The 57,671-nt window shown below is 38.9% G+C and carries 47 protein-coding genes and 1 pseudogene (1 of these 48 cut by a window edge); 37 read left to right on the top strand and 11 right to left on the bottom strand.

What is annotated here, in order from left to right:
* The 8 genes from EV200_RS17260 to EV200_RS17225 all read left to right on the top strand — a co-directional run.
* Positions 1 to 167: the 3' portion of a PepSY-associated TM helix domain-containing protein gene (locus tag EV200_RS17260; RefSeq protein ID WP_132534871.1), read on the top strand. The gene continues 1,039 nt to the left of window position 1, outside the view; only the last 167 of its 1,206 coding nucleotides appear in the window; the start codon falls outside the window, past its left edge; the stop codon is at positions 165 to 167.
* 638 nt (positions 168 to 805) lie between these two features.
* Positions 806 to 1,408: an RNA polymerase sigma factor gene (locus EV200_RS17255; protein WP_132534869.1), complete on the top strand. Its 603-nt coding sequence runs from the start codon at positions 806 to 808 to the stop codon at positions 1,406 to 1,408.
* A gap of 67 nt (positions 1,409 to 1,475) precedes the next feature.
* Complete coding sequence (locus EV200_RS17250) at positions 1,476 to 2,621, top strand: FecR family protein (protein WP_165877960.1); 1,146 nt, start codon at positions 1,476 to 1,478, stop codon at positions 2,619 to 2,621.
* Between the two features lie 45 nt (positions 2,622 to 2,666).
* A complete protein-coding gene (locus tag EV200_RS17245; protein ID WP_132534865.1) occupies positions 2,667 to 6,281 on the top strand; it encodes a SusC/RagA family TonB-linked outer membrane protein in 3,615 nt (1,204 codons plus the stop codon).
* Positions 6,282 to 6,286: 5 nt separating this feature from the next.
* Entirely contained in the window at positions 6,287 to 7,714 is a 1,428-nt protein-coding gene (locus EV200_RS17240; RefSeq protein WP_132534863.1) for a RagB/SusD family nutrient uptake outer membrane protein, read from the top strand.
* A gap of 1 nt (position 7,715) precedes the next feature.
* Entirely contained in the window at positions 7,716 to 10,163 is a 2,448-nt protein-coding gene (locus EV200_RS17235; protein WP_132534861.1) for a zinc-dependent metalloprotease, read from the top strand.
* Between the two features lies 1 nt (position 10,164).
* A complete protein-coding gene (locus EV200_RS17230) occupies positions 10,165 to 10,701 on the top strand; it encodes a DUF3347 domain-containing protein (RefSeq protein ID WP_132534860.1) in 537 nt (178 codons plus the stop codon).
* Between the two features lie 385 nt (positions 10,702 to 11,086).
* Complete coding sequence (locus tag EV200_RS17225; RefSeq protein WP_165877959.1) at positions 11,087 to 12,346, top strand: alginate lyase family protein; 1,260 nt, start codon at positions 11,087 to 11,089, stop codon at positions 12,344 to 12,346.
* A gap of 227 nt (positions 12,347 to 12,573) precedes the next feature.
* On the opposite strand, the gene EV200_RS17220 is transcribed toward EV200_RS17225, so the two are convergent.
* Positions 12,574 to 13,290, bottom strand: a complete 717-nt coding sequence (locus tag EV200_RS17220; RefSeq protein WP_132534856.1) for a hypothetical protein — start codon at positions 13,288 to 13,290, stop codon at positions 12,574 to 12,576.
* Between the two features lie 546 nt (positions 13,291 to 13,836).
* On the opposite strand from EV200_RS17220, the gene EV200_RS17215 reads away from it, so the two are divergent.
* From EV200_RS17215 to EV200_RS17200, 4 genes are all read left to right on the top strand, one after another.
* A complete protein-coding gene (locus EV200_RS17215; RefSeq protein WP_132534854.1) occupies positions 13,837 to 14,067 on the top strand; it encodes a hypothetical protein in 231 nt (76 codons plus the stop codon).
* Between the two features lie 149 nt (positions 14,068 to 14,216).
* On the top strand, positions 14,217 to 15,572 hold the full coding sequence (locus EV200_RS17210) for a hypothetical protein (protein WP_132534852.1): 1,356 nt from the start codon (positions 14,217 to 14,219) through the stop codon (positions 15,570 to 15,572).
* Between the two features lie 132 nt (positions 15,573 to 15,704).
* Positions 15,705 to 15,995 carry a hypothetical protein gene (locus EV200_RS17205; RefSeq protein WP_132534850.1) on the top strand — a complete coding sequence of 97 codons (291 nt, stop codon included), beginning with the start codon at positions 15,705 to 15,707 and terminating at the stop codon, positions 15,993 to 15,995.
* 184 nt (positions 15,996 to 16,179) lie between these two features.
* Positions 16,180 to 16,761: a pyridoxine/pyridoxamine 5'-phosphate oxidase gene (locus tag EV200_RS17200; protein WP_132534848.1), complete on the top strand. Its 582-nt coding sequence runs from the start codon at positions 16,180 to 16,182 to the stop codon at positions 16,759 to 16,761.
* Positions 16,762 to 16,855: 94 nt separating this feature from the next.
* Here EV200_RS17200 and EV200_RS17195 read toward each other — a convergent pair whose 3' ends face one another.
* Both EV200_RS17195 and EV200_RS17190 read right to left on the bottom strand, forming a co-directional pair.
* On the bottom strand, positions 16,856 to 17,539 hold the full coding sequence (locus tag EV200_RS17195) for a hypothetical protein (RefSeq protein WP_132534846.1): 684 nt from the start codon (positions 17,537 to 17,539) through the stop codon (positions 16,856 to 16,858).
* Positions 17,540 to 17,608: 69 nt separating this feature from the next.
* Positions 17,609 to 18,184 carry a Crp/Fnr family transcriptional regulator gene (locus tag EV200_RS17190; RefSeq protein ID WP_165877958.1) on the bottom strand — a complete coding sequence of 192 codons (576 nt, stop codon included), beginning with the start codon at positions 18,182 to 18,184 and terminating at the stop codon, positions 17,609 to 17,611.
* A 187-nt stretch (positions 18,185 to 18,371) separates the two neighbouring features.
* Between EV200_RS17190 and EV200_RS17185 the strand changes: the two genes are divergently transcribed.
* The 8 genes and pseudogenes from EV200_RS17185 (at position 18,372) to EV200_RS17155 (ending at position 31,882) form a co-directional block, all read left to right on the top strand.
* Entirely contained in the window at positions 18,372 to 19,133 is a 762-nt protein-coding gene (locus tag EV200_RS17185) for a DUF72 domain-containing protein (RefSeq protein WP_132534842.1), read from the top strand.
* A 293-nt stretch (positions 19,134 to 19,426) separates the two neighbouring features.
* Positions 19,427 to 22,594: a SusC/RagA family TonB-linked outer membrane protein gene (locus EV200_RS17180; protein ID WP_132534840.1), complete on the top strand. Its 3,168-nt coding sequence runs from the start codon at positions 19,427 to 19,429 to the stop codon at positions 22,592 to 22,594.
* 14 nt (positions 22,595 to 22,608) lie between these two features.
* A complete protein-coding gene (locus EV200_RS17175) occupies positions 22,609 to 24,144 on the top strand; it encodes a RagB/SusD family nutrient uptake outer membrane protein (RefSeq protein ID WP_188754075.1) in 1,536 nt (511 codons plus the stop codon).
* Between the two features lie 403 nt (positions 24,145 to 24,547).
* A complete protein-coding gene (locus EV200_RS17170) occupies positions 24,548 to 25,636 on the top strand; it encodes a glycoside hydrolase family 43 protein (protein ID WP_132534836.1) in 1,089 nt (362 codons plus the stop codon).
* Between the two features lies 1 nt (position 25,637).
* Complete coding sequence (locus EV200_RS17165; RefSeq protein WP_132534835.1) at positions 25,638 to 26,684, top strand: glycoside hydrolase family 43 protein; 1,047 nt, start codon at positions 25,638 to 25,640, stop codon at positions 26,682 to 26,684.
* Between the two features lie 38 nt (positions 26,685 to 26,722).
* The gene (locus EV200_RS17160) at positions 26,723 to 27,802 is read left to right on the top strand and encodes a glycoside hydrolase family 2 TIM barrel-domain containing protein (RefSeq protein WP_229676688.1); all 1,080 of its coding nucleotides are present in this window, start codon (positions 26,723 to 26,725) and stop codon (positions 27,800 to 27,802) included.
* A 48-nt stretch (positions 27,803 to 27,850) separates the two neighbouring features.
* A pseudogene (locus EV200_RS22240) lies at positions 27,851 to 28,003 on the top strand (hypothetical protein); the annotation flags it as partial.
* A gap of 324 nt (positions 28,004 to 28,327) precedes the next feature.
* Complete coding sequence (locus tag EV200_RS17155) at positions 28,328 to 31,882, top strand: two-component regulator propeller domain-containing protein (RefSeq protein WP_229676686.1); 3,555 nt, start codon at positions 28,328 to 28,330, stop codon at positions 31,880 to 31,882.
* 60 nt (positions 31,883 to 31,942) lie between these two features.
* Here EV200_RS17155 and EV200_RS22125 read toward each other — a convergent pair whose 3' ends face one another.
* Entirely contained in the window at positions 31,943 to 32,065 is a 123-nt protein-coding gene (locus tag EV200_RS22125; RefSeq protein ID WP_262707946.1) for a hypothetical protein, read from the bottom strand.
* A gap of 97 nt (positions 32,066 to 32,162) precedes the next feature.
* Between EV200_RS22125 and EV200_RS17150 the strand changes: the two genes are divergently transcribed.
* The 9 genes from EV200_RS17150 to EV200_RS17110 all read left to right on the top strand — a co-directional run bounded on the left by EV200_RS17150 (position 32,163) and on the right by EV200_RS17110 (position 44,491).
* Complete coding sequence (locus EV200_RS17150) at positions 32,163 to 32,378, top strand: hypothetical protein (protein WP_132534831.1); 216 nt, start codon at positions 32,163 to 32,165, stop codon at positions 32,376 to 32,378.
* Between the two features lie 367 nt (positions 32,379 to 32,745).
* Positions 32,746 to 33,249 carry a hypothetical protein gene (locus EV200_RS17145; RefSeq protein ID WP_229676685.1) on the top strand — a complete coding sequence of 168 codons (504 nt, stop codon included), beginning with the start codon at positions 32,746 to 32,748 and terminating at the stop codon, positions 33,247 to 33,249.
* Between the two features lie 316 nt (positions 33,250 to 33,565).
* On the top strand, positions 33,566 to 35,752 hold the full coding sequence (locus EV200_RS17140) for a TonB-dependent siderophore receptor (RefSeq protein ID WP_132534830.1): 2,187 nt from the start codon (positions 33,566 to 33,568) through the stop codon (positions 35,750 to 35,752).
* A 13-nt stretch (positions 35,753 to 35,765) separates the two neighbouring features.
* A complete protein-coding gene (locus tag EV200_RS17135) occupies positions 35,766 to 36,878 on the top strand; it encodes a PepSY-associated TM helix domain-containing protein (RefSeq protein WP_165877957.1) in 1,113 nt (370 codons plus the stop codon).
* A gap of 206 nt (positions 36,879 to 37,084) precedes the next feature.
* Positions 37,085 to 39,502: an outer membrane beta-barrel family protein gene (locus EV200_RS17130; protein ID WP_132534827.1), complete on the top strand. Its 2,418-nt coding sequence runs from the start codon at positions 37,085 to 37,087 to the stop codon at positions 39,500 to 39,502.
* Between the two features lie 112 nt (positions 39,503 to 39,614).
* Positions 39,615 to 40,130: a DUF2975 domain-containing protein gene (locus EV200_RS17125; protein ID WP_132534825.1), complete on the top strand. Its 516-nt coding sequence runs from the start codon at positions 39,615 to 39,617 to the stop codon at positions 40,128 to 40,130.
* A 2-nt stretch (positions 40,131 to 40,132) separates the two neighbouring features.
* On the top strand, positions 40,133 to 40,339 hold the full coding sequence (locus EV200_RS17120) for a helix-turn-helix domain-containing protein (RefSeq protein WP_132534823.1): 207 nt from the start codon (positions 40,133 to 40,135) through the stop codon (positions 40,337 to 40,339).
* Positions 40,340 to 40,418: 79 nt separating this feature from the next.
* Complete coding sequence (locus EV200_RS17115; RefSeq protein ID WP_132534821.1) at positions 40,419 to 41,297, top strand: ABC transporter ATP-binding protein; 879 nt, start codon at positions 40,419 to 40,421, stop codon at positions 41,295 to 41,297.
* Positions 41,294 to 44,491: an ABC transporter permease/M1 family aminopeptidase gene (locus EV200_RS17110; RefSeq protein WP_132534820.1), complete on the top strand. Its 3,198-nt coding sequence runs from the start codon at positions 41,294 to 41,296 to the stop codon at positions 44,489 to 44,491. Before EV200_RS17115 ends, EV200_RS17110 begins: the two co-directional genes overlap by 4 nt.
* A gap of 84 nt (positions 44,492 to 44,575) precedes the next feature.
* Here the strand turns inward: EV200_RS17110 and EV200_RS17105 are convergent, their stop codons facing one another.
* From EV200_RS17105 to EV200_RS17085, 5 genes are all read right to left on the bottom strand, one after another.
* Positions 44,576 to 44,932 (bottom strand): hypothetical protein, encoded by a 357-nt coding sequence (locus EV200_RS17105; RefSeq protein WP_132534818.1) that lies wholly within the window; start codon positions 44,930 to 44,932, stop codon positions 44,576 to 44,578.
* 606 nt (positions 44,933 to 45,538) lie between these two features.
* Positions 45,539 to 46,465, bottom strand: coding sequence for a DUF5777 family beta-barrel protein (locus EV200_RS17100; RefSeq protein WP_229676684.1), 927 nt, complete (start codon positions 46,463 to 46,465; stop codon positions 45,539 to 45,541).
* A gap of 50 nt (positions 46,466 to 46,515) precedes the next feature.
* The gene (locus EV200_RS17095) at positions 46,516 to 47,058 is read right to left on the bottom strand and encodes a YceI family protein (protein ID WP_132534815.1); all 543 of its coding nucleotides are present in this window, start codon (positions 47,056 to 47,058) and stop codon (positions 46,516 to 46,518) included.
* A gap of 2 nt (positions 47,059 to 47,060) precedes the next feature.
* Entirely contained in the window at positions 47,061 to 47,429 is a 369-nt protein-coding gene (locus EV200_RS17090) for a c-type cytochrome (RefSeq protein WP_132534813.1), read from the bottom strand.
* A 2-nt stretch (positions 47,430 to 47,431) separates the two neighbouring features.
* Positions 47,432 to 48,286: a hypothetical protein gene (locus EV200_RS17085; protein WP_132534811.1), complete on the bottom strand. Its 855-nt coding sequence runs from the start codon at positions 48,284 to 48,286 to the stop codon at positions 47,432 to 47,434.
* 216 nt (positions 48,287 to 48,502) lie between these two features.
* On the opposite strand from EV200_RS17085, the gene EV200_RS17080 reads away from it, so the two are divergent.
* The 6 genes from EV200_RS17080 to EV200_RS17055 all read left to right on the top strand — a co-directional run bounded on the left by EV200_RS17080 (position 48,503) and on the right by EV200_RS17055 (position 54,146).
* The gene (locus EV200_RS17080; RefSeq protein WP_208864569.1) at positions 48,503 to 49,090 is read left to right on the top strand and encodes an RNA polymerase sigma factor; all 588 of its coding nucleotides are present in this window, start codon (positions 48,503 to 48,505) and stop codon (positions 49,088 to 49,090) included.
* On the top strand, positions 49,074 to 50,180 hold the full coding sequence (locus EV200_RS17075) for a porin family protein (RefSeq protein ID WP_132534808.1): 1,107 nt from the start codon (positions 49,074 to 49,076) through the stop codon (positions 50,178 to 50,180). Before EV200_RS17080 ends, EV200_RS17075 begins: the two co-directional genes overlap by 17 nt.
* Before the next feature lie 144 nt (positions 50,181 to 50,324).
* Positions 50,325 to 50,591, top strand: a complete 267-nt coding sequence (locus tag EV200_RS17070) for a DUF3072 domain-containing protein (RefSeq protein WP_132534806.1) — start codon at positions 50,325 to 50,327, stop codon at positions 50,589 to 50,591.
* Positions 50,592 to 50,641: 50 nt separating this feature from the next.
* Positions 50,642 to 51,070, top strand: coding sequence for an EamA family transporter (locus tag EV200_RS17065; RefSeq protein ID WP_132534804.1), 429 nt, complete (start codon positions 50,642 to 50,644; stop codon positions 51,068 to 51,070).
* A gap of 204 nt (positions 51,071 to 51,274) precedes the next feature.
* On the top strand, positions 51,275 to 51,691 hold the full coding sequence (locus EV200_RS17060; protein ID WP_132534802.1) for a GtrA family protein: 417 nt from the start codon (positions 51,275 to 51,277) through the stop codon (positions 51,689 to 51,691).
* A gap of 106 nt (positions 51,692 to 51,797) precedes the next feature.
* Positions 51,798 to 54,146, top strand: coding sequence for a tetratricopeptide repeat protein (locus EV200_RS17055; RefSeq protein WP_132534800.1), 2,349 nt, complete (start codon positions 51,798 to 51,800; stop codon positions 54,144 to 54,146).
* Here EV200_RS17055 and EV200_RS17050 read toward each other — a convergent pair.
* Together EV200_RS17050 and EV200_RS17045 are read right to left on the bottom strand one after the other, a co-directional pair.
* Entirely contained in the window at positions 54,143 to 54,517 is a 375-nt protein-coding gene (locus EV200_RS17050) for a DUF2304 domain-containing protein (RefSeq protein WP_132534798.1), read from the bottom strand. The two genes, EV200_RS17055 and EV200_RS17050, sit on opposite strands and share 4 nt — an antisense overlap.
* Before the next feature lie 2 nt (positions 54,518 to 54,519).
* Positions 54,520 to 55,227, bottom strand: a complete 708-nt coding sequence (locus tag EV200_RS17045) for a glycosyltransferase family 2 protein (RefSeq protein ID WP_132534797.1) — start codon at positions 55,225 to 55,227, stop codon at positions 54,520 to 54,522.
* 194 nt (positions 55,228 to 55,421) lie between these two features.
* On the opposite strand from EV200_RS17045, the gene EV200_RS17040 reads away from it, so the two are divergent.
* Together EV200_RS17040 and EV200_RS17035 are read left to right on the top strand one after the other, a co-directional pair.
* Positions 55,422 to 55,928 carry a T9SS type A sorting domain-containing protein gene (locus EV200_RS17040; protein ID WP_132534795.1) on the top strand — a complete coding sequence of 169 codons (507 nt, stop codon included), beginning with the start codon at positions 55,422 to 55,424 and terminating at the stop codon, positions 55,926 to 55,928.
* A 7-nt stretch (positions 55,929 to 55,935) separates the two neighbouring features.
* Positions 55,936 to 57,671: hypothetical protein (locus EV200_RS17035; RefSeq protein WP_317126504.1), on the top strand; the 1,736-nt coding region annotated here is incomplete at its 3' end.

The raw sequence follows: 57,671 nt of genomic DNA, 5'->3' as shown, positions 1-57,671 counted from the left end.
GAGAGAAGGTATTCCGGATGAATTTTGATATCCATACTGGTCAGATCCTGGGACTGCCAACGAAAATACTTGCATTCATCACCTGCCTTGTTGGAGCAAGCCTACCGGTTACGGGCGTGATCATCTGGTATAACCGGAAATGGGGAAAAAGAAAGAAAAGAGATTAGCTGCAGAAAAATTCATGGGTACATTACTGTTGGCATTGTTCAAAGTGCTACCTGCATTAAACGATTAACAGTTAATTAAGTTCCTTATCCATCAAAATATGGCGTAGGGTAATAGCAGGACAAACAAAATGGCGCTAAGTAATTTCTTATTTAAGAGAGAGGCGAGGTTTGCCCGTTTTGCGCTTTTTTTAAATGGGCTGCAGGTTGATTGGTTTTAATATGAAATCACTTACACAGGGATATTTCAGTGCGCAAGAAAAGTATGGCATTTATTAAATCAGTATGATCAGTTTTGTTTTTCAATGGGAAGGTCCAGCTTTTCCTGCGCAAGTGCAAGCATGGTGACTATCATTTTGATCTCAATAGGGGAAATTAGTTTTAATATTACTCCTTCAAATGTCTTTTGATACTGTAGAGTGTTCTATTCGATCTTCATAGCTAGATTTGTAAATCAAAATGATTGATAACTTAAATTAATTGCCATCTGAGAGCATTATTTGTGCTGTATTTTAATCTATCGTATGTGGGCAATCAAAAAAATACTAGGTTTTGCTATATATTTTCTATTTTCACCCAATTGTACCCTGTGTATGCTGTGTTAGTTAAAGTTTGATATGCATAATTTGTGAATTTTTGAAATGTCCCTTGATAATGTGAACGATATTGAAGAATTAAGATACCTTAAAGATCTAAAAAACGGACGGAGAGAGGCTTTTGATTTTATTTATGCGAGGTACAGCAAAATGCTTCTTCCTAAAATGCAAAGGATGATTAAATCCAATGAAATCGTAGATGAACTGATGCAGGATGTTTTTCTTAAAATTTGGCTTCACAAATCAGAAATTAACCTCGATAAATCGTTTAAAGGCTGGATTTTTAAGGTGGCTCAAAATACCATCTATGCCTACTACCGCAAACTTGCGCTTGATGCGAAAATGCAGAAGCATATTTTAGAAACATTTGCAGCTTTTTATGATCAAACGGAAGATTATATCTTTAATAAAGAGCGCATTTCATTACTGAATGAGGCTATCGAGAAACTTCCTCCTCAGCGGAAAGAGATTTTTAAGCTCTGCAGGATGGAAGGAAAGACCTATCAGGAAGCCGCAGAAATTTTATCATTAAGTGCCTCAACTGTTAGTAATCAGCTGGTGAGTGCAACCAAATACATTAAACGATATGTCTTCTTTCACAACCAGGAATTCATCCTGTTCTGTATTGCAGCTTACCTGAACAAATAAATTTTAAAAAAAAATAAAATATGAATAGTGTGTTCATCCGCCTCGTGCATATTATGATATGACAACGATGGAAAAAAACGCATCTAAACCGGATTTATTTGAGAAGTTCATTGCCGAAAAAAGTACTGCTGCTGAGCTAAACCAACTTTTTGATTATTTTGGGAGTGCCGATAAGCAATTATTGGAAGACTTGATTAATACAAGCATGGAGCAGGAGTCTGACATTTCAGATATTACCGCGCAACAAAACCGGCTGGATGCCATCCATGCGAAAATTTCGGCGCAGCTTTTTATTGAACCGGAAAATAGACTAATTCGCATGGTAAGATCGAGGGAATTGGCCAAAATTGCGGCAACCATTTTATTGGTTATTTCTGCCGGGCTACTGCTGTTCAGGTTTTTGCATCCGCCACATCAAATCGTTCCGGGTACGTCTGTCGCAAGCTTAAGCATTGACGGAAAAAAAGCACGGCTTGGATCAGGCAAGGATGGGGTACTTTACCGGCAACATGGTATTGAAGTGATAACCAAAACGGATGGTACCATCATTTATAAGGCCATTAATGCCGATGCCGAAACCGCATCCAGACTGAATACGCTGGAAACACCAAGGGGAGGAGAGTACAGCATTATCCTGAGCGACGGCTCTGTGGTGATGTTGAACGCCGGCTCTAAACTTATCTTTCCAACAGATTTCCGCGGATCTGAAAGAAAGGTTTATGTAGAAGGAGAGGCCTTCTTCCAGGTGGCTAAAAATGCTGCACAACCTTTTATTGTTGCTATTGGCGGCAATGAAATTAAAGTTTTGGGCACACGGTTTAATGTAAGCAGTTATCCGGGAAATGAAGGTACGGAAACTACTTTGCTGGAAGGAAGTATTCAGTTTTCCAGTGCCGGTAACCGGATCATTTTGAAGCCCAATCAACAGGTTATAGCCCGGAATGGCCAAATCCAGCTGAAAAAGGTGGCTGCAGAGGATTTCAGTGCATGGACCAGAGGAACCTTTTTGTTTAACGATGTGCCTTTGGCAGTAGTGATGCAGCAACTGGCAAGATGGTACAATGTGGATGTTCAGGCTGAAGCTATGCCACAGAAAAATCTGTACCTCAAATTGTCCCGCAAAGCGGATATTAACGAGGTATTGGAAATGATTTCAAAAGCAACAGGTTACAGGTTTAATTTAGAAGGAAATAAAATTGTATTAGAAGAGTAAGCTTTTTCCCTCGTCGTCGACTATCAACCAACCAAACAAATTTTTATGACAAACTACTACTTTCGCTTCGTCCGATATGGACGCGGCTGTACATTAAACCTGGCTCCATTTATAGGTTTCTTGCTATTATTTTCGCTGTCAGCCAGTGCACAAAACAGCATACTTAACTTTAGTCAGGCATCTTTAAATACCGTGATATCCCAAATATCAGCCAAAACCGCCTATGAATTTGTATATGATGCCGATTTGGTAAAAAAAGCCAAACCCATTAATTTAAGTATGAACACTTCGGATATCAAGGCTATTATGGATGCTGTAGTGAAGGGACAGGACTTTACTTATGAAATTAGTAACAACCGCACCATTATACTCAAGGCTTTGAGTGCCAATGCAGCAGCATACATCCTGCATGGTATGGTAACAGATAGTGTTGGTGGTCCGCTGCCTGGTGCCACCGTTAAAATAAAGGGAACAAATAAATATGTTTTATCAGATGGCAATGGACATTTCAACCTCAGTTTAACTGATGATGAGAATACTTTAGAAATCAATTATATTGGTTATTTATCGGCAACGCAAAAATTTGATAGAACCATGGCTCTGAAAGTAGTAACGGTAAGGTTAAAAGCTAATTCATCGTTATTGGCTGAGGTAGTGGTGAATGGTTTTCAAACCCTAAGTAAAGAGCGTTCAACAGGTGCCGCAATGATCATAGATAATAAAACCTTGAACCAGAATATCAATGTGGATATTTTGAGCGCCCTGGAAGGAAGGGTTGCCGGATTGGCTTACGTTAAAAATCCTAACGGGTTTGGTGCTGATCGACCAGTACTCAGGGGACAGGGTACTTTTTCAATAAATGAAGTGGGTACAGAACCATTAATCGTTATCGATGGGCTTCCTTCAGAAACAACCCTGGATCAAATTAATCCTTACGATATTGAATCTGTAACGGTATTAAAAGATGGCGCAGCGGCATCTATTTATGGATCCAGATCTGCAAACGGTGTGATCGTGTTAACCACAAAAAAAGGAAACAGTCCAGTAAAAATTTCATTAAATACAGACTTTTTTGTTGATACAAAGCCTGATTTCAGCACGATGCACTACGGATCGACATCAGATATTATTGATTTAGAGACTGATGTTTACAATAAAGAAAGGGCACGTTACGCTACAACTGAGTCGATGTTCGCTTATTACGGGAACGTAGCGAATGGTACGATTCGTTATTATTCTCCTTTATATCAATTATACAGAGACAGGGATGCAGGAAAATTATCTACTGATCAGGTAAATCAACAGCTTAGCTCAATGAGAAATAATGATTATCTGGAACAATATAAAGACAATGTGTGGCAAAATGCCTTTCGTCAACGTTATAATCTATCCCTTAGTTCCGCAAGTGCAAAATCAAATACATTCGCATCCATAAATTATGATCATTCTGCCCAAAGAACAGTCAATAATAACAGCAATAGAATTAACCTTTATTTTAAAAATGCTTACAACGTCAATAGGTGGCTTACTACAACAATAGGCTTTAACGGTACATATAATGCTTCAGTAACAACTGATGAATCTTATGATTCCTATAATACTTTGCAACCACGTTATGCATCCATTATCAATCCTGACGGCAGCCTGGTTTATGCGGATTATGTAAATCTTTCAGAAGGTGCGGGAACAAGCGGGAATGTTAACGGAGCAGTTGTCAATTCTCTCAGAGACAATACTCAATTCCGTTCATTTCGGTTTAATATACTCGAATCTTTGAACGAGGGACTTACTAAGTCAAATAGTATTTCCCTAAGAGCTTTCGCGAATATCCAGGCTAAAATAATGGACGGACTGAATTTTTCAAGTCAATTTCAGTATGAAAATGTTAATGACAAAACTGAGCAGTTTTATGATATTGATTCTTATAAAATCCGCCTCGCTCATAATGCCTTAGTTGGTTATACTCCTGCAACAAAAGCTTACTCCATCGGGCTTCCTTCAGGTGGAAGATTTAAGCAAAATATGAAGCAAAGGAATACCTACACATTCAGGAATCAATTGAGTTATGATAAGGCCTTTGATGTCAGCAAACATGCTATTACTGCAATAGCTGGTTTTGAAATGCGGGAAACTTTTGAGCCACGTGGATTAGATGACATCAGATATGGATACGATCCGGTTACATTAACCTCAACACCAATTAATAACGCAACGGTAAGCCAAACAGGATTGCCAAGTTACATCTATGGTGGCAATAAAACGCTTGGTGTGGTAAGTAGAACCCAGCAAGAAAATAAGCATAGATTTCTCTCCGTTTATGCGAATGCCGGTTATACTTATTTAAACCGATATAATTTAACGGGAAGTATCAGAGTCGATCAGGCAGATTTATTTGGTGCTGATCCAGAATTCAAGAACAGGCCATTATGGTCTGTTGGTTTAGGCTGGAATATCAGCAACGAAGATTTTATGAAAACCCAGGGGTGGATAAATATGCTGAAATTAAGGACTACCTATGGTGTAAATGGAAATCAAAATACTTCAACAACAAAATATTTAACAGCCAGACGGGTTAACGATGATCTGTACCCTTCCTTACAATACCTAAGTGTGGTTGGCTTGCCTAATCCAAAATTAAGGTGGGAAAAAACAGAAACGTATAATGCAGGTTTAGATTTTGCCGTTCTATCTAATCGTTTAAGGGGAAGTGTGGATGTTTATTATAAAAAAAGCACGGATCTTATTGTAACTACAGAACTTGACCCGACCGTTGGGGTAGCATCAAGACCTATTAATAATGGCGTGCTGGCCAATCGAGGGGTGGAATTTGTGCTCGGTGGTGATTGGTTTAAAAATGGCAACCTGACTTTAAATTCAACGGTTGTTATAGGTTTTAACCAAAATAAAATTGGAAAAGTAAACAATGCTTTATCATCAGCATATAGTTATGTTGCAGGTCCGATGAATTATTACGTCGAAGGATCTGCTTATAATTCACTTTATGCTTACCGATATGGTGGAATAACTAATGGCTACCCATATTTCCTCGATCAGAACGGAAATCCAAGTTTAACATTTGATGCAAATGGAAATCCATTGCCTGCCAGCCTTAAGGAGCCGAATAGCTTTGATGCACTTATAAATATGGGAAGCTTAACACCAATTTATACGGGCTCTTTTTCTCAGCGTGTTTCCTATGGAAATTTCGAACTCGGTGCCTTACTTGTGTTTTCCGGAGGGAACGTAATGAGGAAAGATGTCATTAGTTTAGATGCGTATGATGTGACTGATAAAGATGTTCTTGCTCAGCGATATACGAATGGAAACACGCCGTCATTACCCAGGCTGCTTGTAGATTATGCAGAGAACATGATTAGTACCGCAGGGAGTATTTCTAAAATGTGGCGCAATGCAGATATAAATGTTGTAAAAGGCGACTATATCAAATTGAGAAGTGTATCTCTCTCGTACAACTTGCCTCAGGAGTTTAGTAAAAAATTTAAAATTCCATCAGCTAAATTCACCGCTCAGGTGAATAATTTATGGTATGCGAGTGCTGCTGGTGATGATATTGATCCTGAATCTTATTCCCTAAACAGCGGAACCAGAACGCTCCAAAATCCTAAATCTTTTGTATTTGGATTAAACTTAACCTTCTAAAAAAAATGAGAAAAAATATTTTATTCGCATTAATTCTATCAGCCCTTAGTATAGGTGGTTGTAAAAAATATACAGATATTACGCCAACAGGCTCTTTAATTGTGGAAACAGCGAAAGACTATTATGAGCTTGTATCTTTTCCAAACAGGGGCTACCTGATTTCCAATTTCCAATACCTGGTCGATGATATGTGGATGAAGGAATCAAACTTTATAGGGCTTACACCAAATATAGACCGGGTTCACTTCAGTTTTAACGAAAATATAGATCGGGTCTCGCTAATTCAATCCTCTAACTTTTACGAGCGTGCTTATCTTTATATCAACCGCTGGAATACGATAATCTCTTCAGTAGATGCAAGTAAAGGTGAAGATAATGTGAAGGCATTGGCCAAGGCAGAAGCTAAAGCTTTCAGGGCGTTTGATCATTTTCTATTGGTGAATGTTTATGCAAAAGCCTTCAACCCGGCTACAGCAGCGACTGATGGCGGGATCTGTATCATGGATAAATACGATTTAGAGGCACAACCTACCAAATCTACAGTGGCGCAGGTATATGATTTCATCCAGAAAGATATTGATGAAGCCATTCCTTTTCTGCAGGCGCAGCCAGCAGATCCCTATCACCCGTCACTGGCTTTTGCATGGGCATTGAAAGCCAAAGTTCATTTATTTAAAAGAGAAATTGCACAGGCGAAAGACGCCTGTGAAAAATCACTTTCATACAATAACCAGATTTTCGATTTGGTAAAATATACCACTACGCAAGGCGGTCCTTCCGTTACGCCAATCATCGCACCTAATAATCCTGAAGTGTTAAGTTATCAGTACATCCAGGGTTATAATGAAACTAATTTCGGCTATAGCTGGTTAATCAGTCCTGAATTGAAGGCTTTGTTTGGAACCAATGATGCCCGTTTCAATATGTTTTTTAACACCACCAGTGCCAGTTTTTTAGATATCGGATCCAATGCAGCCTATTATAATGTGGCGTATACCCGTTTCTTTTATCCAACCGTAGGCTTGAAAACTACTGAAGTGTATTTAATGCAGGCCGAATGTCTGGCCCGCCAGAATGATTTACCCGGAGCCATGGCCGTAGTGAATAGGCTTCGTGAAAAAAGAATTCTTTCCGGTGTGGTTAATCTGCCTGTTCCTGCAAGCCGGAAGGAAACGATGAATATCATCATCAATGAACGCAGAAAAGAAATGGTGCTGGGTTTTAATAGGTTTTTAGACTTAAAGAGACTTAATACCGAGCCTGAATACGCGAAAACTATTGTGCGTACTTATCCTTTGGTTAATAAAACGGTTCCGCAACAAACTTATACGCTTTTACCTACTTCAAGGCTTTATGTAATTCCCTTTCCGCTTAACGTCCTTAAGAAAAACCCAAATCTGACTTTAAATACTGACGAAAAACTCCCGTTTTAAGATGAATTTTAAACCAATTATATTCCCGCTTGCAGTTGCACTTTCCCTTTCCGCATTTGGTCAAAAACCCGTTGCCAAACCAGATAGTTCAGCTAAAAAAGCGCCTGTGGATTATTCAAAAGTTATTCCAGTAACGGCCATTAGCCAGGATGGTCTTTTTAATGTGCGGCAGGTAGATCAGAAATGGTTTTTCGAAGTGCCCGATAGTTTACTTGGGCGTTATCTTCTTGCCGTTACCCGATACATTACTACCCCGCAGGGTTTCGGGAGCTTTGGTGGCGAAAAAGTAAATGAACAAACTCTTTTTTTTCAGAAAGGCAACAATAACAATCTCTTTTTAAAAGGGGTGGTGTATCGCCAGGAAACCAAAAATACCGAAGGACCCATTTACCAGGCTGTGATGCAATCGCAGGAGAGTCCTATCGTAGCGAGTTTTGATATCAAAGCAAAAAATCCAAAAACAGGTAACTATGTAATTGATGTAACTGATTTTTTTAAGAAGGATATTCCTGTGGTTTCCATTTCTGCTGAAGAAAAAACCACTAAAAAATTAAATAGCCTGGCCGATGACCGTTCATTTATTGAGCGTATTGCTACCTATCCCATCAATACTGAAATTAAAACCACCAAAACCTATGCCAGTACGGGATTAGGTATTCCAGCCGGGGCGCTTACCGGTGCAGTTACGCTACGGTTAAATACCTCGGTTATTCTTTTGCCAAAGGTGCCTATGCGGAAACGCATATCGGATGAACGGGTTGGCTATTTCAATAATAAATATATTCTTTTTGATGAGGATTACCAGCGTACGCAAACCAAATACCTCGTGCAACGCTACCGTTTGGAACCGAAAAAGGAAGATTTAGCGAAATATAAGAGGGGCATTCTGGTGGAACCTAAAAAGCAGATCGTATACTACATTGATCCGGCTACACCAAAAAAATGGCGGCCTTATCTGATCATGGGAATAAACGACTGGCAAAAGGCTTTCGAACAGGCGGGCTTCAAAAATGCCATTATTGGAAAAGAATGGCCGGAGGCAGATACCACAATGAGCCTGGAAGATGCCCGTTTTTCAGTGATCAGGTATTATGCTTCGGAAACGCCAAATGCCTATGGCCCACGGATCAGTGATCCGCGAAGTGGAGAGATTATGGAAAGCCATGTAGGCTGGTATCATAATGTAATGAAGCTGGTGCATAACTGGTACATGGTTCAGGCCGGTCCGCTGGATAAGAGGGCACAAAAAATGCAGTTTGATGACGAGTTGATGGGACAACTCATTCGTTTTGTTTCCTCACATGAGTTGGGGCATACGCTTGGCTTGAGGCATAACATGGGAGCCAGCAGCCAGACACCAGTTGAGAAACTTCGCGATAAAGCCTGGGTGGAAAAGAATGGACATACGGTGTCTATTATGGATTATGCACGTTTTAATTATGTAGCACAACCAGAAGATCACATTTCACCAAAAGGGATTTATGCCCGCATTGGTGCTTATGATAAGTGGGCTATTAATTGGGGCTACCGTTATTTTGAAGGGGAACAGGATGAATATGCCGAAGAAAAATTGCTGAGTAAAATGACTACGGATACACTGACTAAAAATCCTAAACTCTGGTTTGGGGGCGAAGGGAAAGATGAAGATCCGAGAAGTCAGGCAGAAGATTTAGGCGATGATGCTATCTTAGCCAGCGATTATGGGATTAAGAACCTGAAAAGGGTGGTCGCTAATCTACCTCAATGGACATATGAATCGGGTGATCAATATGATAACCTGGCCGAACTACATAAAGAAGTGGTTAAGCAGTACAGTCGTTATCTGTACCATGTGATGAAAAACATTGGAAACCGTTACGTTACCAAAAGAAGCGTGGATGAAAAAGGTGTAGTATATGCTGAAATTCCAAAGCAAAAAATGAAAAGCGTGGTAGATTATGTTGGACGCCAGCTTTTCGATGCCCCGCTGTGGATGTATCCGGCCTCCATATCACCATTCATTAATGTTAAACCAATGGAAGAAATTTCAGACCAGCAGAATCAGATTTTAAATATGTTTCTGAGTGCCGGTTTGCTGTTTAACCTCAATCAGAAAGCCTTGTACTCCACAGATCCTTACCCGGTAAGTGAATTTTTAAATGATGTGTTGCAAACCGTTTGGAAGAAGCCCTCGCTTGATCTTAAAAAAGATACCTATTTAAGAAGTTTGCAACGTGCTTATATTGAAAAGGTAGCTATGCTGATTAATCCAAAAGAGATGGCTGATGGTAAAGCGATGAACAGTGCGCAAAGAAGTGATGTCAGGCTAGAAGCCATTGCGCACATTAAGAACATCAGAAAAAAGATAGAAATCCTGTTGCCACAGACTTCAGGTATTGATCACTTGCATCTCACTGATATCAGCAAAGAAATTGAAAAAATTCTCAAAAAAACAACTTTAAACCCATAGCATGAAAACAAATATTTTAATCATAATTCTCTTAATGGCCGGTGTAAACATGGGTTTGCATGCACAAACCAGGACTTCAAAACAAGAAGTTGTAACGCCTCAACTGGCACAGAAAAGAGAAGACCTCAAGAAATTGATCCTGAAAACTTACCTGGGAATAAAAAATAGCCTGGTTATTTCGGATGCTCAAAAAACAGCAGGCTATGCCAGGGAATTCTCGAATGCTTTAGGCCAGTTTAAATTTAAAAAACTCAGTTTGGAAGAGATGAATACAGCCACCACAGCCAGGGAAAGTATTAAAAAACTAGCATCGCAGATTTCTGAAACAAAGGATATCAATGAGCAAAGAAAGTATATGGAAAAATTATCTGAACAATTTTGGACCATTGCAGACAAAGTCAAACCAGAGAACACTATACTTTACCAACAAAAATGCCCTATGATGGGTACTACCTGGGTAAGCGATGAAAAAAAGATTGAAAACCCATACTATCCTAAAAATATGCTGACCTGTGGCGAGGTAATCGCGGAGAAGTAGGTGTTAAAATGTAAATAATTATTAATGAATTGCTGCAGAATAACGGAAGTTTTCTGTAGCTTTTTTTTGACTGGTATAACCGCCAAATTCAAATGTCTAATCCGGACCTGGGAGTAACGAGCCATCGGGAATTCAAAACTGTACTGTTGAGATATGGCTAATTTGAAGTTGGCTAATACCTTTTTAAATCGGTTGGGCTCGTGGTCAGTCGGAATATTTCGGCTAAGTATGCAAAGCTGATTTTTACATTTACTTTATTGTTGACAAGCTAAATGATACTTAAATTAAACAAATCCCGTTAAACAAGTTTTAGCGGATAATGCCTGTTATTAATTACCTTATGGAATCCCTTCCAACTTATAGATTCTGCATATAAAATATGATCATGAAATTAACCATCTTTAAAATAGTTCCATATTTCGTTATATTGATGCTGATTTTAGCCTGCACCGATAATCTGTCGCAGCTATCGGATGCATCCAACACAACGAATACCACTGTTTCAACCAGCACTGTAACTACCATTGTACATCCGGGTATGCTTCATAATGCGACTGATTTCATCAGAATGTCAACCAATGTAAATGCCGGAAACCAACCTTGGCTTGACGGATGGAACAAGCTGGTTGCTAACCATCACTCATCAGCAACGTACATAGCAAGACCAGTAATCACGATAGTTAGAGGTACCCCGGCAAACAAAGCACCTGAGAATTATATTTTAGCATGCCAGGATGCCGCAGCCGCCTATCAGGAGGCATTGCGCTGGAAAATAATGGGAGATGTGGCGTGTGGAAATAATGCGGTAAAAATCATGAACGCCTGGGCAAAAACCTGCACATCGATTGACGGCGATTCTAATGCGGATCTGGCTGCAGGATTGCAGGGTTACCAATGGGCAAACGCTGCAGAAATTATGCGGGATTATAGCGGCTGGGCTCCTGCAGACTTTAAGGCCTTTAAAAACTGGATGCTGAAAGTCTACTATCCTGTGTCATACGATTTTTTGAACAGGCATAATGGAACATGTGATACACACTACTGGTTGAATTGGGATATGTCAAACATGTGTACGGTACTAGCAATCGGTATTTTATGTGATGACACCACGAAAGTCAATTATGCAATTAATTACTACAGAAATAATGGTGTTGGTAATGGCTATATTGGTAGAGTCTGTTCTGCCGTGTATTGCAATGGTATGTCACAACCTCAAGAAGCTGGCAGAGATCAGGGACATGCCAGTATGATTGTCCCTCTTTTAGGCGCATTTTGTACAATGGCTACTAACCAGGGTCAAAATCTTCTAGACTATAATCCATTTAATGAGGTTAATCCTCGTCTATTGGGTGCAAGCGAATATGTGGCAAGCTATAACATCAATACCACAAATACAGTCCCTTACACTACTTACAATAATTGCAATAATGTAAACCAAACCGTTATTGCAAGTAATGGCAGAGGTACGATTCGGCCTGGTTGGGAATTAGTTTATAATTATTACGTCAAACTCAAAGGTAAAGCTGCTCCATACACGACACAATTCGCCGCTAAGATAAGGCCTGAAGGCGGAGGTGGAGATTATGGAACTACCAGTGGTAGCTATGATCAGTTGGGGTTCGGTACACTAACCTATACACGCTAAATGTTGTATTTATAGAAAACGAAGCTATTTATTTAGTAACGCAAATTTCGAGCTTTTTCTTACTTATCTACATTTGTTGATAAAGCCAATCTGCAAAAGATGCCTTCTTGATTAAAAGATTGTGTCGGAGCAAGTTATGTGCTATATGCAATAATTCAGTGAACTTTTTAGTAAATTTAACAGCATAAAGAAAGCGGCTTGGTAGATTTTCCGAGCCGCTTTCTTTGTTATTTGAGTTGGGATAGTTTACTGCTAATGGTATTTCTTTCGGTAATCACAGCGGTTTTGCTATTAAAATCTGTAGGTCCAGAAGTATAATCGCCATCAAAGGCAACTCTGCCTTGTCCCTCTGCAATGGTATTAGGTCCGGTGTGAGAATCGTCGATGTTCATAATCCCTGCAATTCCATTTTTAATATTATTGCCGTCTTTTTCACCAGACATTAAAAAAGCGTAAAAATTATAACCGCCGTTTCTGTAAGCTTTTACCTTTCCGTAAACGGTAAATTTATTTCCACTTCCACTAATAGCGGTTACGACACTGGTATCTGCTGCTCCAATAAAGTTTTTGCCCAACATTTTTATGCTGAATTCGCTAGCACTCTGCTCATAAAGTTTAACCACGCCATCAATAAGCACATAACCCGGCTGATAGGTATCGTAGGGTATATTACTGCTTTTTATGGTGAAAGGTTTAAATAAATAAGAGCCATCGATATTTGGGGGCGTAGTACCCTTATTTATAGTAAAACCCAGTTTGGTCAAGCTGTCTACATACTGTTGCGGAATAATATCTTCTATTTTCTTGCTCAAGATATCTTCATCGCTCGGATTAATATCTTTGTTTTTAGAGCAAGCGGCAAATTGCAGCACTACACCTACAATTAATGCAAATGCACATCCTTTGGCTACCACAGTTAAGTTTGTTGTTGTTTTTTTCATCATGCAATTTTTAATTTTAATTTAAAAATGCCCATTGCAACTGCAGTGCCAATATCCAATAATTTGGCTTAAATAGATTAAAAATAACTGTAAACCACTATATAGATCTACCTAAAATCAGGTATTTTCATAAATTTTAAATAAAACTGATGTCCTTTTTTTTACGGTATTTTGTAACTAAATAATTATTGAAATTATTAATACCTAACTACAGGAAATATTTTTTTTTTAATGCTAATGCATACATCCAAACCAGATAGAAGGTATTCTTATTTCCATAAGCATTGTGATCCGCTTTGTTTAGGTTAATTAACGATATGAATGCCGCCCTTAACTTTATTCTTCCTTTTTCTTCATTAAGGTAAATTCCACAAAAAAATGCTGACTTTTACTATAAGCTATCTAATTGCCTTTTTTAAATTCATTTTTCTTAGCACTTTTATGATGAAAATGTAATGGCAGTTTAGATGTCGATATTCTAAAACCATTACTAAATAAGTGTCAAGCCGGGAGAGAAAAACTGATACGCTATATCAAAATAACACATCGATGAAGATTGCATATTTTATTATTATTGGTATTATCGCAGGCAGTACCTTTGCATTGATAGATACAATAGTTGCGAATGCGGAAATCTCATCTATAATGCCAGAGACTAGAGAACTACTGAAAAATTTAAGTGTGTCAAAAGTACTTATCTATTCAGCCATAGGTGCAATTATAGGGATTGCTTTTTATGCCCTGGCAAAAAAAGCATTTAAAAAGAAAACAATAATATAAGGTTCTTTCTAATTCTTTGAACATGGCATAGTTACGATTCGAACAGGATAAGCTAATTACATTACTACTTAATAGGATTTTTAATGGAGCGTCTATGCAAGGTTACTTAATTACGTTATCGGTATTAATAAGAAATTAACCGCTGCAACATGTATGATCGCCTAAAAAATCTGATATCTCTGCCTTTCATCTTTTGTCTCCTGCTTTTACTCCTTAACGACTTTTATCTGAAAGCAACTTTCCATAATATACTTACCGGAAAACTTTCAGACTTCTGCGGATTATTTATTTTTCCAATTTTCTGGTCGGCCATCTTTCCTCGTCACAAATTATGGATCTTTATTCTCACTGGAGTACTGTTTATCTACTGGAAAAGTGAATATGCATGGAGACTGATTGAACTGATCAGTAATGTTTTCAACATTCAGCGGACTGTTGATTCTACAGATTTGATTGCCCTATCCATGTTATTGGTCGCATGGATTCATATAAAAGATGGTTATGCTACAATCTTTACCAACCCATTAATAACAAGATTAAGCGCTGTATTCATCGGTGTTGTTTCCATATTCTCGTTCTGTGCCACAAGTCAGCAAAGTTATATTCAATCTTTTGAACAGCCACAATATGTACTATTGCAATCAACTAAAATTCCCGATACAACTTCGTATGGCGAATTTAAATTTTACAAAACTGATTCCTTAATTATTGTTGGCATTGATCATTTATACATCCGCAGGCCCATCAGGGATGATGACTTTAATAAAAACCGTTCACTTATAGATCTCGATAAAGATGTTATGGCGATGATAGCAGATGGCACCAGTTTAATTCCTGCAGGAAAAGTCACCAAGCTGACCATTAATACAGCACAGGGCAAAGACGCTTTAAGGTTTAACGGCGGGCGCCTGGACGGGAGATTTACGAGAACAAAAAATAATAAATTAATCATCGAGGGATTCTACAAAATGGGCATTGAAGACTCTACCTGGACATTTAGGGATACCAGTAGTACCCATGTGGTGATACAAACATTTGTTAAAGGTGAACGAACCAGCATCAAGCAATTTGATGATGATAAGCTCGTTTCTTCCACCCATATCAATACCCGTGCAGACACCATTAGAAACAAATATATCCACATAGGGATTCTGATTTTGCTTGCGGTAGGGATAATCCTATGGTTAGTTAAGAATTACCGCTTGACATTTCCTGAACAGCTTAAGCTTAAACTGGTTTGGAAATGGCTTTTATGCTTCATTTCGCCGATTTTTATTTGGCTATTACATGTAGGGATGAGAATATTACTCTCGGATTTTAATCATGATATTTTTGAAACAATCGCTACAATTATTTTCATTTTTATAGTGACTTGTCCGCTGATGTTTTTTATCGTATTTCTGATTAAATTGAGAAAAGAGATTGATGTATTTTTATATTGGTTGCTATTAGGACTTGTATGCAGTATCTGGACAACTTGCGGCACGCTTATCGAACTGTCCTGATTAGTTGAGTGGATCATCCATAATTTTGATTGGTCCAAATTTTTTATGGAGGTGAGGCACTTAACTAATTAAATTTTGAATAAAGCATAAGCATCTACAAATTATCAGATAAAAATATCATATTTCGTATTTATGTCAACATCTAAACCATTAAAAATAACAGGTTTTTTCACGTTGAGCCTGCTTACTTTATTTGGTTTGATAATCTCTTCTCTCATTATGATCAATCAGCTTGGAATGAATCAGCGGTTACAAGGCTGGGTAAACTTGCTGTGGCTGCCATTGCCATTATTGATTTTAATTGTAGACAGGATCTGTGTAAGGAAATTTGGAACCAAAAGCGTAAATAAAATTCAATGGTATATTTTAGTCACACTGATTTTACTCGTTGTCTTAAATTATGTGAGACTACTAACTGAATAATAAAAACATGAGATATATCGTTCAATTATGACAATATGATATAATCTTCTCTAAAATAGATTACCAACTGATGATAACTATCTTATCATTTAAGCGTTTTGATTTTATTAGTCTGGTGCTAATAGGTCAATACCTTTAGCATAGACTATCATAAATAGAGTAGTTTAATTATTAATAGAGCATAATGGATATCACACCAATTGAGTATTTCAACGAATTATTTATCAAAGAACTTAGCTTGACTAAAGTCAGTATACCAACGGCTTGTTGCCTATCTACTATTGGAACAGATGGCTTCCCGAATGCTAGATTCGTATCCTTGAAAGAAATAGTAGATGGTGAATTTGTTATTACCGGGAATATGAGTTCAAGAAAGGGTATTGAAATTAGTGAAATTAATAAAGTGGCGTTAACGTTTTGGTGGACGGAGACAGGACAGCAAGTCAGAATTCAAGGAAATGCCGAAAGAATTTCAGAGGAATTATCAGACAGCTATTTTGCAGCCCGTAATCGTGAAAGTCAAATTGTATCCATCGTCAGTGAACAAGGAAAAGAAATAAGTACTTTCGACGAATTAAATAAAAAGTATCAAATCCTTGAGAAGGAATATCTCGGGAAATCTTTAGAAAGACCCAAAGATTTTGGAGGCTATGCGATTAAACCACAAAGGATTGAGTTTTTAGAATTTAAAACTACCCGTTTTCATGAAAGAAAGTTATATGAATTGATCGACGGAAAATGGAAGATTATCTATTTGCAACCTTAATGATTGCAACGCTTATACGTAGGGTATAATTTTGCTATTAGGGCTTCAGCAAAAAGAAACTTACCCCACGTTTGGTAGCTTAGTTGAATGAAATTTAGTGGATATCGGATTTTTGCCCCAATACTGTATTGCCTTTCTTTATTAATAAGCGATAGATGGCCATACATCCTGGAATCATAGGCAGAACAGCAGTCCACATTCCTGGAAAATAATAGTGCCCTGTAGTTTTGAAATAAAAATTGGGCATCTTCGGGATGTTAGTTCCATCAATGAAAGCCGTAATCGAATGAGGATCATGTGGCAAAAGGTCAGGTGAAATGAGTGGGAAAATAAAATGGGTAAATTCTGCAACACCGGGACCAATAAATATAAACCAGGCAATAAAACCTGCTATATAAACCTTATAATACAGGCCAAGTGAAGTAAGGGTGTAAATGACAGGGCCGATCAGTGCAAAAACCATTAAAAAACTTTTTTCACTCCAGGGAATACCAAATAACCGACTCATAGCTGGGGCAAAGCCCATCAGGTATTCTTCAACTATATGTATCTGCAAGCCGGCTACCGTCAGAATAAATAATGGAAGAATAATACCTGGTTCAACAGGTTTTCGTAAATAGGTGGTATACCAACAAATTAAGCCAATTATTGCAGAACCCCCAACAATAATAACAGGGGCAAGGCCAATAGATAGATATCCTAAAATAGGCGCAATAAGGGTAAAAACGCAGGCAGCCAAAAGGCTCACTTTCTGGTGAATAGATAATGGACTTTTCATAACGATTAAATTTAATCGAAAGGTACACCGCTAATCTGACCCCTCATTTATCAAATGATAAAAAGACTATTATAAGCTTCTAATTCGACTTAATGAAACTTGGGTAATGCCGAGGTAAGAAGCAAGGTCTGCCAAGCTGATTCGCTGCAACAATTTTCCTTGTTCCTTTAGAAATCTATGATAAGCAACCTGTGCTTTTTCTTCCAGCGTATTGCCGATCCGGTCCATCATATTCAAGGCAGCCATTGATAGCAGTTTCCTGAAAAATGTTTCCATCGAGTGATAGCGGGCACAGAGCTGTTCAAGATCAGCATGATTCAAATAGGTGATGTGCGTAGATTCAAGAGTCAGTATAGAATAGGTGGAGGGTTGCCGGGTTAGGAAACTATCTAATACGGTAAACATTTTTCCTTCAGGAAAAAAACGCATGATAAATTCCCGGGTATTGGTATAAAAAAATGTTTTCACTAAACCACTGTCTATAAAATAAATCCGGTTACACACTGTTCCGGTTTCTAAAATCAATTCGCCTTTGTCATACTGTTTTGTGTGAAGTTTTGAAGCCAGCGCCTCTTTAGCTTCACCTTCCAGATCAGTAAGTGAGGCTGCAAAATCCATAAAATTTAAGGCTTTAGCTTGTTCCATTATATTCATGATATAAAATTGCGAAATTAAGACGAGCTGGAGATGTAGCAAGGATAGTATTTATAAAAGATATGTTTAATCTAAACAATAAAAGTTGATGCCAATACTCATCTAATTCATTATGTAAAAATAGGTATGTGAAATTCTGTAATAACTATTTGCATACATATAGTGTTCTTCAGGTCATATGGATACTGCATTTGATAACTATTATGCTGGAACAAGTGGCCTCTTGTTACCTGTTCCCAATAAACTTCATTATCCCGAAGCATTTAAGGATAAATCCAGGCTTTGCTACTATGCATCGCTAATGAGTACCATAGAAATTAATAGTTCATTCTATAAAATTCCATTGGCCTCCACGATTAAAAAATGGGCGACAGATGTACCCCAAGATTTCAGGTTTACTTTTAAGCTTTTTAAGGAAATTACGCACAATAAAGACCTGGCCTTTGATCCTGAAATGGTCTCCCGTTTTTTCGAAGTCATATCACATGTAGAGGAAAAGAAGGCTTGTGTTTTAGTTCAGTTTCCGCCGAGCATTAAGATTAATCATTTTGGCCAGCTAAAGTATTTGATGTCAATCCTTCGGGAAAATGATCCTGGTATGGAATGGAAAATTGCCTTGGAATTTAGACACTCCTCACTTTACATAGATGAAATATATGAACTCCTTGATGAATATAAGCTGAGCATGGTTATCCATGATAAATCGCCAGCTAATTCGCCAATAAGAGATTTAGATTCTGATTTCGTCTACCTCCGCTTTCATGGTCCTGGCGGCAATTATCGGGGAAGTTACGCTGAAGATTTATTAGATGAGTATGCCAGCTATGTTGCCGAATGGCTCTCAGAAGGTAAAATGGTTTTTGCTTACTTCAATAACACCATGGGTGAGGCTTATACTAATCTGATTACCCTACGGGAACTTGTTAGGAATAAGTGTTGAAATATATATTATAGAAAAATCATTTTGATTGATTTTTCTATTAATCGCTTCCTAAGTCGTATTTAAAGGCATAATTCCACATATTTTACAGCATTGGATTCAATTTTTATACCAGCATGGCTGGCAATCCGCTAACATTGTTTCGTTAAATCTTCCCGAAGATTGACGAATTGCTAACCAATATAAATCTAATCATCATCAATGAAAAAAAGCCAGATACATCTGCTTACGGACAGTCTTTTAAAGCACCCGTCCAATCCAATATCTCTTCAACAAAACCAAATGTAAATATTATGAAAAAAAGAAATTTACTCAGTTTATTTCATGTACACCAGGTCAGTAACCTTAAAGGAATACTTGCTTTGCCATTATTGATGGCAGCTGTAATTTCTCCGGGTTATGCTGCGGATGTGCACAGTATGACTTACGAAATTAAAGCCCTGAAGCGTGATGTTCAAATTACAGGAACAGTGCGGGCAGCCTCAGGCGAAACCTTACCTGGTGTTTCAGTAAGTGTAAAGGGCGGCAGCAAGGTAGTGGCTACCGATGCCAATGGAAAATACAGCATCTCCGTTCCTGAAAATGCAACATTAGTTTTCAATTATATTGGCTTCCAATCCAAAGAAATTCTCGTTGGAAGTAATCCGGTGATTGATGTTACCTTAACATCATCCGATACTTCACTGGAAGATGTGGTGGTGATTGGCTACCAAACCATTCGTCGGAGAGATTTAACCGGTGCCACAGGTTCTGTGAGTACTGCTAATACCGAAAAATTAGTTTCACGTTCTTTACCAGAGGCTTTACAAGGTCAAACACCAGGTGTGGCGGTAAGAAATGGTGGCGCACCGGGTCAGGAAGCGGTAGTGAATATCCGTGGTTTGGCTACTTTTGGTAATGCCAGTCCATTATATGTGATCGATGGAATGATTGCCGATCCGAATACGACGGTGAGTCCGAATGATATTGAAGACGTACAAATTCTGAAAGATGCCTCAGCTGCTGCCATTTATGGATCAAGAGCTGGTAATGGTGTTATTCTTATCACCACAAAAAAAGGTAAAGAGGGGCCTGCTAAAATATCGGTAACCTCCAGGTACAGTATTTCTCAAGTGCCTAACACTTACGACATGATGAATGCTGCGGAATATGCAGCTACCAATACCCGTGCTTATCAGGCTTCAGGAATGGCTATCCAACCAGGTGTAGCCAATTATAATGGTGTAACCAATACGGATTGGGTAGATGAAACGCTTCGCACCGGATCGGTTCAGGATTATAATGCTAGTATTTCTGGTGGCGGCAACGGATCCAAGTACCTGATCTCCGGAGGCTATTTTAAAGATAAAGGCGTATTGATTGCTCGAGAATTTGAACGGGCTTCGTTCAGGGTAAATACCGAAACCACCAAAGGCAGATTCAAATTTGGAGAAAACCTGGCCTTTTCTTCTTCTACCTCAAAATCTCCGTTCCAGGGCGGTGCTTTTGCCGGAAATCCATGGTACGACATGTTTACCAGCATTCCTTTAATTCCGGTTCAGGATAATGCTTTAATCAGCACAAATAATCCAGGCGGATGGGGATACGGATCAAATGCCAGTATCAATACTTTTTCCCGCAACCAAACTGCTATCGCCAATATTACTTCGGTAAAATCAAATTACGCCAAGATTTTAGGTAATGCTTTCGTCGATTTTAAAATCATTGAAGGTTTAACTTATCGGTTTAATGCTGGTATTGAAACCAGTTTTGATAAAAGTAAATCACTTAGAAAAGATGGTTCATGGTATCAAAACCAATCGCCTGATTTTAGTCAGTTAAGTGATAACCGTTCTCAGTTTCTGAGCTATTTATTAGAGCATACTTTGAATTATAATTATGTAATCGGTAAACACAGCATCAATGGAGTAGTGGGTTACACCGAGCAGACTACGCAAACGGATAATACTTTGGGTAGTGGAATTAAGCTGGCGCAATTTGGAGGCGATTATTTCAATACTTTAACTTCTACAGCAGGTGAAGGACGTACTTCATCCGGAACGATTTATAAAAGCTTATTGGATTCTTATCTGGGTAGGGTGAATTATACCTATAATGATAAATACCTGGTTACCTTTACTTTCCGTGCAGATAAAGATTCCCGTTTCTCTCCTCAATTCAGAACCGGATATTTTCCTTCAGGTGCTTTAGGATGGAGAATTTCGAAAGAAGACTTCTTTAAAGTAGATTGGGTATCTGACTTGAAACTAAGAGGTTCATATGGTTCTTTGGGTGTAAATACCTTAAGTCCTTACCAATATATCGGTTTCTTAAATCAGGCACCAGATGTAGTGTTAGGCAGCGGACAAACCACCAATGCAGGTGCCATTCAGGCTAAACTGGCTTCTGGCGATTTAAGATGGGAAAAGAAAAAAACAACCAATTTAGGTTTTGATGCATCCTTATTTAAAGATCAGCTAATCGTAAACTTTGATGTGTTCCGGTCGGTTTCTGAAGATGTTTTACTTGCTCAGCCTTTACCTGGTTATCTTGGTAATTTACAGGGCGATCCAATTGTTAACATCGGATCCATCCAAAACAAAGGGATTGAGTTAAATTTAGGTTACCGCCCAAAACTGGATGGCGATTTTAAATGGGACATTGCAGGAAATATAAGTGTAATAAGAAACAAAGTTTTATCACTGGGTAACTTAGGGATCGATACAGAAACTGGTCAGCCGAAAGATTACATCCAGTCTGGCAATACCCGTACGCAGGTAGGCCGTTCAATCGGCGAATATTACGTGTTAAAAACAGATGGTATTTTCCAGAATCAGGCAGAAATTGATGCCCATAAAGCGCAAAGTGCTTATGCTAAACCAGGCGATATCCGTTATGTCAATACCGTTAACGGTGGAACTAATGATGATATCAACGATAAAGACCGTGTGTTTGCGGGTTCTGCATTCCCGAAATTCACTACGGGTTTACAATTCAATTCCAGGTACAAAGATTTTAGTCTTTCTGTTCAGCTTTATGGTGCCTTCGGACAAAAACTATACAACGACGTATTGAGAGAACTGGATAGTTACGGAAACTCCAACTATAGAACGGAGATCAATCCGTGGACACCAACCAACACCGATACCACTTTCCCAAGATTGGGTTATCAGTTTGCGGCGAACGACAGGGGAATCAATGAAAACGCAAGAGGCAATACCGATCGCTGGATTGAAGATGGCTCTTTCTTAAGGTTGCGTAATGTAGAACTTGGCTATAACCTGCCAGCTAAATTGATCTCAAAAGCCAATATCAGCAGTGCAAGATTATATGTAAGCGGTCAAAACTTATTTACCATTACCAAATACAGCGGCTTAGACCCAGATGTTGTTGGGGCAAACGCCAACCTGGAGCCGGGAGTGGATAACGGAAATTATCCATCATCAAGAATTATCTCATTTGGTTTCAGTGTAGGATTCTAATTATAAAACAAATCATGAAAAAATATATATTCATATTAACAGCATCACTTATGGCCTTTGCGGGTTGTAAAAGAGATTTCGATGCAGTTAATCCAAACGCACCAACCATTGCCAGTTTCTGGAAAACGGGTGACGATGCAACAAAAGGCATCAATGCAGTTTACAGTACGTTTTACCGTACCGCAAGTTTATATTCCCGCTGGATGTATTACCACGGCATTTTAAAATCTGATGAAGGTTTTGGATCTGGTGGCGATGGTGGATTAAATAACTTAATGCGCTTTAATCAAACCGATTATAACGATGGGTTAACATCCCAAACCTGGTTTAACCTTTATGTTGGAGTGTTCAGGGCTAATCAGGTGATTGCAAATGTACCAGCTATATCGATGGATGAAACCAATAAGAAAAGAATCATCGCCGAAGCAAAATTTTTAAGGGCCTTATTTTATTTCAACCTGACGCTTTATTATGGTCGGCCGCCTTTAATGCTGGAGCCATCACAGCCGAAAGATGTTCCTGCAAACGCCACTACACAACAGGCTTATGCACAAGTGGCAAAAGATTTAACGGAAGCTTTGTCAGATTTACCTGTAAGTTATTCGGCGACAGATTTAGGTCGTGCAACAAAAGGAGCTGCTTACGCACTTTTAGGTAAAACCTATCTGCAACAGCGCATGTATCAGGAAGCGGCCAATGCTTTTGGCTACCTGGTTACGGGTGCCGGAAGTAATACTTATTCTTTAACTGCAGATTACCGTGATAACTTTATCATCAGCAGAGAAAATAACAGCGAATCTATCTTTGAAATTCAGTTTAGTGAAAACCAGTCTGAAAGTACAGATGATGATGTGGATGAGTCCAGAATCAATAATACAGGTTCATCTATCGCTCAATTCTTTGCGCCACCGGGTGTGGGTTATTCAGATGGAGCCGCCCGCAGATGGGTAGTAGATGAATTTTTGCAGGAAAAAACTGTTGGAGGTGCACAAGATCCACGTTTGGCGGCATCTCTTATTTTCAATAATGCTAATCCGGCAGGGCCGAATGCTACAATCGTTTACGGCCAAACTTTTGCCAGTCGCTATGGCAACGGACCTGATGCCAATGGCGTATGGTTCCGGAAATTATTAAACGATCACTGGAGAAACCAGGAAGGTTTCCGTTCACCGAACAACTACCGTTTAATCCGTTATGCAGATGTACTTTTGATGTATGCGGAAGCCCTTAATGGCTTAAACAGAACAGCAGAAGCTTATCAATATGTTGATCGTGTAAGGCAGAGAGCAGGTTTAGCTACGCTTACGGTTGCAAAACCGGGTTTAAACCAGACTCAGTTTTTAGCACAGTTGAAGCATGAGCGTGTAACAGAATTGGCGGGAGAAGGCTGGCGCTGGGCAGATTTATCACGCTGGGGCGATTTAAGTCCGGCATTGGCCAGCAGAGATGCAGATTTCACTGGATTTATTGTTGGGAAACATGAGTTTTATCCGATCCCGCAAAGCGATATTGATTTGAATTCGAATTTAACGCAGAATCCGAGGTATTAAAGGTCTTCTTAAGATGGTCGTCATTGCGAGGAGGCACGACAGCCTGCCCGAATTTTAGGGAAGCAATCTTTCCTGCTTAAAGTTTACGGCAAGATAGATTGCTTCAGCTGTAGAAAAACCAGCTTCGCAATGACGATTAGTAGAAAATTAAACCTTGATCGTCATTGCGAGGAGGCACGACAGCCTGCCCCGAATTTTCGGGGAAGCAATCTTTCCTGCTTAGAGTTTACGGTAAGATAGATTGCTTCATCCAGAGAAAAACTGGCTTCGCAATGATGACTTAGGCGTATCTTCAGCTGATGAAAAATCTGCTCGCAATGACGTTTAGTTAAGGATAAGGTTTACAGAAGTGGCTCTCATTGCCCTTCACAAAAAAAGAATAATAAAAGTTTAATCATTTCCTATGAAAAACAACTCCATAATAAAAACATTAAAACTCCATTCCATCGGGCTGGCGATTTTAATTTCTGTAAGTATTTCCTGCGGGAAAACTGACAATCCCGTTCCAATTGAGCCAGTCATTCCACCTCCAACAGCAGGCACCTTTTCCAACCCGTTAATGAACGGAGCCGATCCTTCTGTTTATCAGAAAGACGGGGTATATTATTACTTACAAACCAATGGAAGTTCCATTAGTTTATGGGCCACTACGGCTATGTCTAAACTGAGTGCGGCCATTCCAAAAACGGTATTCGTTCCGACAGCAGGTGCAGCCAATTCCAGAAACATTTGGGCACCGGAATTATACTTCTTTGATGGTAAATGGTACATTTATTACACCGCTGGTAATGGCGCAGATATCAGTCAGCGGACCTGGGTACTCGAAAATAGCAGTGCAGATCCAACCACCGGAACCTGGGTTGATAAAGGCCGGATTTTTACTGCTGATACCGATTTCTGGGCAATTGATGGTTCAATCCTCGAGATGAATGGCAGCCGCTACTTCATGTGGTGCGGAAGACCCGATGTAACCAATGTGAATTTGACACAAAATATTTACATAGCGAAGATGCTAAATCCTTTTACCTTAGTAGGATCAGCAACTAAGTTAACAGAGCCGGAATACGGATGGGAAAAAAATGGATTTGGTGTAAATGAAGGCCCACAGGCATTGATATCGCCTGATAATAAAGCTTTTCTGATTTATTCAGCGAGTTATTGCGGAACAGATGATTATGCTTTAGGCATGTTGAGCCTTAAAACCGGGGGAGATCCTTTGGTGAAAGCCGATTGGCAGAAGTCTGCCCAGCCTGTGTTTAGCAAACAACCACAAAGCAATGCTTTTGGCCCGGGGCACAATTCTTTTTTCAAATCGCCAGATGGCAAAGAAAACTGGATTGTTTACCACGCCAATTCAGAAACTAACCAGGGCTGTGCAGACAGAAGAAACGTGAGGATGCAAAAATTTACCTTTAAAACCGACGGCAGTCCGGATTTTGGCGTGCCAGTAGCAACAGGATTGCAGATCAGTAAGCCTTCCGGAGAACAATAACATGAATAAACACATTAAAAAATACCGCATTGTACTGAGTTTGCTGCTGATGTTCATCGCACAGATGGGCCTGGCGCAAACTTTTAAAAACCCATTGCTGCCATCAGGAGCAGATCCCTGGAGCATTTATAAAGATGGCTACTATTACTATACCCAAACCATGCAAAATAAGCTGGTGATCTGGAAAACGAAAAACCTGGCAGATCTTAAAACGGCCGATAAGAAAACTATTTTTGTGCCACCCGCTGGCAAAGCCTATTCAAAAGAACTCTGGGCACCAGAAATTCACTTTATTAATGGCAAATGGTATGTGTATTTCGCTGCTGATGACGGCAATAACAAAAACCACCGCATGTATGTGCTGGAAAATTCATCCAAAGATCCTTTACAAGGCGAATGGGTATTCAAAGGCAAAGTAGGCGATGCCACCAACAAATGGGCCATTGATGGTTCAGTCTTCATTTACCAGAAACAGCTCTACATGATCTGGGCAGGATGGGAGGGAGACATCAACCAGAAACAGGAAATTTATATCGCAAAAATGAAAAATCCCTGGACACTTGATGGCGAACGCCACAAAATTTCTACCCCTCAGTTTGAATGGGAAAAACACGGCGACCTGAATGATCCCAACAATCCACCTCACGTAGATGTGAATGAAGGACCGCAAGTGCTCGTCAACAAGGGTAAGGTCTTTCTGATTTATTCGGCCAGTGGTTGCTGGACAGATTTCTACGCATTAGGCATGTTAACGCTGAAAGGCAAAAACCTATTGGATGCATCTTCATGGGTAAAAAGCCAAGAACCTGTATTTAAGCAATCGCCAGAAAATGGGGTGTATGCGCCTGGTCATAACTCCTTTTTTAAATCGCCAGATGGAAAGGAAGACTGGATTTTGTATCATGCCAATTCTGGTCCGGGGCAAGGCTGCGGCGGACAGCGTTCTCCAAGAGCCCAAAAATTTACCTGGAATGCAGATGGGTCGCCAAATTTTGGGATTCCACTGAAAACTGATCAGGAGCTCAATATTCCCTCACAAAATAAATAAGCTGGTTCGGCAAAAGCCGGACAACACCTAAAATTGATATGATGAAAAAATATTTTAATCTTTTATTACTCGCCCTTTTAAGCGCTACCACGATGGTAAAGGCACAGGAAGCTACACCAATTGTAGGCAAGGTATGGTCTATAGAAAAAGCCAATGCCTGGTACAAACAATATAAATGGATTAACGGAGCCGATTTTTTGCCCAGTACAGCCATCAACCAGTTGGAAATGTGGCAGGCCGATACCTTCGATCCGGCAACCATTGATAAAGAACTGGGTTGGGCAGAAAGCATTGGCTTCAACACCATGCGGGTGTACCTCCACAGCCTGGCCTGGAAACAGGATCAGGAAGGTTTCAAAAAAAGAATGGATCAATACCTGACCATTGCCAACAAGCATAAAATTAAAACCGTTTTTGTGTTTTTTGATGATTGCTGGAACAAGCAGGCCAAAATTGGTAAACAACCGGGACCAAAACCAGGTATCCACAATTCGGGATGGGTACAGGATCCAGGCGATCCGGATTCAAAAAATGCAGCTAATTTTCCAGCACTCGAAAAATATGTGAAGGATGTAATGACCCGTTTCAAAGCCGATAAACGCATTTTATTATGGGATTTATACAATGAGCCTGGAAATTCAGGCAAGTTAACCACTTCATACCCACTGTTGAAAAGTGTGTTTACCTGGGCAAGGGCGGTTAATCCGGAGCAACCGATTAGTGCCGGAATTTGGGCATGGGATTACAAAGAATTGAATGCTTTTCAAGCTTTAAATTCTGATGTGATCACTTACCACGATTATGAAGAACCGCAATGGCATCAACGCGTAATTGACATGTTGCGCTCGCACGGAAGGCCAATGATCTGTACCGAATACATGGCCCGTACCCGTGGCAGCCTCTTTGAAAATGTGATGCCTATCTTGAAGAAAGAAAACATCGGTGCCATTAACTGGGGATTGGTAGATGGAAAATCAAACACCAAATACGCCTGGGATACCCCACTTCCAAACGGAGAAGAACCAAAAGAATGGTTTCATGAAGTGTTCAGAAAAGATGGAACGCCCTACAAAAAGGAAGAAGTTGAGCTGATTAAAAAATTGAACGATATTAAATAAAGCCGCAAAAGGCAATTTCACTACCTTGTGAAACCTATCTAGCCATTTATGATAATCAAAAAGATAAGCAGGGCAATAGTCCTGCTCCTTTTTTTTAGCTTACTTATTTTACAGTATGCCACCGCTCAGAAAATTTTCTTTCGGCATTATACTGTATCCGATGGTTTGTGCGCCAACACCATCTGGGATATTGAGCAGGATGATCAGGGCTACATGTGGTTCGGTACCAAATACGGCCTGAGCCGTTTTGATGGCTACGATTTTAAATCTTTCCAGTTCCAGAAAGGCATCCCCGGAAGTTTGGGCAACAACTTCATCCGCAAAATTTTTAAGTACGATGCGAAAACCTTTTGGATCGGTACTGATGAGGGAATCTATATCTTCAACCTCGAAACCGAAAAGTTTAGCCTTTTTAAACCACTGCAGCATTACTTTATTAATGATGTAATCCGTGCCAAAAATGGCGATATCTGGATCGCCACCAAAGAAAAAGGTGTTTTTGTTTACTCGCCAAAAGGCCAGAAAATGAAGCGCTTCCATACCACATCTTCACCAGCAATAGCTTCAAACGAAGTCTCTAAAATCCTTCAGGATGATGCCGGGGAGATCTGGATGGGTACTTATGGCAAAGGCATTGATGTATTAAATCCGAAAACCAATCAGATCAGGCAATACAATACCTCATCGCCAGTGGCAAAACTTTCAAGCAATGTGATTCTCGATTTGTACAAAGATGGCAATGGCGATATCTGGATCGGTACCATGGCTGGTGGCTTAAACTTCTGGAATAAGCGTACAAACCAATTCACCATTTACCAGAAATCGTCGGGAAATTCCATCAGCGATAATATTGTAAGAGCCATTTATGAACCCAAACCCGGTTACATCTGTTTAGGAACGGAAAAAGGTTTAAACATCTTCGACCGGAAAAATAACCGCTTCACCGTTTATCAGAAAAAAAACCATGATCCCTTCAGCATTAATGATGATGCGGTATACAATGTTTTTAAAGATCGGGAAGGGGGCATTTGGGTAGGTACCTATTTTGGTGGACTCAATTATTATCACGAGGGAAGTTCGGGCTTTGAGTTTTATTATCCATCGGGCGTTAAAAATTCCCTTTCAGGAAACGCAGTGAGTGCCTTTCTGGAAACTAAACCCGGTCATATGTGGATTGGTACCGAAGATGGCGGCCTAAACTATTTCAATACGGCCGATAAATCTTTCCGCAAATTTCCTTTTTCAGCTGGGCAGGATAGCCTTTCTTACCACAATATTCATGCACTTTATCAGGATAAAACAGGCAACATCTGGATTGGTATGTACACCGGTGGAGTGAATATCCTGAATCCCCATACCGGAAAAATCAGGCGTTATAAAAGTGATCCGGCCAATCCGGCTTCGCTGAGTGATAACAGCGTGTATTCCATTGATGAAGACCGGCAGGGGCGTATCTGGGTATCTACCATTTCAGGTTTGAATCTTTACGATCAGCAAAATGACCGTTTCATCCGCATCAAAGGAAAAAATCTGGATAAAAGCTGTATCTATCAGGTGTACCAAGATGAAGATATGATCATCTGGATTGCCACCTATGACAATGGTTTGATCAGGATGGATCAAAATAACCACCTCACTCAATATGCCTATTCGCAAAAACCAGGTTCCATCAGTTCCAATAAAGTGATTTGCATGCTGGATGATGGAGAAGGCAACCTTTGGCTGGGAACGGATGGCAGCGGCCTGAATGTGCTTAATAAAAAGACAGGAAAGTTTAATGCTTTTGATGAGGAAAACTGGATCCGCAGTGCCGTAATTTATGGCATTGTAAAAGACCAGGCCGGGAAGTTATGGTTTTCTACCAACAGCGGCATTTTTGAATATAACCCAAAAACCAAAACCAAAAGAAGTTTTGGGAAATGGGATAACCTGCAAAGCCAGCAATACAATTATAAAGCCTATTACAAAGATTCAGCAGGTAAACTTTATTTTGGAGGCATCAACGGCTTCAATTCGTTCCTACCCGATCAAGTAAAAAGCCGTGCCGCCATTCCAAAAGTAAGTTTTACTAATTTTCAGTTGTTCAATAAAGACCTTGATCTGAACGATGAAAACAGTCCGATAAAGCAATCCATCAACTATACTCATGAAATTGTTCTAAATCATAACCAATCGGTGTTGAGCGTAGAATACGCCTCACTCAGTTTTATTGCACCTAATAAACTCCAATATGCCTTCAAAATGGAAGGCTTTGATAAAAGCTGGAATAATGTAGGCAGCCAGCGCAAGGCTACTTATACCAATTTACCAGCCGGGGAATACCATTTTCAGGTGAAAGTGATAGATGATTCAGGTACAGGCATTGGAGAAGTTTCCAGTATCAAGATTAAAATTTTGCCACCATTTTACAAAAGTATAACGGCTTATATTATCTACTTGATTGCACTCGTTTCCGGAGCCATCTGGTTACGCCGATTCGTGTATGAAAAAGAGCGTAAGCGAAATGAAATTAAGCTGGAACGACTTAAGAATAAAAGTGAGCAGGATTTTTATAAACAGAAAATAGAGTTTTTTACGGCCATGGCGCATGAAGTACGTACCCCGCTTTCGCTCATTATTGCTCCTTTGGAACAACTCCTAACCAGAAAAAAGAAAGATCCGGAAAGTATGGAACAGTTGCTGGTGATGGAAGAAAACTCAGATCGCTTGCTCACACTGGTCAATCAATTGCTCGATTTCAGACGCATTGAGAGCGATATTTTTGAAATCCATCCTGAACCGTTAGAACTGATATATTTAATCAATAGCATCCGCGATCGTTTCTCGCCAATTGCTATTAAAAAAGATCTGCAATTTGTTGTGGTCAGTGCATTTAAAAAACTGGAAATCCATGCCGATCCGGAAGCCCTGATGAAGATTCTGAGTAATTTACTGATCAATGCATTCAAATTCGCGAGGAAAAAACTGGAAATTAAAATCAATGCATTGCAGATTGATGTCAATGGCGAAGAAATGATTTCTATTAGTGTAGAGGATGATGGCATTGGAATTCCGAAAGCACAGCTTGATTCGATCTTTAAAAAGTTCTTTAAAGTGTCAACCGAAGAGCATCAGTACACCAACCTGGGTGGCACGGGCATCGGACTGGCACTAGCTAAATCGCTGACTGAAAAACATGGCGGCAGGCTCGAAGTACAAAGTGAAGAAGGCGTGAAAACCATTTTTACCGTGCTCATTCCATTTCGTCAATATGAAGTTGCGCCAGCTCTGGAGCTGGAAGAAGTAAACGCAGAACATGAAGGAAAGCAAACGGTTCTGGTGGTGGAAGACGACCCTTCGCTGCTGGATTTTCTTTCCAAAAGCTTTATAGCAGAGGGCTACCATATCTTAAAGGCGAAAAATGGAAAAGAAGGACTGAAGCAATTGGATAACCATCATGTTGATCTGGTGATTTCTGATGTGATGATGCCCGTAATAGATGGGATTGAGTTGTGTAAAATCATTAAGAATGATATCGATTATAGCCATTTACCAGTGGTTTTGCTCACGGCTAAAACCAATACGGAAGCGGAGATACAGGGATTGGAAAGTGGGGCCGATGCTTATATTTCGAAACCATTTAAATGGAAACAACTGTCGCTAATTATCAAAAATCTGCTCGAATTGCAGTCGAATTTAAAACAACGCTTCGCCCAAAACCCGCTCGAGGGGACAGAAATTCTCAATACCGGAAACCGGGATAAAAAGTTTCTGGAGAAAATCACGCAGATTATCGAAGCCAGAATTGCTGATCCGCGACTTTCGGTAGAAGACCTGGGCAGGGAAGTAGGCCTCAGCCGATCGAGTTTGTACAAAAAGATCAAAGCCAAAACCGGGCATGTGCCAAATGAATTTGTCCGGATTATCCGCTTGAAGATGGCCGCCAAGTTATTGATTGAACAGGAATACACCATCGCCGAGATCGGCTATATGGTGGGTTTCAATTCGCATTCTTATTTCAGTAAATGTTTTTACACCCAGTTCGAACTCACACCAACAGAGTTTGTGGAGAAGCATAAGCGGAACAGCGAGGTAGGATAAGCTAATCTAATGTTTCATCGGTTAAATACGATTTTTCATTATGGTATAGATTGATTAATATTATGGATTTTGTTTCATTTTTGAAATCTGTATTCTATATCTTTGCGGCTGAATGTTGAACAGGTTTATTGCCATATCATTATTAGTCGCACTGATCGGATCCAACTGTTCGCGTTTTTTCATTTATGCAGGTTTTGAGTTAAACCAGAAGTATATTTCAGAAAAGCTATGCGAAAACAGAGATAGACCCTGGATGCATTGTAATGGCAAGTGTTTTTTAATGAAGAAACTAAAGCTGGCCGAGGAAAAAGAAAAAAAACAGGAAAGGGAAAATCAGCGGAGCCATCACATGGAAGCGCTGCCTGTAGCTGCAGCTTCTTTTGCCTTTAAAAAGTCAACCATCAAGGTTATCTATCCACAACGTCCGGTGCTCAATACTGTACACCGAACTTTCACTATATTCCAACCGCCTAAAGCCTTTATTCTACAGGCTTGATTTAGATCATTATGTTTTTGCATTTTATGCCCTAGTTTGCGGCTACCTTAAAAGGTGACTGTGTTTCTCTTTTTAGAAGAGTGACCAAATTGTAGAAGCTTAATATGTCAATTCATAGTTTAATTAAATTATGTTTAAAGGCTCAATGCTATTGTTTTATCGTTTGTAATATTAGCGTATAGCATTAAAGTTGCCGTGATCTTTTTCTATATCATGCTAAATATTCCGCGATGTCTCGTTTAGGAATGTTCTGGCAAAAGGCCTGTATTATTGTTTTTTTTAGAAGTGAATCTGCTGCATACTGAAGATTACAGCTTGCGAAAGTGCTGCTTTGGTAAATGTTATTCGTATTAAAAATACTAACGTGATGAGAAATTTATTTAAAACATACGCTGCTTCCGGGATAATGGTTGCACTTTGTTTGACAATGTTTTTAGGTTGTAACAATGAAACTGATTATAAAGTGATCCGCCAGGAAGTGGTCGATCTGCACAATAAGGTAATGGAGGATGGAGAAATTGCTTCGAAAAACAGGCTGATGTTGGATACGCTATCCAGAATCGGATTAAAGGCATTCAAGGATACTCAACCCGGTATTGATACCATAACCGAGCAAAAAAATATTGCCATACTCATAGGGAAGCTTGATCAGGTAGATCAGGATATGATGAAATGGATGCAGGAATTTGAGCCAGATGTTGAAGGAAAGGGTAATGCGGAAGCCGTAAAATACTTTGAAGGCGAAAGAATTAAGATCAAAAAACTGGATAGCCAATACAAGCAAATACTTAATGAATCGGATGTTTACCTGAAAAAGTTCAATTTGATACCCTCATCGCATTCAATGGAGCATGATCACGGTAAACACTGATGTGTAAACGGAATTCGATTGATATTTACTGATTTAACACCCCGGTCTGCGACCACCCCTCTGAAAGAGGGGAATTACGATCGCCATTCCCTCAGATGTATCGGAGGGTGCCCAAAGGGCGGGGTAGTTAAGGTATAAATAACGCATTCAAATAGTATTCTATTCATATTATTTATCGAATTCAGTTTAGTCAAGTGTAAAATCGTCAGATCATATTTCACATCATCATTATCAATAGAATACCGACTATGAACCACCCATGGATCATAGTCGCTAGGATTAACGGTAGTTGAAAACTACCCACACAGAAAATTAAATGAAAAAAATCATATTTACCGGGCTATGTCTGGTTTTACAAATATTCATGGTTTTTGCACAAGAAAAGCCATCAATAAAAAAGGATTCGGTACGCATAGCGAAGGATACTTCGGCAAAAACACTCAGCGAAGTAAAAATCAGTTCACGTTACTATCGCCGTTACAACATTAATAAGTCTTCAGCTACGCTGAAAGTTAATACACCATTACTTCAGTTGCCACAAAATATTCAGGAAATTGATCAAAGCATCATCGCCGATCAGCAGGCAATTTCTGTAAATGAAAGTGTAACCAGAAATGTCAGCGGAGCCACCCGCAATAACAATGCTGATCTTTATACTTCTTACGTATTTATGAGGGGGGCTCAGATAACACCCATGCGCAATGGTCTGGATCTTTCGATGATTTATGCGGGGCCGAGTGCGGAAGATGCGGCCATCATCAGCCGGGTAGAATTTATTAAAGGTCCATCCAGCTATATTAATGGCCTTTTTGATCCGGCAGGCTCCTATAACATTGTAACTAAACAGCCAATGGGTACGAATACCCGTGAGATAGGTTTTTCTGTAGGCAGTTTCAACCTGTATAGGGCAAACGTTGATTTTGATGGCAACTTAGATAAAGCCGGAAAATGGCAGTATCGATTGAATGCAGCCGGACAGAAGGCTAAATCATTTCAGCGATATAATTTTAACGATAAAGTGGTGGTAGATCCCGTGCTGAAATACAATATCAATAACCATTCTTATCTTTCAGCAGAATACATCTTTCAAACGCAACGTTTTCAGCAGTATTTCGCAACTGTGTTTGCACCAGATGGATTTGCGAGTTTGCCGACTGATTTTACCATCAATGACCCCAATAAGGCACCGATGAAATCCATTGAGCACAATGGATTTTTAAGCTATCATAATGCTTTCAATGCGAATTGGCAGCTAACGATAAATGCGGCTTATGCGCATGACCACCTCGAAGGAACTTACTTTTTTGTATCCAGATACAACGCTGCCCAGCCAAATTTGATCATGAGAAGGGCAACTTATGAAAGGCTCAACACCGATGTATTGGCTATCCAGCCTTACATTAGTGGGGTATTCAACACTGGCAGCATCCGTCACGATTTCACAGGAGGTCTTGATATTAACCACAAAAGTTTCCTTTCTTATTCCGGATCCAATGATCCAACGGCAAACCAAACACTTTATCCGCTTGATGCATCAAACCCTGTTTATGGAATTGCTTTTGATGCCAATGTAAGGGGAGGCGCACTATCGGATATTGCAACAGACCAGCAGTCCATTAGTTACCAGGCGGCCTATATGCAGGATGAACTTGGCATGCTGGAGGGAAAACTTCGTTTAACATTTGGTGCTAGATTTACTTTTAGCGAGACAGGTGTGCAGAAGAGTGTTTCAAAAACCAGCCTGGGCACTACTAAGAATAACGTATTTACGCCGAAGATAGGTTTGAGCTATTCATTGCTTCCTGATTTTTCTGTCTATGGTCTTTATGATGAGACTTTTACACCACAAAGCGGTGTAAATACTACCACAGGTGAAGCTTTTAAACCATTGAAAGGACAGAATCTGGAATTTGGATTGAAGAAAGACTGGATGAATGGCAAATGGAATACTACGGTGTCTATCTACCGAATTATTCGTGATAATGTTAAGGTGAGTGATCCATCCATCAATGTACAAACACAGCTTGGGCAAACCCTTTCAAAGGGTGTAGAATTTGATTTGAAGGGTGAAATTTTTAAAGGACTAAATGCGGTAATCAACTACGCCTATACGGATAGTCATATTTCAAAAGACACCAATCCGGCCAGGATAGGTTTGATTACACCATTTCGAGTAAAGCATATTCAAAATACCTGGCTGAATTACGCTATTCCATTTGCTGCTTTAAAAGGATTTTCAGTTTCTGCAGGTTATCAATGGCAAGTAGGCAGGGCAGGCAGATATGAACTTCAACAATTAACATTGGCGCCGTTACTTCGTTTGGATGGGGGGGTAGGTTGGTCTAACAGCCGTTTTTCCGTTAATGGTATTGTTAATAATATCCTGAACAGGTTTAATTATGGAAGTGGCTGGATTACACCTTCTTCGGCCAACATTGGTACTTTCGCTTACGTGCCCTATCCTCCTCGCGAATTCAGGCTTAACCTCGGTTATAAATTTTAATCTGGACATGGAGATGAAACAATGGATAAACCGCCTGACCAAAGTGTCATTCAGGATTCATGGCTGGCTAGGACTTACCGTGGGCCTGTTCTTTCTGCTTTACGGACTGAGCGGTTCATTGCTTGTATTCCGGCATGATCTTGATCGTTACTTCAATCCCGAGCTTCATCATCTGAAGCCCGGGAATACAACAGTTCCGGCTGATGATATGTATAGAATGATTCTCCGCACGCATCCTAACCTGAAAAAGCTGGTGCTGCATGACTTTCCATGTGACCGTTTCGACAGTTATGAATTCATGCTCTATAAGCGACAGGAAAACCTGACGGATAACTATCTGTACTTTGTTTTTGTAAATCCATATACTGGAAAAATCATCAAAGAAGGAGACTATGGTGAGCTTTCTCCATCTTTTTTTCGTTGGCTTTATACTTTGCATTATAGTCTGCAAATGGGTATCCCGGGGATGTTTATAACAGCGATTATTGGACTACTGATGTTACTTTCTCTTTTAACGGGCACGATCATTTACCGCAAACATTTTTGGCAGGCCTTGAGATTTAAATCAGTGCTGCGCTTTTCTAATTGGCGAACAGGTGCTTCTTCACTTCACCGAATTATTGGTGTATGGTCACTGATATTTAATATGGTGCTTTTTTTTACCGGCTTTTGGATGCTCCGGGAATATTTTAGCCCTTCGATGTGGACGCTGCCTAAACAGCAGGAAAATTACTTGGTTCCTGCAAATATTGATCGCATCGTAATGAAAGCCAAAAATCATGTAATAGGCTTTAAGCCAATTGCTGTGAATATTCCGACAGTTAAAGGTGGTGAAATATTGGTAAGGGGGCACATGCCTTCCACTACAAATTTGCTACTTCAGGGAAAAGCAAGTAGCATTGCTTTTGATGCAGAAACAGGAGCATTAAAAAAACAAACGATCATTGACAAACAAAGTATGGAAGAGCGTTTTGAATATATGGCTTATCAACTGCATGCTGGTTACTTTGGTGGTGATGTACTCAAATGGATTTATGTTTTCTTTGGGCTTAGCCCGGCGTTTCTCTCCATCACAGGAAGCCTTTTATGGATGAAAAGAAAATATCCGCAGAGAAGAAAAGGATAAATTTTAAATGATAATATAATATTTGATTTATGATAAATACTTTCTAATCAGTCAATATCATCTAATTTTAAGCACAGGCACTAAAAACTAATTTGTTGATTGTCAATTTATTTAAAATGAAAATCAAGAGAACGTGCAACATTCTTTAAACTTTTGCATCTAGTAGATAACCGAGCAAAACTATTTTGCAGACAAACTAATCTTCTATGAGCAGATACTTAACGATTTTATGCATTGTATTGCAATGCAGCTTTACACTTTCCACCCTTCAGGCACAAGAAAAAAAATACCAGATTAGTGGTGTAATCGTTGATAGCCTTACTCAAAAACCCGGAGAATATTTTACTGTTGCGCTTAAAAAAGATTCAGTGGTAATTAAAAGTGCGGTATCTAATGAACAAGGTAAATTCTCTTTTGATGGAATTGGTCAGGGTAAATATAAAATCATTATTGGATCGCTGGGATATCGTTCAAAACAGCTTGATGTAAACCTTAAAGATGATCTCAATTTGGGCAAGATTTTGGTGGTTTCCTCAGGTAATGAACTAAATGAAGTATCCGTTGCCGGTAGTAAACCTATCATTAAACAAGAACCTGACCGGATTATTTATGATATACAATCAGACCCTGAAAGTAAGGTGCTTTCTGTATTGGATATGATGCGCAAAGTTCCTCTTTTATCAGTAGATGCAGATGATAATGTAAAATTAAAGGGAGCTGGCAATTACCGCATCCTGATTAATGGCAAACCTTCCGGGATTTTAACCCGTGACCCGAAAGAGTTTCTGAAAAGTATGCCCGCTGCAGGGGTGCAAAAAATAGAAGTAATTACCACACCACCATCCAAATATGAAAGCGAGGGTTTGGCGGGTATCATCAATATCATCACTTCCAAAAAAATGGAGAACGGCTATAGCGGGAATGTGAATGTGCGTAACCAGTTTCCAGGCGGGCCGAGTGGGAATCTAAACTTTACCATTAAGCAAGGTAACTTTGGGGCGAGCCTTTACGGTGGTACAGGTGTGTGGCAGGTTGATGGTGTAAAAATTACAGATATGAGAAATAGCCGGGGCACCGCAATTGCATCGAGCCTGTATTCTTTAGGTACACAAAAAACAGATAATCAATGGGCCTGGGGTGGAGGGGAATTTAGTTATGAGCTTGATTCTTTAAACCTGGTCACCTTAGAAGTGAACCCATATGGTGGTTATAATGAACAAAATCTAGGTCAGCATTTCGATATTAAAGATGGTGCGGTATCATCTGGTTATGATCTGGAGAGCAAAACCAGATATGAATGGCGTGGAACGGATTATACATTAAACTATCAGAAAGGATTTAAAAATAAAAAAGAACACCTCTTAACATTCTCCTATAAGCTTTTTGACAGTTCTGAACCACAACTGAATGATGTGATGTTTAGCAACAGACTCAATTACACCGGTCTGAATTACAAACAGGATAATACGAGCAAATCAAAAGAACAGACGGCTCAAATTGATTACATCAATCCATTTAAAAAACTGACCATAGAGGCAGGAGTAAAGGCAATTCTGAGAAATGGAGAAAGCAATTTTCAGTACCTGAATTTTAATGAGGCCCAGCAGATCTATATTAACGATCCATCACAGAGTAACGTTTATACTAACGATCAGAATATTTTTGGGATTTATAATACCTACACTTTAAAATTAAAAGACTGGACTTTTAAAGGTGGTGCCCGTTTGGAACGTACTGATGTTACAGGCAATTTTGAAAGTACTAATTCTACTGTTAAATCTGATTATTATAACCTGATTCCTTCAGTTTCCTTAAACAGAACCTTAAAGAATAGCCAAAGTATTAGTTTAGGTTTTACTCAACGCATTCAACGTCCGGGTATTTGGGATCTCAACCCATTTGTAGATAAATCAAGACCAAACTTTGAGTATTATGGAAATCCAGATCTGAAAGCTGCATTAAGCAATAACTTCGAGATGACCTATAGCAACTTTAAAAAGGGATCGCTTAATTTAAGCTTGACGTATAATTTTGCCAACAACACCCAACAGCAAGTATATGAATATTTTGCTGCCGAAAACCTGACACGGATAACCTCCTATAATATTGGTAAAAACAAACTCCTTGGTACCAATGCCAATTTTAATTACCCAATTACAGGAAAATGGAACCTTAACGTAAGTGCTAACCTGAATTATATCTGGCTGGAAGGGATGATAAGTGGTGTACTGACTAAAAATAATGGTGTAACGGGTTATGCCAATTTTAACACCAGTTATAAGTTCGAAAAGAATTGGAAGTCTAGTATTTCTATTAATTATGGAGCACCAGATGTGATGTTGCAAGGCAAGTCAAACGACAGTTATTATATTGCTTTAAGCGGAAGTAAGGATATCATTAAAGATAAGCTGATCTTTTCTGCCTTAGTGGCAAATCCTTTTCAAAAATACAGGGCTTACAGAAGTTATAATGAAGGCGTAAACTTCACACAGGAACGGATTCGTGAAAATCCATTCAGACGAGTTAACCTGAGCATGAACTGGAAATTCGGAAAACTGAAAGGTTCTATTAAAAAGAGTGAACGTAGCATTACGAACGATGATACCAAAAAATCAAGTAATTAATCTTTATGCGAACAAAATAGTCTGGAATTATTAATTTCATATTTTTAGTAACTAATTATTGTTTTACAATAATTAATTATTATTTTTAGTGAATAATTAATTTTTCAACGATATGAAGTTAGTTCGCCATATTTCAACCATTGCTTTTTACCTCACCAGGGTGATCGCTGCCGGATATATTTTAACAGCCCTGTATATTATCCTCTGCGTGGCATTCAATCTGTCTACTCTGCAACACTTGCCAGATAACCGCTTTGCAATTTGTTATCCCTTTACTTCCCAGCATTTTTTACTGGGCTCGGAATATGCTACGGCTTATATTGCAGAAATGGTTTTGCTTATTTTTATTTACGGCGTGTTTTTTGTTTTGCTCAGTAATGTGTTCAAATCCTTCAAACCTAAAAAAATATTTACCTTACAGGGGATTCATCACCTGAGACTTTTTTACCTGATCAACCTTCTGATCTTTCCCATTTTGTTTCTCATCCTCTATGTTTATTCTGTGGAAGACTACCCGTACGGATTTATGATTATAGCCCATTGCATTATGGGAATATTTGCGCTTTTTATTGCTGCCATATTTAAACAGGGCTTAAATTTACAAAACGATCAGGACTTAATTATTTAGCCATGCCAATAGTAGTAAATGTAGATGTGATGCTGGCCAAACGCAAAATGCAAAGTAAGGAACTGGCAGACCGGTTAGGGATCACGCCAGCAAATTTATCCATACTCAAAACAGGTAAGGCAAAAGGAGTAAGGTTTGATACACTTGAAGCCATTTGCAAAATCCTGAACTGCCAGCCTGGCGATATTTTGGAGTATGTAGAGGCATAAATAACCACCCATATTTTTTGATTAAAAAAAGCACTTCCAAAAGTGCATAGGAAAACTATTGCCCAAAAATTTAATGACTATGAATCACTTATCAATTAAAAACCTTCGGAAAACATACGCCAATGGGGTGGTTGCCATCAACAATATTTCGCTGGAAATCGGGAACGGCATGTTTGGTTTATTAGGCCCCAATGGTGCAGGTAAATCATCCTTAATGAAAACGATTGTTGGCCTCCAAACAGCGGATAGCGGTGAGGTGATCTTTAATGATATTGATGTATTAGCAGATCCGGGCACTATTAAAAAACACCTGGGTTTTCTGCCTCAGGATTTCGGCGTTTACCCTAAAATATCAGCTTATGATTTGCTTTCGCATATGGCTGTTTTAAAAGGGGTAATAAACGCTCCTGAAAGAAAAGAGCAGATTCTGGCTTTGCTGGATAAGGTTAATCTATTTCAGCATCGAAAGAAAGAAGTACATACATTTTCTGGTGGCATGCGGCAAAGATTTGGTGTGGCACAAGCCCTTCTTGGCAATCCTCAGATCATTATTGTAGATGAGCCAACTGCTGGTCTTGATCCTGAAGAGCGGAATCGATTTAATACTTTGTTAAGTGGCATCAGTGAGGAAGTCATTATTATCCTTTCTACCCATCTGGTGGAAGATGTACGCAATTTGTGTGCTAAAATGGCCATCATGAATAAAGGGGCCATACTCACTTACGGAAACCCAAATGATCTTATTCAGGTGCTGGAAGGTAAAGTATGGCAGAAGCAAATTATGATCACAGAGATGGAACGGTATCAAAATGATTATCATGTGATCTCTTCGCAGTTTATTTCCGGTAAAATGAATATCCAGATTTTATCAGATTACCCGATCGCAGCGTTCAAGCCCGTTCACCCAACATTAGAAGATGTCTATTTCTCAGCACTTAAACCTCTAAAAAACGGATGATGAATACTATATTCCTTTTTGATGTTCGTAGTTATTTTAAAAGACCTGGCTTTTATGTCGTCTTACTGTTGATTGCTATATTTGGCGTGGTAGGAGGAGCCAATGCCCGGTTCTCTGTTGGTGAAGATATCTTTGAAAACTCGCCTTATCAGATCAGTTTTATCACTAATCTGGTCAGTTTAGTCACGCTTTTCTTTAGCACCCTGTTTGCTTCGCAATTACTTTTCAGAGAAGCCGATTCTAATTTTGAACTCTTACTTTTTAGTACACCTGTCCGAAAAAGTCAGTTTTTTGCAGGACGATATGCATCGCTGCTGTTCATGAGTTTTTTATGTATACTGTTGTTGATGATCAGTTTTTTTATTGGATATGCATTTGGGGAATCTTCAACAAAACGTACCGGATTTGTATTTAGCTGGTACCTGTATCCACTGGTGATTTTTACCTTGGTTAATACCTTGTTCACCACTGCAGTACTGAGTTTTGTGGCATGGAGTACCCGCAATAAATTACTGGTATATGTGAGCGGCTTGTTATTGTATATTTTTTATATGGTGGCCTTAATTTATTCAGGCTCACCTTTAATGGCGCAAAGTATGCCGCAATCAGATCAGGCACAGTTCATATCTGCCATATTAGATCCATTTGGGTTTTCAGCCTTTTTTTATCAAACAGCGCATTGGTCGGCTGTACAAAGAAATACAGAAATGGTCTCTTTAAGCGGCATGTTTTTATTTAACAGATCTGCCATATTGTTGCTTTCAGCAGGTTTAATATTTTTTTCAGTCAGAAAATTTTCGCTGATCAAAAGCACGAAATACAAAGCTACTGCTCCTATATCTATGGTTCAGGAACATTGCGTCTCCATCTCTTACAAATCTATAGATACTAAACATAACTTCCAGGCACAATTCAGCGCAATGCTTTCATTTGTCAGGATGGATCTGGTTTATATTTTTAAAAGTATACCCTTTATCATCACGGCAATGGCTTTGTTGTTTTATGTGGGAATGGAACTCTATGGTGAGATAGAAAAAGGCATCAGGATACCACAACAATATGCCAGTTCGGGTTTGATGGTGAGTACCATAATCCAGAATTTTCATGCATTATGCATGATAGCCACATTATATTATGCGCATGAAATATTTTGGAGGAGCAAGAATGCCAACTTTAATCTAATTGAAGATGCAGCAGCAAATATTAAGACTCGTTTTTTTGCCCAATGTCTGTCGCTGGCTATTCTGATTTTTTTATATAGTGGATTAATGATTTTGGGAGGCATATTTTTTCAGTTGCTGTATCATTATCCTTTCATAGAATGGAGGGTTTACGCCCATGTATTCCTCTTTAATAGTTTTCCACTGGTATTATTAGGGATCATGATTTTATTGATCCAAAAAGTGATCAGGCAAAAGTATGCCGGACTTGCTTTAACGGCATTATTCGCCCTAATCATGGCCACTTCCATAGGTAAAAAAGTTTTTAGTTATCCACTGTTAAAATTTTTACAGCCCTTTCAGGGAGATTTTAGCGACATGAATGGCTTTGGTTCTTATACCGTTGTTTATGGAGAAAGATTAGGCTTTGGCCTGGGGGTAGTACTAATGCTACTGATTATATTTAATCTGACCAAAAGAAATTTATTAAGATGGCCAGCCATAATCGCACTCTTAATGTCAATAAGTCTTATGTATTGGACAGGAAGCGCTTTAATGAAAGGTTATCAGCCGAAAAATGAAGATGCAGATTTACGGGCAAAAGCCAATTACGAAAGTGCTTTCAGGAAATATCAGCACCTGCCACAACCCACTATTACGGCTATCACTACAAGGGTAGATTTATTCCCGGAACAAAATGCTTATCATTTCAGCGGCACTTATAAGCTCCTGAATAAAACGAAACAGCACATTCATAGCGTTCTGGTTAATCTGGGCAATGAAATGAATATAAATAATGCTGTGTTCATAAATGGTTCTGAAAAGATCAGGATCAGAAAGCCATACCAGTTGATTCGATTGCAAAAAGCCTTATTACCAAATCAGGAAGCTAGATTTGAATTTGATCTCAGCTATGCTTGGAAGGCGGTAAACGGACACCATTCGTTTAATGCCATTGTACAAAATGGCTCATTTATGCGAATCAGCAGGTTTTATCCACAGTTTGGTTACTTATCTGCAAATGAAATAACAGATGAAAATCATAGGAAGCAATTTCGATTAGGTAAGCTAACTGCTATAAAAGCATTCAATGCGCCAAAAGTTGCTAATGATGATTTTATTAACCTGAATATGCGGATCTCTACGCCGCTTAACCAAACTGCTATTGGAGTTGGAGAACTAACCAGGCAATGGAAAGATGCAAATAGGAATTATTTTCAATACCAAACAAGCTCACCAATACCCTTTCGTTTTGCCATCTCTTCTGCAGCATATGCCATTACAAGAGCGCAATATAAAGGGCGAAATTTTGAAATTTATTATCATCCATCTCACCCTGAAAATGTACAGCATTTGCTTAAAAATGCAGAAATGACGTTGGATTATTGTGAAGCAAACTTTGGTACGTACCCATTTAAAACGATTCGTTTTGCCGAAGTTTCCAGTTTTACCCAAGGTTTTGCCGCAACGGCATATCCTGCAACAATTTATATGACAGAAGATATGCTGTTTCACGCTAATATTAAAGGTGATAAGCAGCAGGATGTAATAAATGAACTGGCCGGTCATGAATTATCCCATATGTGGTGGGGCAATAACCAGATTTCTCCTGATGAAAGAGATGGTGCGGCCATGCTTACGGAAACACTGGCGATGTATACAGAATTGATGTTGCTCAAGAAGATGTATGGCAAAGCAAAACTGCTGGAAAAGATAAAAATGCATTTAGGAATTTATCTGGATGAAAGAGGCTTTACCACCGAACAGCCGTTATATCAGGTGAAAAATGAAAACATTCATATTTCCTATTCCAAAGGTGCGGTAATGATGTACAGGTTAGGCGAACTGATTGGAGAAGAAAAGGTAAATCTTGCCTTAAGAAATTTTTTGGCAAAAAATAAATACCCGAACCCTAAACCTGTTTCTATAGATTTATTGAAGGAAATTTATCTGTTAAGTGATGAAAGGTTCCATGTTGAGATAGAAAACATGTTCATGAAAACAGGAGGATTAAAAGAAGGAATGAAATTATAGAAATAAATCATCCCTAAAATTCACCAGTAAATTTATTTTGATCAATGCAGAATAAGATATAGAAATCCTAATTGCCAGGATTTGTTAATTTGATGAAGGAAAATTCAGTCTGCGAATTAAAAGTTCATTATGCTTTTCAAGAAGTTCTATGTATTTGAGTTTCCAGTGATCGCGGTCTTTTAATAATTCATCATAATTCATGACTTCAGCATGCTGCGATTCTTTTGAGGCTATGCTTAACACCATTTCAGGGAAATCTACCGAAAAATCATATTTTAAAACCTCACCATAAGCCATCAGGAGTTTAAAATCAAGAGTCTCCATTTCGATATGATGATGAATAGCATCTATAGAGTATGAGAGTGTTTTAGATAAATCGAAGATTGATATATTGCTTTTATGAATAATTGATTTCAGCAATTTTCCCCTATGTATGTGCATGTAATTTATAGTTAATTGAAATTCTATCATCCAAAACGATTCTCGGTTATAAAAAGTTTTCGTAAACAAGAAAAGATACAATTGGGAGATGAAAAATTAACCATTAATTACTAATATCAAGTTAATAATGATTCATTTATACATCATTAATTGCAGATTAAATAATAAATAAGGCCACTTGGTTTCCAAGTGGCCTTAAAATATTCAGATCGGTCAACTAACCAAAGTATACGATCAATTTTTTAGGTAGATGTAGTATAAGAACCACTATAAATGGATATTGTTTGATAAAATTTATATTTTTTTAGATTCACAAAACTTCAATCTATTAGATATATAAAACGTTATAACCCCCGATCCTTATCGAATCGGGGGTTAAAATAAATCACATCATTTTAAGCAAATAATTGAATTCGATAATTATGAATCGATTTAAATACCCCGGTCTGCGACCACCCCTCTGAAAAAGGGGAATTACGATCGCCATTCCCTCCAATGCATCGGAGGGTACTTAAGGGCGAGGTGGTTAAAACATAAATAACCCGTTCAAATAGTATCTTAAGGCATATTATTATCGTAATTTATTCATGTTAACATGATCACTCCTTATTCCTTGCCTTCAGATTTTGCTTTTTTACGATCAAAAGAAAATCTTCTGGAGATGCTAAAGCCCCAGCGATACTGCCCTTTTAGCCAGGAACTTGTAGTCTCGGGAATAAATTGCATCTCCTGAATAGCTGTTGCATTGGTGAAATTGATATGGAATACATGGCCACCGGTTTCCATTTCTAAACCAACACCTAGTGGATTATAGAATTTTGTAGCCCTTTGTGCCTCTACATATTCTTTATCGGCTTTATTTCGGAAAGGAAGAAAATAATCTACGACCAAAGCCATACGTTTTGTGAACTTCAATCTTCCGCCTGCACCAATAGCAAACAGGTCATTCGGATCCCTGAAAGTGGTTAGATTTCGGTGAACATAACTTGGCGTTAGGCTAAAAGATAAATTTGAGCTGAATTTCCTAGCCAGGATGATTTGTGCTACCCAGTTCATTCGTTCCCCGAAATTCCGGTACGATGTGGCAGCAGTAGGATCATCTTTATTTGCTTCTACTGCAGCAATGGTATTACTTCCGAATAGTGTTACCGCTAAAGGCACCTTATCGTCAACGGTTTGTTCCAGTAAACGATATTTAAGGCTTCCTTCATAAAGCTGTTGTACAGCAGTAGCACCTTTTGCACGGGCAAGTCCGATGGTTAGTTTATCGGTCACGCCGTATTCAAATCCAATCCGCACATCTGTTGAATTGTCCAGCCCGAAAAACTTTTTAATTCCGCCATTGCTTCCGGCAATATCACCAAAGCGGTGATCAACCTTGAAATCAAGTTCATGTTTGTAAAGTGTTTCATTGGTATGGCCGTTGATTAGTTTAGTAGCTTTAAAAGTTGCAATCACCTTTTCGCTTTTTCCACCAGAAGTAGCCATTGCCTTTTCTAAGTCATCCTGCCCATATCCATTAAATGAGATCATTATGGACAGAAGTGATATACATAGTCTGAGTTTGTTTGTATTTTTTTTCATTATTTCTTTTCTGAATAGGTGGCCTGAATACGCACATCAATTTCCTCTGCAATCTTTTTGAAAACAATCGTCGGAATATCAATTTTATGATCAGCTATCTTAATTTTGAAAGTTGAGGTTGCAGATACTGTTCCTTTTGAAACAAGGATATCTACTTTTGCTTTACATGGTTTAGTTACACCATGAACATTAAGCGTTCCATCTACATCCATTTTGATAAGTCCATCTTTTGCCAAATTAATAGGGGCAGATAGTGTTCCTTTAAACTCAGAAGTAGGGTATTTTTCAGACTCCATGTAGTTTTCATTGAAATGCTCCTGCATGAGTTTTTTAGGAAATTCAAAGGAACGGTTACTTACCCTGAAGATAATCTTTCCAGTTTTTACATCGATAACTGAATTTCCGGTGACACTTTTAGCCTCAATATCTTCTAAAGGTGTTTTAGAATAAAAAGATACCTGAGCTTTGTTGGTGCTGATGATTTGCGAGAAGGCAGGGAGGCAGAAAAGCCCCATCACTGCTAAAAAGAGTATTTTTTTCATAGTTAGTTAGGCATTTTGTTATCAAACCATTCTTTTAATGAAGCCAGTTCAGCGGCTGTTAATGAACCTCCTATAGGCATTGATTTGGTTTCCAGTACTACCCGTTTAATTCGGGTTTCATTACTGGTAATTGATGCCAAGCCGTTGAAAGTCCATATGGATGCAGCAGACCTTCCTGTGCCATGGCACCCCGCACATTTGGTTTGAATAAGTGCTTGCGTGAAATTGGTATAAGTTACCGTTGATGTTCCACCACCTGGATTAGAGGTTTGCGGAACAATTTCGTCGGCCTGTCTTTTAGAGCAGCTGCTGCTCAATAGGATGTATACAATGACAAGGGCAACGTAGATTAATCTCTGATTTTTTTTCATAGTTATAGGTTTAAGGCAATGGTGGATTTTGTTAGAATAGGCCAAACGCCTGGACTTGGTACGCTAACGCCTTTCGTATCGCCACGCTTAGCATCAGGTCCGAAATAATATAGCGGATGCCCTTTGTATGTCAGCTGTTTTTTTCCTACAGCAGTAATCTGGATGAACACATTTTTTGAAAGTACAGAAGGCACATTTAAAACATCCGATTCATAAATCGGCCAAGTGCTATTATTACTCAAATCTGCTTTGGTGTAAGTATTTACATTATAAGTGTCTGGAGCGAAGGCATAAAGTGTTCTGCCAGACGCATCTGTAAGGTATTGTGTAATGCCATCACCAACTTTAGCATTTTCGAGATAGTTTTTTCCATCGTTTCCCACCAGTTGTGTACTTGCCAGCATTACCGAATAGTCTGGTTTAGCAACGAACCAGGTGCCTCCGGAAGCATCACCCTTAATATCTAAAGGTGCCACATCACCCGCATAATAATACAATGGCCAGCCTTTGTAAGTAGTTTGTTTCTTTCCGTCTGCTCTGGTAATGGTAGAAACATCTGTTGCGTTTAAGCCCGGTACGTTGCTTAAATCTTCAGCTAAAAACACTGGCCAGGCCGTTTCGCAACCACCGGTACAAGCGGAAGTACCATTGGCATCCAAAGAAAAGAAATACAATGTTCTGCCATCTCCATCGGTAATAACCGTTCCAAAGCTTGCATTTGAAACTGTTTTCAATGTTTTTTTACCCGTCACCATTGTTGGGTTGGGATCTGCAACATTGTTCTTTGAGCAGGAAGAAAGTACGGTGATAAATAAGAGCGCAAATAAAGACCAGCTTTTCTTGAATTTAAGTTTCATAGAGATAATTTTTAAAATTGTTTAATTATCAGGATTACGGCTCTGCTTGGCAAAAGGTTGCCTGGATGTATTCAAATCATTTAATTTTTTTTAAAATGGCTAACATCCAGCTAATTAAATTCTTTTGAAGTATTTTGATTAGTTTTGGCAACCTTTTGTGTACTTGTCCCGTATACCGTGTATAAAGAAGACCAAAACAATAACATAAACTTGTTAGTGAAAGAAATTATTAGTGGATGTATCAGAAAGGATAGGGCCAGTCAGCATCTGCTATACAAAGAATTTTACAGTTACTGCATGGGGATATGTAAAAGATATTCCATTGGTGATTTTGAAGCTGCTGATGTACTGAATAACGGATTCTTGAAAATTTTTAATAATATAGATAAGTATGATCCTGCTAAGCCTATTAAAGCATGGATTGGTAAAATCATGGTTAATACGGCGATAGATCACTATCGGGCAAATTTGCGCTTTACCACCTATGATGATATTAGCGAATATGAGCAAAATGGTAAGGAAGCCATTGTGTATGAGCAAATGGCTTACAAAGAGTTATTGATGTTAGTACAAAGCCTTTCACCAAGTTATAGGATTGTTTTTAACATGTATGCCATTGATGGCTATTCACATGATGAGATTGCAAAAACCTTAAATATTTCGGTAGGCAGTTCTAAATCCAACCTCTTTAAAGCCAGACAAAGGCTCCAGGAGATGATCAGGGATATGGAACCCCTGAATGCAAAAATGAAGGTTGTTTCTAACCATGAACAAAATATAAGCAAAAATGAAAGACGAGCATAATCTGGATAAGTTGTTTAAAGAGGGGTTGGATGAGATTGATATTCCCTTTCATGAACCAGACTGGGCAGAGATGTCCAAAAAACTTGATCAGCAAGATAAAAAAACAATTTTCCCACTTTGGTGGAGCCTTTGCGCTGCTGCAGCCGCATCTATTTTAATATTTTTTATTTTTTTTAATACGCCCAAGAATAATCATACGGTAAGCCGGATCGAAAAGAACCAACCTTTGGTCGCACCTAAAAATGCTCTTGTTGATACGTTGATTCATGATGATGAAAAAAAGCCTTTCATTAAGAATCAGGCTCCAATTATTACTGATCAGCATGCATTGGCCAATATCCCTGATTCTGCCATCAGAAACTTACAACCTGTTTTATCAAAGGTTGTTATAGATGGGGAAGGGATTAATAGTGTATCACTGGCGCAGCTGAAAACAGATGGTAAACTGCCTGCAGGTTTGAGCATAGGTAAGCTAAGACCATCAGAAAAGGAATTGCGGAACAGCATTACCCCGAATCGACTTTCTTTAACGGTGATGGCTGCTCCTGATATCTCTTCTACCAGCTCAAGTGTAAGCAATAAAGTCAGTACTAATTTTGGCCTCATGATCAATTATGCGTTGACCAAAAAAATAGGTTTATCAACAGGAGTCATTTATGCTAAAAAAATATATGATTATAATGGCTTTGGAACTTCATCATCTGGTTATAGTGCCGGACCATGGCAGGTAAATGCGGATTGTAAAGTACTGGATATACCTGTTAATCTAAATTATCAGGTTTTTAAGAAAAGAAGCCTTGCTGTTAACGTGAGTGCCGGGCTTTCCAGCTACATCATGTTAAATGAGAAATATCAGTTAACCAGTGGCCCGGCATCAATGGTGACCAATGAAGAAGTTACCGGCAATAAGTATTTCATGGGTATCGCCAATTTTTCAGTAGGTGTTGAGCGAAAAGTAAATTCACGTTTGAGCCTTGGCTTACAACCATTTTTAAAGGTTCCTTTAACAGGTATCGGGAAGTATGAGGGTAATCTTAGCTCTGCAGGTATATCAGTGCTTTTTAACATAAAAAGTTTAAGCAACAACTAAATTCGTAAAGGGTATTTAAATTTCTACGGATCCATAATTATTAATAACCTCTTATTTTTCTTAAAATTCATCTTTCAAAGGGAGGACATTAGCAAACTTTTGATTCAAAACATTTGTTCCTATATAAACTAAAATAAAGAACAAATGATAAACAAAGACGAGCAACCAATAGAAAACGGGCAGGCAAATGCTGACGAAATTAACAATCATCAAGCCAAAGGATCCAATACCATTAAAGATCCAGATGAATGGACTACAGGTGATGAACCCATGACAGGTGCACAACAATCTTATCTTAAAACACTTTCTGATGAAGCAGGGGAAACGTTTGATGATACCTTAAGCAAATCAGAAGCTTCAAAACGCATTGACGAATTGCAACATAAAACAGGTAGGGGCCTGGAAGAATAATCATTTGGTTAAGTGATTATTCATATTAAACTTAATTTATAATATAAAACATGTGGATACTTTGGGCAGTACTTGCCGCCATATCAGCAGCTTTGGTCATTGTATTAACCAAAGCTGGTTTAAAAAATGTAGATTCAAGTTTAGCCTTTGCTATTCAGGCGGTATTAATTTTACTCATCACTTGGGGGGTAGTGATTTATCAAGGGAATGTTGGCGATTGGAAAGGTATAGAAAAAAATGATTGGATTTTTTTACTTGCTGCAGGTGTTTTTACTTCTCTTTCTACCTTGTTTTCTTATAAAGCATTGTCAATGGGGCCTGCATCTTATGTAGCTACCATAGAACGATCTTCATTAATATTTGCCATTATATTATCCATTTTTTTCTTAAAAGAAAAAATCACCTGGCAGATTGTTGTAGGAGGAATTGCCATTATCGGCGGCGCTATGTTAATTGCATTATCAGATCCTGGCGAATAGCTTGGAGAGTAATGGTCATCATTAATAAGCCAGTATAATATTAAATAGGTAAACTTATTAAGCTGGTCACCAAGAGGTGACTGGCTTTTTTTTATCATAGCCATTTAATTAGAATCTTCACATCAAAAGAAGCCGTAATGTTAAAGGGATCGATTGAGTATTAGTTTAAATTTGTATTATTGCTAGAGCAAATTAGCATATAAAGTGAGGTTTAACATTTCCAGAATCAATTTTTTTAATTTATTAAAATTTGGAACAGTTGGCGGAATTTCTGTTTTAATCGATTTTTCTCTAACCTGGCTACTTCATAATGGACTAGGTTTAAATGGTTTAATTTCAAGTAGTTTAGGTTTTTTGGTTTCGTCTATTTGTAATTTCCTGCTTAATAATTACTGGACATTCGGTGCGGTAAAGGGAGAAGGGACAAAACGTTTTATCAGATTTGTATGCATTTGCGCTATAGGTTTACTACTGAACACAGCAACTGTTTACATCTTAACTCATTGGGGAGGTTTCGGATTGTATATTAGTAAATTAATTGCGGTAGTGGTGGTTTTTAACTGGAGCTTTTTAGCAAGTTCTTTATTTGCCTTTAAACCATCAGATGCCATGCAAAGTTAGTTTCAGTAAAGCTCTTGATCAAAAAAATCAATACAAATGGATTAAACCATTCAAAAAATATTAATTGTTATGCTTACTTTTTGTTTTTAAGATTTCTATTATTACTATGAAACCGCTCTCTAGCTTACTTATCTACCTTTTGCTGAGTTTTGTATTATTAACTACAGCCATCACTTATTCCAACCATTTTCAGAATGGTTTTCATTTTGATGATTCACATGCTGTAGAAAATAATGTCTACATCAGAAACCTTTCTAATATTCCGCTATTTTTTAAAGATGGTACCACCAGTAGTAACCTGCCACAAAATCAGTCCTATCGACCAGTAGTCAGTACAACTTTAGCTATTGATTATTGGTTAGGCAATGGATATAATTATTTTTATTTCCACCTGTCTAGTTTTGTGTTATTTCTGTTGCAAGGCGTACTGATGTTTTTCCTTTATAAAAAACTTTATAACGAGGCAGTGCCTACAAATATTGGGATTTATGCCGCATTAGGAGGCGTAGCACTTTATTTATTGCATCCGGCTATTGCAGAAACCATTAATTATGTAATTGCACGATCAGACATTTGGTCTACTTTTGGTGTTGTTTTGGCCTTTGTTCTTTACCTTTATTCTCCATTTTGCAGGAAATATTATATTTATTTTCTACCACTTTTATTAGGTGCTTTAGCAAAGCCAACAACAGTGATGTTTGCTCCAATATTCTTCTTTTACATTTTGTTTTTTGAAGAGGAAATGAGCATTCGTGATATATTCCTCAAGATTAATCATCAAAAATTATTTAGATTATTTAAAAAAGTAGGCCCCGTTTTTATTTTTTGCCTGGCTCTATATTTATTCATTGATAAATTTACCCCTAAAACCTGGGAACCGGGTGGAAGTTCACCACTGAGATACCTTATTACTCAACCCTTTGTTATAACACATTATTTTTACACTCTTTTTTTACCTACAGGCTTAAGTGCTGATACAGATTGGAACTTATTGACATCATTTAAGGATATCCGTTTTTTCATAGGGATAACTTTTATTATCGTAATGCTATATATTGCTTGGATAACATCATCAAATAAAACACGCAGACCAATAGCTTTCGGAATTTTATGGTTCTTTCTGGCTTTGATCCCTACGTCCAGCATTATTCCACTGGCGGAAGTATTAAATGATCATAGGATGTTTTTCCCATTTATCGGACTAATTTTTTCAGTATGCTGGACACTGGCACTCATCATACAGTGGGGGATAGCAAAATTAAATCAAAAAGGATTTCAATATGCCTATGTATTTGCCTTTATTCCACTTTTATTGTTGCCTTTTTACGCTTCTGCCACTTATGAACGAAATAAAATCTGGAAGGATGAAGAAAGTTTATGGTATGATGTAACGGTTAAAAGTCCTTTAAATGGCCGGGGGTTAATGAATTATGGCCTCGCTAAAATGGCACAGGGAGATTATAAAACCGCTTCAGTTTATTTTGAACGTGCCCTTGTAATGCTACCTACTTATGCTAATATCTATATCAATATGGGGATATTAAAAGCCGCAACAGGGCATGACGATCAATCTTCCTTCTATTTTAAAAAGGGAATTGAGTACGGGCAAAATTATCCGGACACTCACTTTTACTATGCAAAATATCTATATCAGAAAAAGGTATATGATACTGCGCAAGCTGAGTTACTTAAGGTTTTAGCCTTATCCCCATCGCATCTCGAAGCACGTTTTCTGCTGATGGATACTTACCAAAAAACCAGTCAATGGGATAAGCTGGAAAAATTAGCAATTGAATCACTTAAATATAGTCCTCAAAATCAAATAATATCCAGGTATCTGGAAGCAGGCAGGAAAAAAGAAGGTGAATTAGAAATGGCGCAGCAATTAGCGAAAGAGAAACCTTCGGCATTGAACTTTCTTAACCTCAGTCTTCAATATTATGCTGCAGGAAAATTTGATGAATGTATAGACGCCTGTAAGCAGGCCATCACACTTGATCCAAAGCTTGCAGAAGCCTATAATAATATGGGCTCAGCTTATAATCTTAAAGGAGAATATCAAAAAGCCATTCCGGTGTTAGAGAAAGCATTGGCAATAAATCCAGGATTCACACTGGCTTCAAATAATTTGGAGGTTGCAAAAAAAGGTCAGTTATCCGCTGCAAGTGATCAATCTTTAGGAATAGATAAATCAGGAGAGGCAAGGCATATCAATAAAAGCCTGGAATACTATAATAGCGGAAGATTTGAGCAATGTATTGCAGAAGCAAAGCTGGCATTAAAAAGTAATCCAAAATCTGATATTGCCTATAATAACCTTTGCGCTGCATACAATAGTTTAAAAGAATATGATAAAGCAATAATGGCAGGTGAGAAGGGTATACAGCTTAATCCATCTAATTCCCTTTTGAAAAATAATCTTGCCGCGGCATATCAAGGCAAGAAAAGAAATTAATCCGGATCCTTTTGAGGGTGTTTATTTTCTTGCTTTTCCTTTTCAAGTTCTTGCTTAAGCAGAGCCATTTCCTGCGTAAGTTTTCTGATGTTGTTGTGTAGCTTTGATGACACCACACTTATATGCACCAGGTAAATCAGGATTGCAAAGATGGCACCGGTAAACAACAAATTGGGTGCCTGAAATACTCCAAGCAATTTGGCCATAATCTCCAGACCATTCGGCCAGAATGAAAATATGGTTAGTAATATGGTGCAGATTACCCAGATAATGGCATATTCTTCGCGTAATTTGCCTTTAATAATCAGTCTTGCGATGTAAGCAATAAAAATAAAGTTTACCAGGATGGTGAGCAGTTGTATACGAGTCATAATTAGTTTCTGATAAAGGAGAAAAGCATGGCAAGACTTACCTTAAAACCATAAAATACGGAAGCACCGCTTCCAATAGAAGATTTTCCACCTAAACGTCCACGCATTGTTACTGGAACTTCTTTTATGGATAAATTAGCCTTCGAAAAAATAACAAGAGATTCCGGTTCAGGATAATCGTCAGGATAGTTTATAGCCGCCAAATTCAGGGCTTTACGCGCCAGAAGTCTGAAACCAGAAGTACTATCATAAATGGATTTTTGCGTAAAAAGCCGGTTAAGTCCATAAAAATACCGGATACCCATTCTCCTGATAAACGATGACTGGAAACCTTTTTTGTCAATGAATCTTGATCCTATAACGACATCTGCTTGAGTTAATTTCTGATGCTCCAATAATTTAATCAGTTCGGATGGTGGATGTTGTCCGTCACCATCCATTTGTACGGCAAAATCAAAGTTATGTTTTATGGCATATTTGATTCCGGTTTGAACTGCGCCGCCTATTCCCAGATTACATGTCAAATCAAGTACTTTAGCGCCATTTGCTTTTGCAACTTCACTTGTTTTATCTTTAGAGCAATCATTAATAATGATCTTGTCCAGCTCATATTCTGTAGGAAGCGAAAGCGTGTTAATTTCTTGAAGGAGAATAGGTAACGATACTTGTTCGTTATAACATGGAATGATAATAAGAATTTTGAGCGTCATTTATCAGTGCTAATTATTGTAGCGAAAGTAATGAATAAAAGTAGATATTCATATAAACGCTATCAATTTCCAATTACTTTACATAGCATATCGCATAGAAAAAAAAGTAGTTTTAAGGAGCGAAAAAAAATATCTTTTTTTTGTAATCTTTTTTGTAATATACAATAATATTTTTTTACTTTTGAGTTCAAAATATGATTAAGCTCTCAACTCTACTCACAATTTCTATGGCCTTGCTATGTGGTAACGTAGCATTTGGCCAATTCCTCGACCGCGCTGTAATTGCGTCTGCAGGCGAAAGTTCAACAGCAAATAATATAACCCTGGTTTATACCATAGGTGAACCTATGATTGCGCTTCTGGAAAATTCTACTATTGACAGGACTTTAACTACAGGTTTCATTCAAGGTGATCAGGTTATTAATAGGCCATTTGCTGTAGTCTTACGAGAACTTTCAGTTTATCCGAATCCTACTACAGGAAATACGGTAAAGTTAGATCTTCGAAATATGCCTGACGGCGATTACACTGTTGATATATATGATGCAGGCGGTAGGGCAATTTTCAGTAAATCCATAAAATATACCAAAGACTTTAGCTTAAACCTTGATCTGGATATTTCGCAATTTAAAGGCGGTAATTATTATATCGCTGTCCGAAATGAACTAGTTAAAGGCTCTGTAAAATTAATCAAACTATAATCATCCCATGATTAAAAAATCTCTATTAACACTCATCTTATTTATTGCCGTTGTTGTGGCTCAGGCGCAAAGCCAGGCCTTCAAGTATCAGGGCGTAGCCCGGAACAACAATGGTACCATTTTGTCAAATAACAATTTGGGCATTCGTATTTCTGTAAGAAGTGGCTCAGCTACGGGAAATATCGATTATCAGGAAACGCATAACGTTTCCACCAATCAATTTGGAACATTTGCCATTGAGATTGGTGCAGGTACTGTAGCTCGTGGTGTTTTTAATAACATAGATTGGGCGGCTGCACAAAAATATATCCAAACCGAACTGAATACAGGTTCGGGATATGTTGATATGGGAACAGCTAAATTATTAAGTGTTCCTTATGCAACTTATGCCTTTAATTCAGGACCTGGTTCTAGAGGAGCAACAGGTGCTACTGGTGCGACAGGTGCAACCGGACCACAAGGAGCTACTGGCCCACAAGGTATCAGGGGAGCAACAGGCGTAACAGGTGAGGCTGGTATTAACGGTTTGAATGGATTAAATGGAGATAATGGTGCAACCGGAGCCCAGGGGCCTCGTGGTGTTACAGGTGCAACTGGACCACAGGGTTTAATAGGGGCTACGGGAGCTACTGGGCCACAAGGTACTAGGGGAGCAACAGGCGCAACAGGTGAGGCTGGTATTAACGGTTTGAATGGATTAAATGGAGATAATGGTGCAACCGGAGCTCAGGGACCTCGTGGTGTTACAGGTGCAACCGGTCCGCAAGGAATTCAAGGTATAACAGGGGCAACCGGAGTTACAGGAGCAATTGGTGATACTGGTGCAACTGGAGCCACTGGAGCACAAGGCATTCAGGGTATTCAAGGTGTAACAGGGGCAATTGGTGTGACTGGTTCAACAGGAGCTACTGGAGCACAAGGTATTCAGGGCATTCAAGGTATAACAGGGGCAACCGGAGTTACAGGAGCAATTGGTGATACGGGTGCAACTGGAGCTACAGGTTTACAAGGAATTCAAGGTGTTACAGGTGCCACTGGATCAACCGGAGTTACAGGTTCGACTGGTGATACGGGTGCAACCGGAGTTACAGGAGCAATTGGTGATACGGGTGCAACTGGAGCTACAGGTTTACAAGGAATTCAAGGTGTTACAGGTGCCACTGGATCAACCGGAGTTACAGGTTCGACTGGTGATACGGGTGCAACTGGAGCTACAGGTTTACAAGGAATTCAAGGTGTTACAGGTGCCACTGGATCAACCGGAGTTACAGGCTCAACGGGTGCTACAGGTGCACAAGGTACTCAGGGAATTCAAGGTATAACCGGAGTTACAGGCTCAACAGGAGCTACTGGTGCACAAGGTATTCAGGGCATTCAAGGTATAACAGGTTCAACTGGTGTTACAGGTGCCACCGGATCAACCGGAGTAACAGGTTCGACTGGTGCTACAGGTTTACAAGGCATTCAGGGTATTCAAGGTGTAGCGGGAGCAACTGGTGCTACCGGATCAACCGGAGTTACAGGTTCGACTGGTGCTACAGGCTTACAAGGCATTCAGGGTATTCAAGGTGTAACAGGCGCGACTGGTGTTACGGGTGCCACCGGATCAACTGGAGTTACAGGCTCAACTGGTGCTACAGGTTTACAAGGCATTCAGGGTATTCAAGGTGTAACAGGCGCGACTGGTGTTACGGGTGCCACCGGATCAACTGGAGTTACAGGCTCAACTGGTGCTACAGGTTT

This window comes from Pedobacter psychrotolerans (assembly GCF_004340665.1).
In the GTDB taxonomy this organism is placed as follows: domain Bacteria; phylum Bacteroidota; class Bacteroidia; order Sphingobacteriales; family Sphingobacteriaceae; genus Pedobacter; species Pedobacter psychrotolerans.
Note: the sequence above shows the minus strand (reverse complement) of the source record. Positions and strands in the feature narration are given on the sequence as shown.

What these genes read in the sequence shown, in the direction of transcription:
- EV200_RS17255 (WP_132534869.1), top strand. Translation starts at nt 806, where the DNA reads ATGTCCCTTGATAATGTGAACGATATTGAAGAATTAAGATACCTTAAA.
- EV200_RS17250 (WP_165877960.1), top strand. Translation starts at nt 1,476, where the DNA reads ATGGAAAAAAACGCATCTAAACCGGATTTATTTGAGAAGTTCATTGCC.
- EV200_RS17245 (WP_132534865.1), top strand. Translation starts at nt 2,667, where the DNA reads ATGACAAACTACTACTTTCGCTTCGTCCGATATGGACGCGGCTGTACA.
- EV200_RS17240 (WP_132534863.1), top strand. Translation starts at nt 6,287, where the DNA reads ATGAGAAAAAATATTTTATTCGCATTAATTCTATCAGCCCTTAGTATA.
- EV200_RS17235 (WP_132534861.1), top strand. Translation starts at nt 7,716, where the DNA reads ATGAATTTTAAACCAATTATATTCCCGCTTGCAGTTGCACTTTCCCTT.
- EV200_RS17230 (WP_132534860.1), top strand. Translation starts at nt 10,165, where the DNA reads ATGAAAACAAATATTTTAATCATAATTCTCTTAATGGCCGGTGTAAAC.
- EV200_RS17225 (WP_165877959.1), top strand. Translation starts at nt 11,087, where the DNA reads ATGAAATTAACCATCTTTAAAATAGTTCCATATTTCGTTATATTGATG.
- EV200_RS17220 (WP_132534856.1), bottom strand. Translation starts at nt 13,290, where the DNA reads ATGATGAAAAAAACAACAACAAACTTAACTGTGGTAGCCAAAGGATGT.
- EV200_RS17215 (WP_132534854.1), top strand. Translation starts at nt 13,837, where the DNA reads ATGAAGATTGCATATTTTATTATTATTGGTATTATCGCAGGCAGTACC.
- EV200_RS17210 (WP_132534852.1), top strand. Translation starts at nt 14,217, where the DNA reads ATGTATGATCGCCTAAAAAATCTGATATCTCTGCCTTTCATCTTTTGT.
- EV200_RS17205 (WP_132534850.1), top strand. Translation starts at nt 15,705, where the DNA reads ATGTCAACATCTAAACCATTAAAAATAACAGGTTTTTTCACGTTGAGC.
- EV200_RS17200 (WP_132534848.1), top strand. Translation starts at nt 16,180, where the DNA reads ATGGATATCACACCAATTGAGTATTTCAACGAATTATTTATCAAAGAA.
- EV200_RS17195 (WP_132534846.1), bottom strand. Translation starts at nt 17,539, where the DNA reads ATGAAAAGTCCATTATCTATTCACCAGAAAGTGAGCCTTTTGGCTGCC.
- EV200_RS17190 (WP_165877958.1), bottom strand. Translation starts at nt 18,184, where the DNA reads ATGGAACAAGCTAAAGCCTTAAATTTTATGGATTTTGCAGCCTCACTT.
- EV200_RS17185 (WP_132534842.1), top strand. Translation starts at nt 18,372, where the DNA reads ATGGATACTGCATTTGATAACTATTATGCTGGAACAAGTGGCCTCTTG.
- EV200_RS17180 (WP_132534840.1), top strand. Translation starts at nt 19,427, where the DNA reads ATGAAAAAAAGAAATTTACTCAGTTTATTTCATGTACACCAGGTCAGT.
- EV200_RS17175 (WP_188754075.1), top strand. Translation starts at nt 22,609, where the DNA reads ATGAAAAAATATATATTCATATTAACAGCATCACTTATGGCCTTTGCG.
- EV200_RS17170 (WP_132534836.1), top strand. Translation starts at nt 24,548, where the DNA reads ATGAAAAACAACTCCATAATAAAAACATTAAAACTCCATTCCATCGGG.
- EV200_RS17165 (WP_132534835.1), top strand. Translation starts at nt 25,638, where the DNA reads ATGAATAAACACATTAAAAAATACCGCATTGTACTGAGTTTGCTGCTG.
- EV200_RS17160 (WP_229676688.1), top strand. Translation starts at nt 26,723, where the DNA reads ATGATGAAAAAATATTTTAATCTTTTATTACTCGCCCTTTTAAGCGCT.
- EV200_RS17155 (WP_229676686.1), top strand. Translation starts at nt 28,328, where the DNA reads ATGAAGCGCTTCCATACCACATCTTCACCAGCAATAGCTTCAAACGAA.
- EV200_RS22125 (WP_262707946.1), bottom strand. Translation starts at nt 32,065, where the DNA reads ATGAAAAAACGCGAACAGTTGGATCCGATCAGTGCGACTAATAATGAT.
- EV200_RS17150 (WP_132534831.1), top strand. Translation starts at nt 32,163, where the DNA reads ATGAAGAAACTAAAGCTGGCCGAGGAAAAAGAAAAAAAACAGGAAAGG.
- EV200_RS17145 (WP_229676685.1), top strand. Translation starts at nt 32,746, where the DNA reads ATGAGAAATTTATTTAAAACATACGCTGCTTCCGGGATAATGGTTGCA.
- EV200_RS17140 (WP_132534830.1), top strand. Translation starts at nt 33,566, where the DNA reads ATGAAAAAAATCATATTTACCGGGCTATGTCTGGTTTTACAAATATTC.
- EV200_RS17135 (WP_165877957.1), top strand. Translation starts at nt 35,766, where the DNA reads ATGAAACAATGGATAAACCGCCTGACCAAAGTGTCATTCAGGATTCAT.
- EV200_RS17130 (WP_132534827.1), top strand. Translation starts at nt 37,085, where the DNA reads ATGAGCAGATACTTAACGATTTTATGCATTGTATTGCAATGCAGCTTT.
- EV200_RS17125 (WP_132534825.1), top strand. Translation starts at nt 39,615, where the DNA reads ATGAAGTTAGTTCGCCATATTTCAACCATTGCTTTTTACCTCACCAGG.
- EV200_RS17120 (WP_132534823.1), top strand. Translation starts at nt 40,133, where the DNA reads ATGCCAATAGTAGTAAATGTAGATGTGATGCTGGCCAAACGCAAAATG.
- EV200_RS17115 (WP_132534821.1), top strand. Translation starts at nt 40,419, where the DNA reads ATGAATCACTTATCAATTAAAAACCTTCGGAAAACATACGCCAATGGG.
- EV200_RS17110 (WP_132534820.1), top strand. Translation starts at nt 41,294, where the DNA reads ATGATGAATACTATATTCCTTTTTGATGTTCGTAGTTATTTTAAAAGA.
- EV200_RS17105 (WP_132534818.1), bottom strand. Translation starts at nt 44,932, where the DNA reads ATGCACATACATAGGGGAAAATTGCTGAAATCAATTATTCATAAAAGC.
- EV200_RS17100 (WP_229676684.1), bottom strand. Translation starts at nt 46,465, where the DNA reads ATGATCTCATTTAATGGATATGGGCAGGATGACTTAGAAAAGGCAATG.
- EV200_RS17095 (WP_132534815.1), bottom strand. Translation starts at nt 47,058, where the DNA reads ATGAAAAAAATACTCTTTTTAGCAGTGATGGGGCTTTTCTGCCTCCCT.
- EV200_RS17090 (WP_132534813.1), bottom strand. Translation starts at nt 47,429, where the DNA reads ATGAAAAAAAATCAGAGATTAATCTACGTTGCCCTTGTCATTGTATAC.
- EV200_RS17085 (WP_132534811.1), bottom strand. Translation starts at nt 48,286, where the DNA reads ATGAAACTTAAATTCAAGAAAAGCTGGTCTTTATTTGCGCTCTTATTT.
- EV200_RS17075 (WP_132534808.1), top strand. Translation starts at nt 49,074, where the DNA reads ATGAAAGACGAGCATAATCTGGATAAGTTGTTTAAAGAGGGGTTGGAT.
- EV200_RS17070 (WP_132534806.1), top strand. Translation starts at nt 50,325, where the DNA reads ATGATAAACAAAGACGAGCAACCAATAGAAAACGGGCAGGCAAATGCT.
- EV200_RS17065 (WP_132534804.1), top strand. Translation starts at nt 50,642, where the DNA reads ATGTGGATACTTTGGGCAGTACTTGCCGCCATATCAGCAGCTTTGGTC.
- EV200_RS17055 (WP_132534800.1), top strand. Translation starts at nt 51,798, where the DNA reads ATGAAACCGCTCTCTAGCTTACTTATCTACCTTTTGCTGAGTTTTGTA.
- EV200_RS17050 (WP_132534798.1), bottom strand. Translation starts at nt 54,517, where the DNA reads ATGACTCGTATACAACTGCTCACCATCCTGGTAAACTTTATTTTTATT.
- EV200_RS17045 (WP_132534797.1), bottom strand. Translation starts at nt 55,227, where the DNA reads ATGACGCTCAAAATTCTTATTATCATTCCATGTTATAACGAACAAGTA.
- EV200_RS17040 (WP_132534795.1), top strand. Translation starts at nt 55,422, where the DNA reads ATGATTAAGCTCTCAACTCTACTCACAATTTCTATGGCCTTGCTATGT.